Source organism: Pseudomonas sp. L13 (genome assembly GCF_009935965.1).
In the GTDB taxonomy this organism is placed as follows: domain Bacteria; phylum Pseudomonadota; class Gammaproteobacteria; order Pseudomonadales; family Pseudomonadaceae; genus Aquipseudomonas; species Aquipseudomonas lactis.
On the sequence record NZ_QODJ01000052.1, the window covers coordinates 1 to 47,060 of the forward strand.

A 47,060-nucleotide genomic window follows, 5' to 3' on the forward strand; every position below is an offset into this window, starting at 1 on the left:
TTGCTTACTTTTGCGCTTTTCAAAAGTGAGCCGCTGTCAGAGCGGAACCCTAAGTGGCCGTTACCGCAGGAATGGATGTGTACACAATCCAACTGTGTTGACTGTCAGGCCGTCTTCGCAGGCAAGCCAGCTCCCACATTTGGATCGCGGTGCCTCAGCTCGATCAGCGTCGGCTGTCAGGCCGTAACCGGCAAGCCCGGCTCCCACAGTGTTCTGTGCTGCCTGTTGGGTCAGGCGTTTTCCAGCAGGTTGTGCAGGTCTACGAACTGCTGCGTCAGCTTATGCCGTGGGTCCAGATGAATCAGCGGCTTGCTCTCCTGGTGCGACTCACGCATACGCACAGAGCTGGCCAGGTACACCGGCAATACCGGCAGCCCTTCGGCAATCAACTCATCGAGAATCTGCTGCGGCAGGCTCGCTCGGGCCTGGAACTGGTTGACCACGATGCCTTCCACCTCCAGGCCTTCGTTATGGTCGTCCTTCAATTCTTCGATCTCGGCCAGCAGGCCATACAGCGCCTGGCGCGAGAAACTGTCGCAATCGAAGGGGATCAGCACACGATCAGCCGCAATCAGCGCCGAAACCGCATAAAAATTCAGCGCTGGCGGCGTATCCAGGTAGATTCGGTCGTAATCTTCGCTCAATTCATCCAACAGCTTTCGCAGCTTGTTGATCTTGTGCTTGGCTTCAAGCTTGGGCTGCAGGTCGGCCAATTCCGGGGTGGCGGTGATCACGTGCAGGTTGTCGAAGGGGGTTTCGTAGATATCTACCCTGTTTTTCTTCGAAAACGGCCCCGTAGACAGGGTTTGCTTGAAAAAATCCGCGATCCCCATAGGGATGTCGTCACCCGTCAGCCCGGTGAGGTACTGGGTGGAGTTGGCCTGTGCATCGAGGTCCACCAACAGGGTTCGATAACCTTCGCTGGCGCTGACCGCCGCCAGGTTGCAGGCGATGCTGGACTTGCCCACACCGCCTTTTTGATTGAACACCACGCGCCGCATGGAAAAACCTCCGTGTATCAATGAATGCCCGAGTGTAGAGCGCAAAAGCGCCCATTAGCTACCTCGTTCATCCATGCGCGGCTGCATAAGTACACATCCCCCGCATAAGGCTCACAAATGAATAAGAAAGGTCCGTCAACCCGACTCGGCTCCTGATCACCGACAATCGGTAAACCCTGCCTCTTGATTTGTGATCAATAGTGAACAAATTTTTACCAATATTTGCTAGAAGCCCACGGCACCGGGATAATGCGCGCCATTCGGCCATTGCTCTCTGTCCCGGAATCCGGGGCCATTGGCCGCACATGGAAGCCCGCAGGGGCGGGATAACTTCTCAGTGATCAACTTCAACATCGCCCAATGGCGTGCCTGGGCTCCTGGCCTAGAGAGCGCGGACGACTGGCACGCCTGGTGCCGGGACCCGGTGTTGCTGCCTGTCAGCGAAGCGTCCCCCGATGTGTCATTTTTGCCAGCTATGCAGCGCCGCCGCTTGAGCCGGCTGGCACGCATGGCGTTCAGCGTTGGCTGGCCGCTGGCCGAGGGCTTGGAAGACCTGCCGCTGGTGTTCATTTCCCGCCATGGCGAAACCCCGCGCACCCTGGACATCCTCAGCGACCTGGCCAACGAGCAGCCGCTGTCGCCCACTCAGTTCAGCCTGTCGGTGCATAACGCGGTGATTGGCCTGTGGTCGATCCTGCGCAATGAAACCAGCGAGATGACCGCCCTCGCCGCCGCCGGCGATGGCCTCGAACACGGCCTGCTCGAAGCCGCCGCGTTGCTCAACGAAGGCGCCCCCGCCGTGTTGCTGGTGATCACCGAAGAACAGCCGCCCCAAACGTATGCCAGCTGGATTACAGATGTGCCCTTCCCTTATGCCCTCGGCCTGTTGCTGACGCCGGGCGACGAGTGGCAACTGGAACTCACCACCGGCACTGTCCAACTCACTCAAACCCAGTGGCCCCACGCCCTGAACCTGCTGCGCACCCTGCTGACCGATCAGGGCGCCTGCCAACATGCCTGGAAGAACCGAGTATGGAACTGGCGACGCAAGCCCTGACCCACAAGCCGCGGCAGGCCTATTACTGGCGCCTGTTCGCCACGGCCCTCAGCTTTTGCCTGTTTGGCATCGGCGGGCTGTGCCTGCGTTTGCTGGTGTTTCCGCTGCTCAGTTGCCTGCCGGGCGATGCCAGCCAGCATCAACGACGCGCACGCCACACCATCAGTTGTCTGTTCTGGTTTTTTATTCGCTTGATGAAGGGCCTGGGCATTCTCACGTACAGCGTCGAGGGTGCCGAAAAGCTCGGCCGCCCTGGCCAGATGATCGTCGCCAACCACCCGTCGCTGATCGACGTGGTGTTCCTGATCGGCCTGATGCGCCAGACCAACTGCGTGGTCAAGCAGAGCCTGTTCCAGAACCCGTTCACCCGCAGCCCTGTACGCGATGCCGGCTATATCAGCAACGACGGCAGCGCCAACATGCTCGATGCCGCAGCCGATGCCCTGCGCGCCGGCCAGACGCTGATCATCTTTCCCGAAGGCACCCGCACCACGCCCGGCGCGGCGCCGGCCTTTCATCGCGGCGGAGCGGCCATTGCGCTACGTGGTGCGACAATCATCACGCCAGTGGTGATCAAGGTCAGCCCCACCACCCTGACCAAGGCCGAACCCTGGTATCGCATCCCCCACCGTCGATTTCACTTCAGTTTGCGCGTGGGCGCCGATATAGAGCCACAAGCGTTTGCCACAGTCGGGCCCGCGCCCCAGGCTTCACGCAAGCTCAACGATCACCTGCATCACTATTTCATTAAGGAGCTCGCCGAAGATGAGCGACCAACACCGCCTTGAGCACGACATAAAGACGCTGATCATCGAGGCCCTGGGCCTGGAAGACATCAGCGTCGACGAGATTGGCAGCGAGCAGACGCTGTTTGGCGAAGGCCTGGGCCTGGATTCGGTCGATGCGCTGGAATTGGGCCTGGCGATTCAGAAAACCTACGGCATCAAAATCGATGCCGACGCCAAGGACACCCGCAATCACTTCACCAACGTGGCCAGCCTTGCGGCATTCGTCACGGCCCGACAGGCAGCTTGAGACCGTACCATGCAAACTCGTGACGATATCTTCAACACCCTGCGCGACGCCTTGGTGGAACTGTTTGAACTGCCCCCGGAACGCGTCACCTTGGACGCCAACCTGTACCAGGACCTGGAAATCGACAGCATCGACGCCGTGGACCTGATCGACCACATCAAGCGCCAGACCGGCAAGAAAATTGCCGCCGAAGAGTTCAAGGCAGTGCGCACCGTGAACGACGTGGTAGAGGCGGTGTACCGTCTGGTCCAGCCCGCCGCATGAGCCGGCTGATCGGCCTTGGCCTGCTATTGGCGGGGCTGCTGTACCCCTTCGCGGTGTATTACGGCACCGAGCACTTTGCACCCTGGCAGTTTGGCTTATTGCTGGGCAGCCTGTGGCTGTTGCGCGCGCTCACCGCTGCGCAGCGCCCGGGCAGCCGATGGATGGCGGTAGTGGTAATCGTGTTTTGCCTGGCGCTGGCCTGGTTCGATAACCCGCAGTGGCTGCGCTGGTACCCGAGCCTGGTCAGCGGGTTCATGCTGGCGTTGTTTGGCCTGAGCCTGAAATACGGACCGCCGATGGTCGAGCGCCTGGCGCGCATGACCGACCCGCACCTGCCGCCACACGCGGTGGTGTATACCCGCCGGGTCACCCTGGTGTGGAGTGTGTTTTTTCTCTGTAATGGCCTGCTCGCCGCCGCGCTCACCCTGTGGGCGCCGCTGAGCTGGTGGACGTTGTACAACGGCCTGATCGCCTACGGGTTGATGGGCTTGTTGTTTGCCGTGGAATGGCTGGTACGACAAAGGGTTCGAGGCCGCGTATGAAAGGGTTGAAACTTGAGCACTTGCTGCTTGAGCCACTGCAAGATCGTGGGGTGACTACCGAGCCCCTCATGAATCACGCGCAACTGTGCGAACGCTCCTTGAGCCTCGCCGCAGGCCTGCAGGCCCGGGGTATCCGGCGCCTGGCCGTGCACCTGGAAGACGCCGGGCTGCTGGCGATTGCGCTGCTGGGCGCCTGGCGGGCCGGTGCGAGCGTGCTGCTGCCCGCCGACCTGCAACCCCAGACCCGCCAACGCTGGGCCGCTGCCGTGGATGCCTGGCTGATCGACGCCAGCGACCTGGACGCGTTGTATCAAGCGCCCTTGAGCGCCGCCGCCCTCGACCTGGACAGCTGCCAACTGAGCCTGTGCACCTCCGGCTCCAGCGGCGAGCCCAAGCGCATCGACAAGTCCCTGCGCCAACTGGCCAATGAGGTGCAGGCGCTGGAAGCGCTGTGGGGCGCGGACCTCAAAGGCGCCTGCATCATCGGCAGCGTCGCTACCCAGCACATCTACGGCTTGCTGTTTCGCGTGTTGTGGCCGCTGTGCGCCGGCCGCATCTTTGTGCGCAAGCAACTGGCGTTCCCCGAAGACATGCAGCGCGCCAGCCGTGAGCACCCACAATTTGCCTGGGTGGCCAGCCCTGCGCTGCTCAAGCGCATGGGCGACAACCTCGACTGGCCTGCACTGAGCCAGGTGGCACGGGTGTTTTCCTCCGGTGGCGCGTTGCCGGTTGATGCAGCCGGCAGCCTCTACGACCGCTTGCAGCAATGGCCCACAGAAATCCTCGGCAGCTCGGAAACCGGCGGCATCGCCTGGCGCCAGGGCGCGCAACCCTGGCAGCCGTTTGCCGATGTGCAACTGAGCCAGGATGCCGACGGAGCACTGCGCATCGCCTCGCCATACCTGCCCGCAGGTCATATCGAACAAACCGCCGACGCCGCACGCATCCATGCCGATGGCCGCTTCGAATTGCTGGGCCGCCTGGACCGTATCGTCAAGCTGGAAGAAAAACGCATCTCCCTGCCGATGCTCGAACAGGCATTGATGACCCATCCCTGGGTCACCGAAACCCGCTTGGGTGTAGTGCAGGAAAACCGCGCCTCCCTTGGCGCACTGGTGGTGCTCAGCAGCGATGGCCTGCATGCCCTGCGCAACCAGGGCCGGCGCACGCTCACCCAAACCCTGCGCCAGCACCTGGGCCAACATTGCGAAGCCCTGGCCCTGCCGCGTCGCTGGCGGTTGCTGCGCCAATTGCCGCTCAACAGCCAGGGCAAGCTGCCCCAGGCCGACATCGAAGCACTTCTGCTGGCTCCCCGGCCAAAAGCCCCCGAAGTGCTGGAGCAGGTCGAAGCCGATGGCGAATGGACCGTGCAACTGAGCGTTCCGCCGGACCTGGCCTATTTCAGCGGACACTTCCCGGTAACGCCCGTGCTGCCGGGCGTGGTGCAGGTGGAATGGGCATTCAACCTGGGCCAGCAACTGCTCGATTTGCCGAGCACCTTCGCCGGCATGGAAGTGCTCAAGTTCCAGCAACTGGTGCGCCCGGGCGATCAGATTGAACTGCACCTGCGCTTTGACCGGGAACGCAGCAAGCTTTATTTCACCTACCGCAACGGCGTTGCCGCCTGTTCCAGCGGTCGCATACAGTTGGTGACTGCGAATGCATAACCCCTGCGCCCTGATTCCGGTGTACAACCACGAAACTGCCGTACCCGCCGTGGTCCGTAGCCTGCTGGGCAGCGGCTTGCCGTGCCTGCTGGTCGACGACGGCAGCAGCCCGGCCTGCGCAGCCGTGCTGGCGCAGTTGGCGACGCTGGACAACGTCACCCTGCTGACCCTGCCCAGCAACCAAGGCAAGGGCGGCGCCGTGATGGCCGGTTTCCGCGAAGCGGCACGCCTGGGCTACACCCACGCCCTGCAAGTGGACGCCGACGGCCAGCACGACCTGCGTGAAGTCGAGACCTTTATCCACACCTCACGCCAGCACCCCAACGCCGTCATCTGCGGCTACCCCGAATACGACGACAGCGTGCCCAAGGGTCGCCTGTACGCACGTTACCTGACCCACGTGTGGGTGTGGATCAACACCCTGTCGCTTGAGATTCGCGACTCGATGTGCGGCTTTCGCGTGTACCCACTGGCACCAACCCTGGCGCTGATGGACTCGGCCTACATCGGCACGCGCATGGATTTCGACTCGGACATCCTGGTGCGCCTGGCCTGGCGCAACCAGCCCATGCGCTGGCTGCCCACCCAGGTGCACTACCCCGCCGACGGCCTGTCGCACTTTCGCTTGTGGCGCGACAACCTGCGCATCAGCGCCATGCACACGCGGTTGTTCTTCGGCATGCTGGTGCGCGCGCCGATGATCCTGTGGCGACGGTGGCAAGCATGAACGACAGCACCAAGCATTGGGCCGACCGCGAAGAACGCGGCAGCTTCTGGCTGATGAAATTCACCGCGCTCGCGGCAAAAATCCTCGGCCGCCGCCTGTTGAGCCCGTTGCTCTACAGCATCGTGTTTTACTTCTTCCTGTTCGGCCGCATCGCACGCCACAGCGCCTGGCAATACCAGCAGCGCCTGGCGCAGTGGAGCGGGCGCGATGACTTGCTGCCGAGCCACCGCACCGTCTTCGCCCAGTTCATGGCCTTCGCCGACTCGCTGCTGGATAAGCTGGACGTGTGGAACGGCAAGCTGCGCCTGGAGCAAATCGAGATCAACGACCCGGCGCAGTTGCGCAGCCAACTGCGTGGCGAGCGCGGGCAGATGCTGGTGGGCGCGCACCTGGGCAACCTGGAAGTGTGCCGCGCCCTGGCGGAGATCGGTGAACAGGTCACCATGAATGTACTGGTGCACACCAAGCACGCCGAGCGTTTCAACCGCCTGCTGGGCGAGGCTGGCGCGACCCATTTGCGCCTGATCCAGGTCAGCGAACTGGACCCGGCCACCATGCTGCTGCTCAGCCAGCGCCTGGACGACGGCGAGTGGCTGGCGATTGCCGGCGACCGCATCCCGCTGCACGGCGGGCGCACGGTGCGCGTGGACTTCCTCGGCCATACGGCGGCATTTCCCCAAGGCCCATGGCTGCTGGCGGGCTTGCTCAAGTGCCCGGTCAATCTGCTGATGTGCCTCAAGCACCAGGGTCGCTATCGCCTGACTATCGAGCCCTTTGCCAATTTGATCGAATGGAAGCGCAGCACCCGTGAGCAAGTCATTGCCGAATGGACCACCCGCTACGCCGCACGCCTGGGCCAGTTCTGCCTGCAAGCGCCCCAACAATGGTTCAACTTTTACCCTTTCTGGAAGACCGATGACCACGCCTCTTGAGCCCATCACCTTTGGTGAACGCCCCCTGCGCATCGAAGACGTGCTGGCCCTGGCCAACCGCCAGGTGCCCACTCGCCTGCAGGACGATGCCGCGTACCGCCAGCGCATCGCCAAGGGCGCGCAGTTCCTCGACTCGCTGCTGGACAAGGAAGGCGTGATCTACGGCGTGACCACCGGCTACGGCGACTCCTGCGTGGTGGCGGTGCCGCTGGAGCACGTCGAAGCGTTGCCGCGTCACCTGTACACCTTTCACGGTTGCGGCCTGGGCAAATTGCTCGACGCCCAGGCTACCCGCGCCGTACTGGCGGCGCGTTTGCAGTCGCTGTGCCATGGCGTGTCGGGCGTTCGCGTGGAGCTGCTGGAACGCCTGCACGCCTTCCTCGAAAACGATGTGCTGCCACTGATCCCGGAAGAAGGCTCGGTGGGCGCCAGCGGTGATCTGACACCGCTGTCCTATGTGGCTGCGACCTTGTCCGGCGAACGTGAAGTGCTGTTCCGTGGCGAACGCCGCCCGGCGGCCGACGTACACCGCGAGCTGGGCTGGGAGCCGCTGGTATTGCGGCCCAAGGAAGCCCTGGCACTGATGAACGGCACCGCCGTGATGACGGGCCTGGCCTGCCTGGCCTTTGCCCGCGCCGACTACCTGTTGCAACTGGCCACGCGCATCACCGCGCTCAACGTGGTGGCGCTGCAAGGCAACCCGGAACACTTCGACGAACGCCTGTTCGCCGCCAAGCCGCACCCTGGTCAGATGCAAGTGGCCGCGTGGTTGCGCAAGGACCTGGCCATCGACACGCCCACCGCACCGCTGCATCGCCTGCAAGACCGCTATTCGCTGCGCTGCGCGCCCCATGTGCTCGGCGTATTGGCGGACAGCCTGAACTGGCTGCGCTCGTTCATCGAGATCGAACTCAACAGCGCCAACGACAACCCGATCATCGATGCCGAAGAAGAACGTGTGCTGCATGGCGGGCACTTCTACGGCGGGCATATCGCCTTCGCCATGGACAGCCTCAAGACCCTGGTCGCCAACGTGGCCGACCTGCTCGACCGCCAGCTCGCACTGCTGGTGGACGTGCGCTACAACCATGGCCTGCCGAGCAACCTGTCGGGCGCCCCGGCTGACCGCGCAATGATCAACCATGGCTTCAAGGCCGTGCAGATCGGCACCAGCGCCTGGACCGCCGAAGCACTGAAAAACACCATGCCGGCCAGCGTGTTCTCGCGCTCCACCGAGTGCCACAACCAGGACAAGGTGAGCATGGGCACCATCGCCGCCCGCGATGCGATCCGCGTGCTGGAGCTGACCGAACAGGTCGCCGCCGCGACCCTGCTCGCCGCCAACCAAGGCGTGTGGCTGCGCGCCCAGGCCGAGGATGCCCGGCCACTGCCACCGGCGCTGGCCGCGATGCATGCAGAACTGGCCCAGGACTTTGCGCCGGTCATCGAAGACCGCGCCCTGGAAGGCGAACTGCGCCTGTGCCTGCAACGCATCGCCGCGCAACACTGGAGGCTGCATGCGTAGCCCCGGCGTGTTGCACAGCGACACTGAAATCCTCGTGCCGTTTTTCGACATCGACACCATGAACGTGGTGTGGCACGGGCATTACGTGAAGTACCTGGAAGTGGCGCGCTGCGCGTTGCTGGACAAGATCGGCCATAACTACACGGCGATGCTCGAAGCCGGCTACGCGTGGCCGGTGATCGACATGCAGCTGCGCTATGTGCGCGGCGCGACCTTCGGCCAGACGGTCAACGTGCGCGCCAGCCTGGTGGAATGGGAGAACCGTTTGAAGGTGAACTATCTGATCACCGACCTGGCCAGCGGCGAGCGCTTGACCCGCGCCAGCACCGTGCAAGTAGCGGTGGACATCGCCAGCCGCGAGATGCAACTGGCCTCGCCCAAAGTCTTCACCGACGCCGTAGAGAGAGCCCTGAAATGAGCCCCCCTGTAGGAGCGAGCTTGCTCGCGAAGATCGCCAACGATAACGCGGGGCACCTGACACCCCGTGGCGCCCTCAGGTTTTTCGCGAGCAAGCTCGCTCCTACAGTGGCGGCGTTGTTGTTGAGCTTCAGTGCCCACGCCTTCGACCTGCAGCAGTTGAGCGATCAGCTTGCCAAACCCGCCGTGATCCACGGCCACTTCACCCAGGAAAAACACCTGCGCGCCCTGCCCCAGCCGCTGGTGAGCAAAGGCACCTTCGTGCTCGCCAAGGAGCACGGCCTGCTGTGGCTGTTGAAAACCCCGCTGCAACAGGACTACCGCATCACTCCCCAAGGCATTGCGCGTCGCGATGCCAATGGCTGGCAGTTGCTGCCAAACAAGAGTGCCGGCGCCGAACAGAATCGTTTGTTCCTGGCGGTACTGCAGGGCGACAGCAGTGGCCTGCAGCGCGACTTCGAGCTGCAACTGCAAGGCGAGGCCCAACAGTGGAAGCTCACGCTGACCCCGCGGTCGCTGCTGCTCAAACAAGTGTTCACCCAGATCACTATCGACGGCGGCGCGCTGGTGCACAGCATTGAACTGCTGGAAACCCAAGGCGACAGCACGCTGCTGCGCATGCAGGACAGCACCGCCGACCAGCCCCTGAGCGATGCGGAGCAACACGACTTTGCCCAGTGAGCGCCTGCTGCCGCGCCTGTTCCTGACCCTGCTGGTGGCTGTACTGGCCCTGGTAGGCTGGCAGTGGCGCGATGGCGCGCCGTTGTCGGCCAACCTGATGGAGCTGGTGCCTGGCAGCACGCCGGACGCCTTGGAGCTGCAAGCCGAACAGCGCATGCAAGAGCCGCTCAACCGCGAAATGCTGGTGCTGGTGGGGCATGCCGACCGCCAGCAAGCGGTGGCCGTGGCCCAGCAACTGGGTGAGCGCTGGCAGGCCAGCGGCCTGTTTGAAAAGGTGCAGTGGAACCTGCAAGCCGACTTGCCCGCATTGCGCGAACAACTGCTGCGTGGGCGCTTGTCGATGCTCTCAACCAAAGACCGCGAGCAACTGATCCAACAGCCGGACGCGTTCATCCAGCAACGTGTGCAATCGCTGTTCGATCCCTTCACCGGCTTCAGCCTGGTGCCCAGCCAGGACGACTGGCTCGGCCTGACCGGACGCATCCAGAACAGCCAGCCGCAACATGGCGCGGTGCAAATGGACATCGGCAGCGGCGCCTTGATCGCCGATGCCGACGGCAAGAGCTGGGTGCTGCTACGGGCGCGTACCACCGGCAACGCCTTCGACATGAAGCTGCCGCTGCAAGTGGCGGACTTGCTAAAAGCCAGCCGCGAGCAAGCCGGCGCACACGGCGCGCAACTGCTCGCCGCCAGCGGTTTGCTGTATGCGGCCAACGGGCAACAGCAGGCCACGCGGGAAATGACCTGGGTCGGCGGCGGCGCCACCCTGGGCATTCTGTTGTTACTGCTGCTGGCGTTCCGGCGCTGGCGGGTGTTGCTGGCGTTCGTGCCGGTGCTGGTGGGCATGCTGTTTGGCGCGGTGGCGTGTGTGGCGCTGTTTGGGCACATGCATGTGATGACCCTGGTGCTGGGTTCCAGCCTGATCGGCGTGGCGGTGGATTACCCGCTGCATTACCTGTCCAAAAGCTGGAGCCTGCAACCGTGGCGCAGTTGGCCGGCATTGCGCCTGACCCTGCCAGGGCTGAGCCTGAGCCTGGCCACCAGCGCTATCGGTTACCTGGCGCTGGCCTGGACGCCGTTCCCGGCGCTGACCCAAATTGCGGTGTTCTCCGCCGCCGGCCTTGTAGGTGCCTATTTGTGCGCCGTGTGCCTGTTGCCCGCGCTGCTCAAGGGCGTGGAACTGCGCCCGGCGCAATGGCCGTTGCGTGTCGCCCAAAGCCTATGGGAAATGCGTACGGCCCTGCTCAAACGCGTGCCCAGTTCGGTACTGCTGGTGTGGGTGCTGCTGTTTTGCGCGGCGGGCCTTTGGCAGCTGAACACTAAAAACGATATCCACCAATGGATCGGGGCGCCGCCGCAGTTGCTGCACGAAGCCCAGGCCGTGGCGCGCATCACCGGGTTCCAGCCCACCAGCCAGTTTTTCCTGGTGCGAGCGGACAATCAGCAACAGTTGCTGGAACGCCAGGCCGCCCTGGGCAAACGCTTGGACCAGTTGGTGCAGATGGACAAGCTCCAGGGCTACCGGGCGCTCAGTCAACTGGTCAGCCTTCCCGACGAGCAACAACAGCTGCGCGAGGCGCTGAACAACCTGGCGCCACACTGGCAACCGCTACTGGACCTCGGCGTGCCCCTCAGTGCCCTGCAAGCCGAAGTGGCGCAGTTGCAGGCGCTGCCTACCGCAGACATCGACGCCGCATTGCAAGGCCCGCTGGCCGAGCCCTGGCGCACGCTGTGGCTCGGCCCGGTGGACGGCGGCGTGGCGGCCATGGTCAGCCTGCAAGGCTTGAACAACCCGGCGCTGCTGCGGGTACAGGCGCTGGACTTGCCCGGCGTGCAGTTGGTGGATCGCCTGGGTGACTTGAACCGGGTATTCGCCGACACGCAAATCAGCGCCGCCGAATTGAAGTTGCTGTCTTGCGTGCTGATCGTGCTGTTACTGATTGCGCCCTTCGGCTTCGGCGGCGCCCTGCGTATCGTCGCCCTGCCGCTGCTGGCAGCGCTGTGCAGCCTGGCCAGCCTCGGTTGGCTGGGCCAGCCGCTGACGTTGTTCAGCCTGTTTGGCCTGTTGCTGGTCACGGCCATCAGCGTTGACTATGCGATTTTGATGCGCGAGCAGATCGGCGGCCCCGCCGTCAGCCTGTTGGGAACACTGCTGGCGGCGCTGACGACCTGGTTGTCGTTCGGCCTGCTGGCGGTCTCCAGTACACCGGCCGTGAGCAATTTCGGCTTGTCGGTCAGCCTGGGCCTGGCGTTCAGCTTTATGCTGGCGCCCTGGGCCGGCCAGCAGAAACACGCCTTATGAATGTGATTAGCGCCCATGCGGCAAGGAGCCCTCGTGCCCACAGTTGAAATGGAACGTCGCCAGGTGGTGGTGATCGGTGCCGGGCCTTCCGGTGCCATCGCGGCCGCGCTGTTAAAGCGCAAAGGGCATGATGTATTGATCATCGAGCGCGAGCATTTCCCGCGCTTCTCGATTGGCGAAAGCCTGCTGTCGCATTGCATCGACTTTATCGAAGAAGCCGGCATGCTCGACGCTGTGCAAGCGGCAGGCTTCCAGGTCAAAACCGGCGCGGCCTTCGCCTGGGGCGAGCGCTACAGTGCCTTTGATTTCAGCGACACCTTCAGCAACGGCAAGCCCACCACCTTCCAGGTGCAACGCGGCGAGTTCGACAAATTGCTGGCCGACCAGGCGGCGCTGCAAGGCGTGGAAATCCGCTATGGCCAAACCATTGTCGGCGTGGACTTTTCTGCCGAGAGCCGGTATTTGCATGTGCGCCGCCAGAATGGCAGCGAGTACCACCTCAAGGCCAGGTTCGTGCTCGATGCCAGCGGCTATGGCCGTGTGTTGCCACGCCTGCTGGACCTGGAAGCACCGTCGAACTTCCCGCTGCGCCAGGCTGTGTTTACCCACGTCGAAGACCGTATCGAACACCCAGGCTTTGACCGCAGCAAAATCCTGGTGACCACTCACCCCACCAAGCGCGACATCTGGTTCTGGACCATCCCGTTCAGTAATGGCCGTTGTTCGGTGGGCGTGGTGGCGGCCAAGGAGCATTTCGAGGCCGCGGGCAGCGACCTCGACGCCTGCCTGCGTGGCTTTATCGAGCAAACCCCAAGCCTGTCCGGCGTGCTGCAAAATGCCGTCTGGGACACCCCGGCGCGCACGATTGGCGGCTACGCGGCCAATGTCAAAACCCTGCACGGCCCAGGCTTTGCGCTGCTGGGCAATGCGGCGGAATTCCTCGATCCGGTGTTCTCTTCCGGCGTGACCATTGCCATGCGTTCAGCGAGCATGGCTGCGGGTGTGCTGCACCGCCAATTGAGCGGCGAAACGGTGGACTGGCAAACCGAGTTTGCCGAACCGCTCAAGCGCGGTGTCGATACCTTCCGTTGCTACGTCGAAGGCTGGTATGCGGGCACGTTCCAGGACGTGATTTTCCATCCTGGCAGCTCACCGGAGATTCGCCGCATGATCAGCTCGATCCTGGCCGGTTACGCCTGGGATGAACGCAACCCATTTGTCAGCGAGCCCAAGCGGCGCTTGCGGATGCTGTCTGAAATTTGCGCGAGTGAGCCGGTATGAGCAGCCCTGGCGTTGAAAAAAACTACCTGAGTCAACACTACGTCGAAGAAACCAAATTCGGCTTCTGGTTCCTGCGCAGCCACACCTGGCAGCATCACGTGTTGCGCGTGGCGATCAATGACCTGCGCAGCCTGTTCAGCGAGCCGCTGCCGGTAGCGCCAGTGTTGCTGGATGCCGGTTGCGGCCAGGGAAAATCCTTCCAGCTGTTGCATCAGGTGTTCGCGCCTTCGCGCCTGATCGGCCTGGATGCCGACCCTCACAGCCTGGCACTGAGCCGCGAAGAAGCTGCGCGCCTGGGGCTGGACGTCGAGCTGATCGGCAGCGACTGCGCGACCCTCAACGTGCCGGATGCCAGTGTCGATATCCTGTTCTGCCACCAGACCTTCCATCATCTGGTGGAGCAACATCGCGCACTCAAGGAGTTCTATCGGGTGCTCAAGCCGGGCGGCTATTTGCTGTTTGCCGAATCCACCGAAGCCTATATCGACACCTGGGTGATTCGCTGGTTGTTCCGCCACCCGATGCATGTGCAAAAGAGCGCCGAAGAGTACTTGGAGATGCTGCGCGAGCAGGGCTTTGAGTTCGGTGCACAGAACGTTTCGTACCCCTACTTGTGGTGGAGCCGTTCCAGTGATTTCGGCCTGCTGGAACGCTGGGGCCTGCGCAAGGCTCCGCCGGTGGGCCAGCGCGAGGAAACCCTGGTCAACTGCGTAGCGCGTAAACCTGTGGAGAATGCGGCCCCATGATGCGCCTGCTGTTGATAAGTTGCCTGTTGCTGCTCGGCGCCTGCGCCAGCCAGGCGCCGCTGCCGGAAAAAATCCCGGCCCTGGCCTTGCCGATGCAACTGCATGTGCAGCGCCTGGCGGACGGCCAGAGCCAGGACTGGCTGCTGGTGATCCAGCGCGAAGGCCGCGCGCTCCGCTGGTCGATGATGGACCCGCTGGGTATTCCCCTGGCCCGGCAAAAACTGCTCGATGGGCAGTGGCAGGCAGACGGTTTGCTGCCGCCCAACCCCCAGGCGCGCACGCTATTTGCCGCGCTGCTGTTTGCCCTCACCGCGCCCGGTGACGTACCGGCGTTGTATCCCACGGCCCAGGCGATGGACCTCACACGCACACTGCCGGGCCACTGGCAGATCGTCTATCAGTCTTCTGAGGTGTTCAGCGTGAACATGGCCGACCCGCCGTTGAGTTACCGCATCACCCCGCTGGGTGTGAGCCGATGACCGCCTACCTCAATGCCCTTGGCATAATCTGCGCCCTGGGCCGTGGCCAGGCGCAAGTCAGCCGCAACCTGTTTGCCGGCGACTGCTCCGGCATGCGCGCCGAAAGCGGCTGGGTGCCGGAGCGCGCAGTGCCGGTGGCCGCCGTACAGGGTGAACTGGCGAGCCTGCCTGCGGAGCTGGCCGAGCAAAGCAGTCGCAATAACCAGTTGCTGCTGGAAGCGGCGTTGCAGATTGAAGATCAGATCCGTCAGGCGATTCAAACCTACGGCCCTGGTCGGGTCGGCATTGTGCTCGGCACCAGCACCTCGGGTATCGACGAAGCCAGCCGTGGCATTGCCCATTACCTGCAAAACACGCAGTTCCCCGCTGACTACGACTACCAGCAACAGGAACTTAGCGCCCCGGCCAACTTCCTCGCCGACTGGTTGAACGTGAGCGGCCCGGCCTATGTGATTTCCACCGCCTGCACCTCCAGCGCCCGTGCATTGATGAGTGCTCAGCGCTTGTTGGACCTGGGGGTGTGCGACGCGGTGATCTGCGGCGGCGTGGACAGCCTGTGCAAGCTGACGCTGAACGGGTTTACCGCGCTGGAAGCCGTGTCTGCCGAGCGCTGCAATCCGTTCTCGGTGAACCGCAACGGCATCAATATCGGTGAAGCGGCGGTGCTGTTCCTGATGAGCCGCGAGCCGGCGCCCATCGCCTTGCTGGGCAGCGGCGCCAGTTGCGACGCGCACCATATCTCCGCACCCGAGCCCAGCGGCAAGGGCGCGTTGCTGGCCATGCGCAAGGCCCTGGCCAGTGCAAAACTTTCACCCGAGCAGATCGGTTACCTGAACCTGCACGGCACCGCGACACAACACAACGACGCCATGGAAAGCCTGGCGGTCGCCAGCCTGTTTCCCGGCGGCGTCGCCTGCTCATCGACCAAGCCCATGACCGGCCACACCCTCGGCGCTGCCGGGGCCCTGGAAGCCGCGTTCTGCTGGCTGAGCCTGACCCATCGCCTGCTGCCCCCCCACGTATGGGACGGCCAGCCCGACCCGGCGCTGCCCGCGCTGCAATGGGTGCGCAGCGGCGACACCCTGAAAAAGCCCTGCCTGATGAGCAACTCGTTTGCCTTCGGCGGTAACAATGTCAGCCTGATAATCGCAGAGGCCCCATGATCGATTGGCCACTTGCCGAACTGCTGCCCCATGCGGGCGACATGATCCTGATCGACCAGGTGCTGTCGTTCGATGAAGAGCAGATTCACACCCGCGTCACCGTCAAGCCCGGCGGTCTGTTCAACCGTGCTGACGGCAGCCTGCCGGCTTGGGTCGGCATCGAGCTGATGGCGCAAAGCGTCGCCGCCTATGCCGGTTGCCATGCACGCCAGCAAGGCAAGGCCGTGGAGCTGGGTTTCCTGTTGGGCACGCGTAAGTTCGAGTGCAACGTGGAGCACTTTGCGGCCGGCGCCGAGCTGCATATCCACGGCCTGCGCTCCCTGGAAGACGACAACGGCATGGGTGTGTTCGAATGCCACCTCACCGGCGACGGCATCCAGGCCAGCGCGCGCTTGAACGTATTTCGACCGCCCCAGGCGGCCAACTATTTAGCTGAATCGAAGGACGAAACGCCATGACTGAATCCGTACTGGTCACCGGCTCCAGCCGTGGCATCGGCCGCGCCATTGCGCTGCGCCTGGCCCAGGCCGGCCATGACATCGTGCTGCATTGCCGCAGCGGCCGTGCCGAAGCCGACGCGGTACAACTCGAGGTCCAAGCCTTGGGGCGCAAGGCACGCGTGCTGCAATTCGACGTGGCGGATCGCGCTGCATGCAAAGAGATCCTTGAGGCCGATGTGGAGCAGCATGGCGCTTATTACGGCGTGGTGCTCAATGCCGGCCTGACCCGCGACGGCGCCTTTCCTGCCCTCTCGGAAGACGATTGGGATGTGGTGATGCGCACCAACCTGGATGGTTTCTACAACGTGCTGCACCCGGTGATGATGCCGATGATTCGCCGCCGCGCCGCCGGGCGCATTGTGTGCATCACCTCGGTGTCCGGGCTGATCGGCAACCGCGGCCAGGTCAACTACAGCGCGTCCAAAGCCGGCTTGATCGGCGCAGCCAAGGCGCTGGCCATCGAGCTGGGCAAGCGCAAGATCACCGTCAACTGCGTGGCGCCGGGCCTGATCGACACCGCGATGCTGGATGAAAACGTGCCGGTAGAAGAACTGATGAAAATGATCCCGGCCCAGCGCATGGGCACGCCGGAAGAAGTCGCTGGCGCAGTGAATTTCCTGATGTCCGCCGAAGCCGGCTATATCACGCGCCAGGTGCTGGCCGTGAACGGGGGCCTGTGCTGATGAAGCGCGTTGTCGTCACCGGCATGGCCGGCGTGACCTCCCTGGGCAGCGACTGGGACACCATCGCCGCGAACTTTCGCGCCAACCGCAGCGGCATCCGGCGCATGGACGAGTGGGATCGTTTCACTGAATTGAACACACGCCTGGCCGGCCCTATCGATGATTTCGTCGTGCCCGCGCACTGGACGCGCAAGCAACTACGCAGCATGGGCCGCGTCTCGCGCCTGGCCGTTTGGGCGGCGGAGCAGGCGTTGCAAGACGCCGGCTTGCTCGGTGACGAGTCGATCAAGGACGGGCGCATGGGCGTGGCCTGTGGCTCGTCCACCGGCAGCACCGATGAGATCAAGGCGTTCGGCAATATGCTGCTCAATTCGGTGGCCGAGGGGCTCAATGCCAACTCCTATGTGCGCATGATGCCCCACACCACGGCGGCGAATATCAGCATTTTCTTTGGCCTCACCGGCCGGCTGATTCCCACCTCCAGCGCCTGCACCAGCGGCAGCCAGGGCATTGGCTACGCCTATGAGGCGATCAAGTTCGGGCGCCTGCCGTTGATGCTCGCAGGCGGCGCAGAAGAACTGTGCCCCACCGAAGCCATGGTGTTTGATGCGCTGTACGCCACCAGCCTGAAAAACGATGCGCCGCAAACCAGCCCGCGCCCCTACGACAGCGGCCGCGATGGCCTGGTGATCGGTGAAGGTGGCGGCATGTTGGTGCTGGAAGAACTGGAGCACGCGTTGGCGCGGGGCGCGCATATTCACGCTGAACTGGTTGGCTTTGGCAGCAACGCCGACGGCCAGCACACCACCCGCCCGGAACAGAAAACCATGCGCCGCGCCATGGAGCTGGCCCTGGAAGACGCAGGTCTTGAACCGTCGGCCATTGGCTACGTGAACGGCCACGGCACGGCCACCGACCAGGGCGACATCGCCGAAACCCTGGCCACCAGCAGCCTGTTTGGCAGCCGTATGCCGATCAGTTCGCAGAAGAGTTTCCTCGGCCACACCCTGGGTGCCTGCGGCGCGCTGGAATCGTGGTTCAGCATCGAGATGATGAACCGCGACCAATACGTGCACACCTTCAACCTGGACGCGGTCGACCCGCAATGCGGCGAGCTGGACTACCTGCAAGGTGGCTTTCGCCAGATGCACAACGACTACGTGATGAACAACAACTTTGCCTTCGGCGGCGTCAACACCTCGCTGATCTTCCGCCGCTGGGCCTGACTTTTTAATCGACTGGAGAAAACGGAATGTCTTCCCTGCTACGCGCTACCCTGATCACCCTGGCCCTGCTGGCCACGGCTGGCTGCACCAGCAAACCCGTGCTCAACACCCAGCACGAGTTGCCGGCCACAAACCAGGTCAGCGAAGAAAAAATGAAACAGGTGATCGTCGCCGCCCTGCAAAAACGCGAGTGGACGGTACAACGCCTGAGCCCGCAACTGGTGCAGGCCGAGATCACCGTGCGCGGCCAGTTCTACGCCGCCATCGACATCCGCTACACCCGCAACAGCTACGCCATCACCTACCGCGACAGCCGCGACCTGGGCTACAAGGACGGCAAGATCCATCGCAACTACAACCGTTGGGTGAGCATGCTGGATCGGGATATTCTGGCGGGGTTGCGCTCGGCCGGAATGCAGTAAGGCCAGAAACGACAAAGGGCGCCTTTCGGCGCCCTCTTCACAAACAGGTTGGCTTGTCATCGCCGCTTCCTGCCTGGCTCTGCGATGGCTGGTTACCCAGGATCCTCAGAGTCTCACAAGCCCCTTTCGGGAACTCGGGCAGTATGCCTGAAAACGGGTTACCTGCAATCAGTGGCAAAACGCCGCCCATTCGTACCTCGCTTTATCGCAACCCAAGCGCACTGCGCACCGCCGCTTTTATCGCCGAAAACTGGTCATGGGTAAGTTCGGCGATTTTGTAAGTTCGTTTGCCATGACGATCTTTACTTTTGATTCGGTCTAATCGGCCCAAGCTGACTGTCGCGACAATATCGCATTTAGCCCAGCAGATCGGGTTCGCTCCGTGAAGGTGGCTATCAAGCTGCAAATGATGCTCCAACACCTGCTGTGGAGCAGTAGTACTCAGGGGTACCACCGTTACGAGCAGCTTATTGGTTCGGTGTTTGCGTATCACAATAACGGGTCGAATCTTGATAATTTCCGGAACCTCATAGCCACGAAAATCACAAATCAACACGCTGCCCTCCTTGGGCTGATAGAGAAGTGCCATCCATATCCACTCGCCTGAAAAAAGCGATTTTGCGCAAATTTCTGGCAAATAACTAAGCTGGTTGCGTTACCTGATATGTGACCCGGCCTACACCGACGCCCTACGCGTCAACAACTCCACAAACCCCTTCGCCATCGGTGTTTGCGCGCCCTTGCGCTGCACTAACCACACCGCCGTCACCGCCTGCGGGTCGAGCAAGGTGCGATAGACCACGCCATCGATGCGGATGCGTTGGTAGGACGCCGGCAGCACCGATACCCCCAACCCCGCCGCCACCAGCCCGATGATGGTCATCGCCTCCCCTGCCTCCTGGGCAAAGTGCGGGCTGAACCCGGCGTCGCGGGCCAGGTTGAGCAACTGCGCGTACAGGCCGCTGCCGTAACTGCGCGGGAAGAACACAAAAGGCTCCTCGGCCAATTGCTCCAGATGCAAGCCGCGCTCGCTGCCTTGCGCCAACGGGTGGCCGGCGCTCAGTACCGCGACTAATGGCTCGCGCATCAACTCGACCACGCTCAACGAGTCGGGCAAGGGCAACGGCCGCATCAGCCCCACCTGAATCGACTCATCCACCAGCGACTCGGCCACTTGGGTGCTGCTCATTTCTTGCAGGTTCAAATGCACCGCCGGGAATGCCTGGCGGAAGGCAAAGATCGCCTGGGGAATGCTGGCGTTGAACGGCGCAGACGAGGTGAAGCCGATCTTCAACTCACCCAGCTCGCCCAACTGCGCACGCCGCGCCACATCTGCCGCCTTGTCGACCTGGGCCAGCACCAGCCGGGCCTCTTGCAAGAACAAACGCCCGGCCTCGCTCAGCTCGACCCGACGATTGGTACGCTCGAACAAGCGTGCGCCCAGCTCGTGTTCCAGCGCCTGGATCTGCTGGCTCAGGGGCGGCTGCGAGATGCCCAGCACCTGCGCGGCGCGGCCGAAGTGCAGTTCTTCGGCAACGGCGATGAAGTAGCGCAAATGGCGAAATTCCATGCAAGCCTCATTAGGTCGCAAAAGCTATCAAACAGGTCGAACAATATATTGGAAAGAATCATTAGCCAGCTATATTCTTTTTTGCATTGTCAGTCCTGGCAGACTTTCCTCCCCGAGGTCCCCCGTGAATCCTGCTGTTGCTCCACTTGCCCAACACACCCCGCCCTCAGCCCTCGATGAGGTGGTGGCGCAGCTTAATGACGCGTACATCGAAAAAGGCACGCCGATGTTCATGCGCACGGTGCTGGCGCTGTTCTCCGGCGGCTTCGCCACGTTTGCCTTGTTGTATTGCGTGCAGCCGATGATGCCGGCGCTGTCCCACGAGTTTTCCATCAATGCGGCGCAAAGCAGCCTGATTCTGTCCGTCGCCACCGCGATGCTCGCCTGCGGCCTGCTGGTCACCGGGCCGATCTCCGACAGGCTGGGGCGCAAGCCGGTGATGGTTGCCGCGTTGTTCTGTGCGGCGCTGGCCACCATCGCCAGCGGCCTGATGCCGAGCTGGGAGGGCATCCTGTGGATGCGCGCACTGGTGGGCCTGTCCTTGAGCGGCCTGGCCGCCGTGGCCATGACCTACCTCAGCGAAGAGATCCACCCACAGCACATCGGCCTGGCCATGGGCCTGTACATCGGCGGCAACGCGATTGGCGGCATGAGCGGGCGCCTGATCATCGGCGTGTTGATCGACTTCGTCAGCTGGCACACCGCAATGCTGATCATCGGCGCCCTGGCGTTGATCGCCGCCACAGTGTTCTGGAAGATCCTCCCCGAATCGCGCAACTTCCGCGCCAGCAGCCTCAAGCCGCGCAGCCTGGTGGACGGCTTCGTCATGCACTTCAAGGACGCTGGCCTGCCGTGGCTGTTTCTCGAAGCCTTCCTGCTGATGGGCGCCTTCGTGACGATGTTCAACTACATCGGCTATCGCCTGCTGGCCTCACCCTATGAGCTGAGCCAGGCGGTGGTTGGCCTGTTGTCAGTGGTGTACCTGTCGGGCATCTACAGCTCGGCCAAGATCGGCTCCCTGGCCGACCGCCTCGGCCGCCGCCGCGTGCTGTGGGGCACTATCGTGCTGATGCTCGCCGGCATGGCCCTGACCTTATTCACCCCGTTGTGGCTGGTAGTGCCGGGCATGCTGGTGTTCACCTTCGGCTTCTTCGGCGCCCACTCGGTCGCCAGCAGCTGGATCGGCCGCCGGGCGTTGAAAGCCAAGGGGCAGGCGTCATCGCTGTACCTGTTCAGCTACTACGTGGGATCGAGTATTGCCGGGACGGCGGGTGGGTTCTTCTGGCACTTTGCCGGGTGGAACGGGATTGGCGGGTTTATCATCGCGCTGCTGATTGGCGCGTTGCTGGTGGCGTTGAAGCTGGCGAAGTTGCCGCCACTGGGCCATGTGAAAACCTGAGGCGACTTGCTGTATGTGGGAGCTGGCTTGCCTGCGATAGCAGTGTTGGATTCACCGCCGCTATCGCAGCGATGCGGCGACCCGACAAGCCAGCTCCCACATTTTGTTTTGCGTTTTACTCGTGGTATTGCGCCGACAGTTCGTGCACCGCACGCAGGAACGCGCCGGCATGCTCCGGGTTCACTTCCGGGGTGATGCCATGGCCAAGGTTGAACACGTGGCCACTGCCCTTGCCGTAGCTGGCGAGGATGCGACCGACTTCGGTACGGATCGCTTCTGGCTTGGCGTACAGCACCGTCGGGTCCATGTTGCCTTGCAGGGCCACCTGGTTGCCGACACGACGACGGGCTTCGCCGATATCGCAGGTCCAGTCCAGGCCCAATGCATCGGCGCCCGCGTCAGCGATGCTTTCCAGCCATAGGCCGCCGCCTTTGGTGAACATGATCACCGGCACCTTGCGGCCTTCGTGTTCACGGATCAGGCCGCTGACGATCTTGCGCATGTAGGCCAGGGAGAATTCCTGGTACGCCGCCGCCGACAGGTTGCCGCCCCAGGTGTCGAAAATCTGTACCGCTTGGGCGCCCGCCATGATCTGGCCGTTGAGGTAGGACGTGACCGACTGCGCCAGCTTGTCCAGCAACAGGTGCATGGCTTGCGGGTTGTCGTAGAGCATGGCCTTGGTCTTGCGGAAGTCTTTCGACGAGCCGCCTTCGACCATGTAGGTGGCCAGGGTCCATGGGCTGCCGGAGAAGCCGATCAGCGGCACACGGCCGTTAAGCTCGCGGCGGATGGTGCTGACAGCGTCCATCACGTAGCCCAGGTCTTTGTGCGGATCAGGGATCGGCAGCGCTTCGATATCGGCCAGGGTGCTGACGACTTTCTTGAAACGCGGGCCTTCGCCGGTTTCGAAGTACAGGCCTTGGCCCATGGCGTCAGGGATGGTGAGGATATCGGAGAAGAGGATGGCCGCATCCAGTTGTGGGTAGCGGTCCAGCGGCTGCATCGTGACTTCGCAGGCGAACTCCGGATTCATGCACAGGCTCATGAAATCGCCTGCATTGGCGCGACTGGCGCGGTATTCCGGCAGGTAGCGACCGGCTTGACGCATCATCCACACCGGGGTGACGTCTACGGGTTGCTTGAGCAGGGCACGAAGGAAACGGTCGTTCTTGAGGGCAGTCATGTCGGCATCCGCAAAAAAAGTGCGGGCATTTTCTCAGAGCGCGACGTAAAAGGCACGGAATGCACCGTGCCTTTTGTCTATCGGGTCAATTTGTCGCGGCGGCTGGCATTACACATCTCAATGTGAAACGAGGTTGATGTGGGAGCTGGCTTGCCTGCGATGGCAATAGTGAATTCACCGCCGCCATCGCAGGCAAGCCAGCTCCCACAGTTGACCCTGTTTCAAATCAGACTTGCAGGTAGTCCAGGATGCCTTCGGCGGCGTTACGGCCTTCGAAGATCGCGGTTACCACCAGGTCAGACCCGCGCACCATGTCGCCACCGGCGAAGATTTTCGGGTTGCTGGTCTGGTGCTTGTACTGGCCTTGTTCCGGGGCCACGACACGGCCCTGGCTGTCAGTCTGGATTTCGAACTGCTCGAACCACGGCGCCGGGCTTGGGCGGAAGCCGAAGGCGATGACCACGGCGTCGGCCGGGATGATCTCTTCGGAGCCCGGGATCGGCTCGGGGCTGCGACGGCCACGGGCATCCGGTTCGCCAAGGCGGGTTTCGACCACCTTCACGCCTTCCACACGGTCTTCACCGACAATGGCGATCGGCTGGCGGTTGTAGAGGAATTTCACGCCTTCTTCCTTGGCGTTCTTCACCTCTTTGCGCGAGCCGGGCATGTTGGCTTCGTCACGACGATAAGCGCAGGTCACCGACTTGGCGCCCTGGCGGATCGAGGTGCGGTTGCAGTCCATCGCGGTGTCGCCACCGCCGAGTACCACGACCTTCTTGCCCTTCATGTCGACGAAATCTTCCGGCGACTTTTCAAAGCCCAGGTTACGGTTGACGTTGGCGATCAGGAAGTCGAGCGCGTCATACACGCCCGGCAAGTCCTCACCGGCAAAGCCGCCCTTCATGTAGGTGTAGGTGCCCATGCCCATGAACACCGCATCGTATTCGGCGAGCAGTTGCTCCATAGTGATGTCTTTGCCGATTTCGGTATTAAGGCGGAACTCGATACCCATGCCGGTGAACACTTCACGACGGTGGCTCAGTACGGTTTTTTCCAGCTTGAATTCAGGAATACCGAAGGTCAGCAGGCCACCGATTTCCGGGTTCTTGTCGAACACCACCGGAGTCACGCCGCCACGCACCAACACGTCGGCACACCCCAGGCCCGCCGGGCCCGCGCCGATGATCGCGACGCGCTTGCCGGTCGGCTTGACCTTGGACATGTCCGGGCGCCAGCCCATGGCGAACGCGGTGTCGGTGATGTACTTCTCCACCGAACCGATGGTTACCGCGCCAAAACCGTCGTTGAGGGTGCAGGCCCCTTCACACAAGCGGTCTTGCGGACACACCCGGCCGCAGACTTCCGGCAGGGTGTTGGTCTGGTGCGACAGCTCGGCGGCGGCGAGGATATTGCCCTCGGCCACCAGTTTGAGCCAGTTGGGAATGAAGTTGTGCACCGGGCACTTCCATTCGCAATACGGGTTACCGCACCCCAGGCAGCGGTGGGCCTGGTCGGCCGAGTGCTGGGGTTTGAAGGGTTCGTAGATCTCCACGAACTCTTTCTTGCGTTGACGCAACAGTTTCTTCTTCGGATCTTTGCGCCCGACATCGATGAACTGGAAGTCGTTATTCAGACGTTCAGCCATGTTAAAACCTCATCAAACTGTTCAGGCGCATATCACTGCGGGTTGGCACGGATGCTGGAAAGCAACGATTTCAGGTTGGCAGCCTTGGGCTTGACCAGCCAAAAACGACGCAGGTAATCATCGAGGTTTTCAGCGAGGTTACGCCCCCATTCGCTGCCGGTTTCCTCGACGTACTCGTCCAGCACGTGCTGCAAGTGGTTACGGTAGGATTCCATGGCTTCGCCGCTGATGCGCTGGATTTCGACCAACTCGTGGTTGACCTTGTCGACGAAGGTGTTGTCCTGGTCGAGCACGTAGGCGAAACCGCCGGTCATGCCCGAACCGAAGTTGTAACCGGTCTTGCCCAGTACCGCGACAAAGCCTCCGGTCATGTACTCGCAGCAGTGATCGCCAGTGCCTTCCACCACGGTGTGGGCACCGGAGTTACGCACGGCGAAACGCTCACCTGCAGTACCTGCGGCAAACAGCTTGCCACCGGTGGCGCCGTACAGGCAGGTGTTGCCGATGATGGCACTGTCCTGGGTCTTGTACACGCTGCCAGCCGGCGGAACGATGACCAGTTTGCCGCCGGTCATGCCCTTGCCCACGTAGTCGTTGGCGTCGCCTTCCAGGTACATGTGCAGGCCACCGGCGTTCCACACGCCGAAGCTCTGGCCCGCAGTGCCCTTGAAGCGGAAGGTGATCGGCGCTTTCGCCATGCCCTGGTTGCCGTGCTTGCGCGCGATTTCGCCGGAGATGCGTGCGCCGATGGAACGGTCGCAGTTGCAGATATCCAGGGCGAATTCGCCACCGCTGGCGTCGTTGATCGAGGAGCCGGCCATTTCGACCATTTTCTCGGCCAGCAGGCCTTTGTCGAACGGTGGGTTGCGGTCCACCTGGCAGAATTGTGGCTTGTCTGCCGGGATGTGATCGCTGCCCAACAGCGGCGTGAGGTCCAGATATTGTTGCTTGGCGGTCTGGCCTTCGAGGATGTCCAACAGGTCGGTGCGACCGATCAGCTCTTCCAGCGAGCGTACGCCCAGCCTGGCCAGCCACTCACGGGTTTCTTCGGCGACGTAGGTGAAGAAATTCACCACCATGTCGACGGTGCCGATGTAGTGATCCTTGCGCAGTTTTTCGTTCTGAGTCGCCACGCCGGTGGCGCAGTTGTTCAGGTGGCAGATACGCAGGTATTTGCAGCCCAGGGCAATCATTGGTGCAGTACCGAAGCCGAAACTTTCGGCGCCGAGGATCGCGGCCTTGATCACATCGAGGCCGGTTTTCAAGCCGCCGTCGGTCTGTACCCGCACCTTGCCGCGCAGGTCGTTGCCGCGCAGGGTCTGGTGGGTTTCGGCCAGGCCGAGCTCCCACGGTGCACCGGCGTACTTGATCGAGGTCAGCGGCGAAGCGCCGGTGCCGCCGTCGTAGCCGGAGATGGTGATCAGGTCGGCATAGGCCTTGGCCACACCGGCGGCAATGGTGCCGACGCCGGCTTCTGCCACCAGTTTCACCGAGACCAGGGCCTGCGGGTTGACTTGTTTGAGATCGAAGATCAGCTGCGACAAGTCTTCAATCGAGTAGATGTCATGGTGCGGCGGCGGTGAAATCAGGGTCACGCCCGGTACCGCATAACGCAGCTTGGCGATCAGGCCGTTGACCTTGCCGCCTGGCAGTTGACCACCCTCACCCGGCTTGGCGCCTTGGGCAACCTTGATCTGCAGCACTTCGGCGTTGACCAGGTACTCCGGGGTCACACCGAAACGGCCGGTGGCCACTTGCTTGATTTTCGAGCTTTTGAGCGTGCCGTAGCGCGCTGGGTCTTCACCGCCTTCGCCGGAGTTGGAACGCGCACCCAGGCGGTTCATGGCTTCGGCCAGGGCTTCGTGAGCTTCCGGCGACAAGGCGCCCAGGGAAATACCGGCGGAGTCAAAGCGCTTGAGGATCGACTCCAGCGGCTCGACCTGGCTGATGTCCATCGGCGTGTCCAGGGTCTTCACCTTGAACAGGTCGCGGATCATCGACACCGGGCGGTTATCCACCAGGCTCGTGTATTCCTTGAACTTGGCGTAGTCGCCCTGCTGCACAGCGGCTTGCAGGGTGTTGACCACGTCCGGGTTGTACGCGTGGTATTCGCCACCGTGCACAAACTTGAGCAGGCCGCCTTGCTGGATTGGCTTGCGCGCGCTCCAGGCCTCCAAGGCCAGGGCTTTTTGCTCGGCTTCGATGTCGACGAAACGCGCACCCTTGATGCGGCTCGGTACGCCACGGAAGCTCAACTCGCAGACTTCTTCCGACAGGCCGATGGCTTCGAACAACTGAGCACCACGGTACGAGGTAACCGTGGAGATACCCATCTTCGACAGGATCTTCAGCAGGCCCTTGGTGATGCCCTTACGGTAGTTCTTGAACACCTCGTAGAGGTCGCCCAGCACCTCACCGGTACGGATCAGGTCACCCAGCACTTCGTACGCGAGGAACGGGTACACCGCCGAAGCGCCGAAACCGATCAGCACCGCAAAGTGATGCGGGTCGCGGGCGGTGGCGGTTTCCACGAGGATGTTGGAGTCGCAGCGCAGGCCTTTTTCGGTCAGGCGGTGGTGCACCGCACCGGTCGCCAGGGACGCATGGATCGGCAACTTGCCCGGCGCGATATGGCGGTCGGTCAGCACGATCTGGGTACGACCGGCACGCACAGCTTCTTCAGCCTGGTCAGCAACGTTACGCACCGCGGCTTCAAGGCCCAGGCTCTCGTCGTAGTTCAGGTCGATGATCTGGCGGTCGAAGCCCGGACGCTCCAGGGTCATCAGCGAGCGCCATTTGGCCGGGGAAATGACCGGCGAGCTGAGGATCACGCGGGAGGCATGCTCAGGCGACTCCTGGAAAATATTGCGCTCGGCGCCGAGGCACACTTCCAGGGACATCACGATGGCTTCACGCAGCGGGTCGATCGGTGGGTTGGTCACCTGGGCGAACTGCTGGCGGAAATAGTCGTACGGCGTGCGCACGCGCTGGGACAGCACGGCCATTGGCGTGTCGTCGCCCATGGAGCCGACCGCCTCGTAGCCTTGCTCACCGAGCGGGCGCAGCACTTGGTCGCGCTCTTCGAACGTGACCTGGTACATCTTCATGTATTGCTTGAGCTGGTCGACGTCATAGAAAGCCGAACCGTGGTCGTTGTCTTCCATGGTCGCCTGGATGCGCAGGGCGTTCTTGCGCAGCCATTGCTTGTACGGGTGACGCGACTTCAAACGGTTGTCGATGGCGTCGGTGTCGAGGATCTGCCCGGTTTCGGTGTCCACGGCCAGGATCTGGCCAGGGCCGACACGGCCTTTGGCGATCACGTCTTCTGGCTTGTAGTCCCACACGCCGATTTCCGAGGCGAGGGTGATGAAACCGTTGGTGGTGGTCACCCAACGCGCCGGGCGCAGGCCGTTACGGTCGAGCAGGCACACCGCATAGCGGCCGTCGGTCATGACCACGCCGGCCGGGCCGTCCCACGGCTCCATGTGCATCGAGTTGTACTCGTAGAACGCACGCAGGTCCGGGTCCATGGTCTCGACGTTCTGCCACGCTGGCGGAATGATCATACGCACGCCACGGAACAGGTCGATGCCGCCGGTGACCATCAGTTCGAGCATGTTGTCCATGCTGGAGGAGTCGGAACCCACGCGGTTGACCAGCGGGCCGAGCTCTTCGAGGTCCATCAAATCGTTGGCGAACTTGGTGCGACGGGCCTGGGCCCAGTTGCGGTTGCCGGTGATGGTGTTGATCTCGCCGTTGGGGGCGAGGAAGCGGAATGGCTGGGCCAGCGGCCATTTCGGCAGGGTGTTGGTGGAGAAGCGCTGGTGGAACACGCAGATCGCGGTTTGCAGGCGCTCATCGCTCAGGTCTGGATAGAAGGCGGTGAGGTCCGCCGGCATCATCAGGCCTTTATAAATGATGGTCTTGTGCGAAAAGCTGCAGATGTAATGGTCGGTGTCGGCGGCGTTGAGCACCGACGAACGACGACGGGATGTGAACAGCTTGATCGCCATGTCCTGGTCGCTCAGGCCATCGCCTGCGATGAACACTTGTTCGATCTGCGGCAGGCGCTCCAGGGCCAGGCGGCCGAGCACGCTGGTGTCGATGGGCACTTTGCGCCAGCCGACGATGTGCAGGCCGGCGGCGGCGATCTCGCGGTTCATGTTCTCGCGAGCGGCTTCGGCCTTTACCGGGTCCTGGTTGAAAAACACCATGCCCACGGCGTACTGCTTGGGCAGTTCGACCGCAAATTGCTCTTGGGCCACAGCGCGCAGGAATTGGTCGGGCTTTTGAATCAGCAAGCCACAGCCGTCACCGGTCTTGCCGTCGGCGTTGATCCCACCGCGGTGGGTCATGCAGGTCAGGGCCTCGATGGCCGTATGCAAAAGGGTATGACTGGGTTCGCCCTGCATGTGGGCTATCAGGCCGAAACCGCAGTTATCCTTGAATTCATCGGGTTGGTACAGACCTGCTTTCATAGACACTTTCTCACCAGGCTGCCTCTTTTACCGAGGCAAATTTCTTTTCAATTCAACCGGTTACCTTCCACGCCGAACGTACGCCGGCTTAGCGGGGGCAAAAGGGAGGTCATTGTACACACCGACACAGACGCTCACAAATTTAGCGACGAAATGTCGCAAATCTATGTCGCATTTATGAAAGGTTTAAAGCGATATGCTGTGCTAGTCAAAACTTTTTTAATTCTGACCGCTACGACTCAAAAGCCACTGTGACGCAGACACCACAAAGCGCGCGGTCTGGGGAGACTGCACGCACTTGCGGATTTTTTTGAGGTGCCGGGAGGGCGGCCTGGGTAAGGCCGCCGGATCTTCAGCGAGTTGCTGCCAGTTCTTGTTGAACGCTGGCAACAGTGCGAGGCCAAGGTTTACCAGCCTGAACCTTCGCTGGCAAGGCTTTGATGGCAGAATCGGCTGCGGCGCGGCTTGGGAAGCTGCCGTAGGTGATCACGTAGAGAGGCTTGCCGTTGAGCACTTTCTTGAAATAACGGTACTGGCCACCCTGCTCTTTGACGAACGCCTGGGCGTTGGCTTCGGAGCTGGTGCCGAGGATCTGTACCACAAAGTTGCCGGTAGGCTGGCTGCTGTACCAGCTGCTGCCAGCAGCGCCGGCCTTGGCAACGGTGGCGGCTGGTTTTTCCGCAGGCTTGGCGGCTGGTGCTGGTTTGGCGGCTGGTGCTGGTTTGGCGGCTGGCGCAGGCGCGACAGGCTTGGCCACCGGAGCAGGCTTGGCGGTGGCAACGGTCGGCGCCGGCGTCGGCTTGGCAACCGGTGCAACCGGCGTCGCAGGCACACCGGCCGGCACGCCTGCAGGTGGCGCGGTGGTGGTCACGGTTGGCGGCGTAGCGCTGGAGCCTTCCACCGGCACACCGTCGTCGCCTTCGGAGATACCACCGGCCTCTTCGGCCAGAGGGCCGCGCATCACAGGTTGCCCGACCATCGGCAGGTTGGTCGGTTGGCCGGAGTTGGCAAATTCGACGTTCGGCGTGGGCTTGCCCAGTGGCAACTGCGCCTGTTCGGTTGGCGCGCCGGTGGTTGTCGGTGCTTTGTTGCGGCCCGGGATCAACCAGGCGGCGGCAACAGCGACCACGACAACGGCGGAAATAGCCAATACGTGCTTCTTAGGCATAGTGAACCCCATCTTTGGACGCTTGACCGCAGAGCGGCTGGCAATCATGGCTTCGATCATGGCATCGCGGGCAACCTGGTTGATGTTTCCAGGCCAGCCATCGGAGCTTTCGTGAATATCAGAGATCTGCGCAGCGGTGAAAAGTTCGATACCCGCCCCGGCGCCTTCAAGGCGTTGTGCCAGGTATTCGCGGGTTTCTTCCTCTTCGTACGGCTGCAACTCGATGACGTGGAACAGCTCCTGCTCACCGCTGATCTGCTCCAGGTCGGCGATCAGCGACGACTCACCGAACAGGAACACATGCGGGCGACCTTCCGGCGTACCCGCCGCCAGCGCCAGCAGGGCTTCCAGGGCGGATTCGTCGAGCTGCTCGGCGTCGTCTACCAGCAGGTAGACTTCCTGGCCGGTCAGGCCCAGTTGCACCACCTGCTTGAGAATCGCGTTCGGCTCGGCATTGGAGACGTCCAACGCCTGCGCTACCTGACGCAGTACGCCGGCCGCATCCCCGGCACCGCGGGCCGATACCACCACGCTCTGCACCGATTGTTTGTTGGTGCTGGCCACCAGCGCCTGGCGCAGCAAAGTCTTGCCGCTGCCCAGAGGGCCGGTGACCACCAGCAGCAACTGGCTGTAGCGCGCGAGGTGATGCAACTGCCCAAGTACCGGCTTGCGCTGGGCGGGGAAGAATTTGAAACCCGGCACCCGTGGAGCAAAGGGGTCGTGGCTCAAGTGGTAATGGCCGAGGAACGCCTCGTCGGCATGCAAACTAGTCATCGGGTCTTATTAACCTTTGAGCTGGGCCAGGGCGCGGTAATCCGCTCCCAGCGTGGCCTGTAGAATCTCTTTTGGATAATCGTCGGTCACCACGGCTTCGCCCATGTGGCGCAGCAGTACCAGTCGAAGTCGACCGTCGATCACTTTCTTGTCTATCGCCATATGTTCAAGGAAATCCGCCTCGGTCATCTCCGCAGGCGGAACAACCGGCAAACCGGCGCGCTGGAACAGGCGGATACCGCGATCACGCTCTTGGGCGCTGATCCAGCCCAGGCGCTGCGACATGTCCAATGCCATCACCGTGCCAGCCGCTACGGCTTCCCCATGCAACCACACACCATAGCCCATGTGCGTTTCGATCGCATGGCCGAAGGTGTGGCCCAGGTTCAGCGTGGCCCGCACGCCGGACTCACGCTCGTCGGCGTTGACCACCAGCGCCTTGGCCGCGCAGGAGCGGGAAATCGCTTCGGTCAGGGCTACCTGATCGAGGCCGCGCAAGGCGTCCATGTGCTCTTCCAGCCAGGTCAGGAACGGCTCATCGCAGATCAGCCCGTACTTGATGACTTCCGCCAGGCCCGCCGACAACTCGCGCGGCGGCAAGGTGTTGAGGGTAGCGGTGTCGATCAGCACAGCCTGAGGCTGGTAGAACGCGCCGACCATGTTCTTGCCCAGCGGGTGGTTGATACCGGTCTTGCCGCCCACCGACGAGTCGACCTGGGACAGCAAGGTGGTCGGCACCTGGATAAAGTCCACGCCGCGCTGGTAGCAGGCCGCGGCAAAACCGGCCATGTCGCCAATCACACCGCCGCCCAAGGCGACCACGGTGGTTCGACGGTCATGGCGCGCGGTCAGCAGGCCATCAAAGATCAGTTGCAGGGTTTCCCAGTTTTTGTGGGCTTCGCCGTCAGGCAACACCACAGAGATCACCGAGTACGCCGCCAGGCTGCGGCTCAAACGCTCAAGATACAGCGGCGCGACCGTTTCGTTGGAGATGATCGCCACCTGCCGGCCGGCGATATGCGGCGCAAGCAGTTCGGGCTGGTCCAACAGACCTGCGCCAATGTGGATCGGGTAGCTGCGCTCGCCTAGATCGACCTTAAGTGTCTGCATGTGTCCCCGCGTTGAAGATGGAGTGACGACCGGCACTGTCGATATCTCGACACCGCCTGGTGGCTCTACGCCATACCTTACAAGGTGATGGCGCGCCGCCGAGAATAGCGCATTTCGGGCCAGGCTTTAACGGGGCGGCAACCGTTGCAGGCGCTCAAGGATGTCGAGTACGACCATCCGAGGTGGCCGCTCATCGGTTTCTACCACCAGATCGGCGATTTCCCGATACAGCGGATCGCGCAGCGCCAGCAGGTCCCGCAGGGTTTTGGCCGGGTCGGCGGTGCGCAGCAACGGGCGATTGCGATCACGGGCGGTACGGCCCACCTGCTGTTCGACCGATGCGTGCAAATACACCACCCGACCACCAGCATGCAGCGCCCGACGGTTTTCATCGCGCATGACGGCGCCACCGCCAGTCGCCAATACCACGCCATCGCAGCCGCACAGCTCGGCAATCATCGCCTGCTCGCGGTCACGAAAGCCCAACTCGCCTTCTTTATCGAAGATCCATGGGATATTGGCACCCGTGCGCAATTCAATTTCCTTGTCGGAATCTTTGAACGGCAGGCGCAGCTCTTTGGCCAGCAAACGGCCGATGGTGCTTTTTCCAGCCCCCATCGGCCCTACAAGAATCAAATTTCGCACAGAATCAACGACTCACAGCAATCGCCTGGTTATTCATGATACGCGGAGTCAGGAATACCAGCAGCTCGGATTTTTTCTCCGCCAGCACATCGCGTCGGAAAAGGCGGCCAAGATACGGCACATCGCCCAAAAATGGCACTTTATCTACCACTTTGCTTTGGGTGTTGGAGAAAACCCCGCCAATGACGATGGTCTCGCCATCCCTGACCAGAACCTTGGCGTTGACCTCGTTTTTCTTGATCGGCGGCACGTCATTGAGGCGGTTGAGGTAGTCGGGCTCATCCTTGGTGACCTTGACCGCCATGATCACATGGTCGTCGGGGGTGATTTGCGGCGTCACCTCCAGCGACAGCGAAGCCTCTTTGAACGACACCGAGGTGGCACCCTGGGAGGTGGATTCCTGGTAAGGAATCTCGGTGCCCTTGAGGATGCGTGCAGTCTCTTTGTCTGAGGTGACGACCTTGGGTTGCGAGACGATTTCACCGTTGCCGGTTTTTTCCATGGCGGTCAGCTCAAGGTCCAGCAACAGGTTGTCGGTGATGTAGGCGATCCCCAGGCCCGAGGTTCCGGCCAGCGACCCCAAGTCGACAAAGGGTGAACTGGGCGGGTTTTGCGGCGGCCCGGCGCCGTCTGCCTGCGGCTTGGCAATACCGCCAACACCGCCGCCGCCACGGGCGAGCCGCCCGCCCCAGCGCACACCCAGGCTTTTGTCGTAGTCGACATTGGCCTCCACAATCCGCGCCTCGATCATGACCTGGCGTACCGGGATATCCAGTTGCGCCACGATGCGCCGCAGTTCTTCGAGCCGTTCGCCAGTCTGGTAGGCAATGATGTTGTTGGTGCGGTCATCCACCGCCACCGAACCGCGCTCATCGGTGGCGCCCTCAAAGCCGGTCATCGACTGAAACAGCTTGGCCAGGTCGGCGGCCTTGGCGTAATTGACCTGCAGCAGCTCCCGCCGCAAGGGCGCCAGTTCAGCCATCTGCTTGCGCGACTCCAGCATCAACAGCTCCCGAGCGGCCAATTCATCGGCGGGCGCCACCAGCAGCACGCCCGCCTTGACCCGCTTGTCCAGCCCCTTGGTTTGCAGCACCAGGTCCAGCGCCTGGTCCCAGGGCACATCCTTGAGCCGCAAGGTGATCGAGCCCTGCACCTCATCGCTGGTCACCAGATTGAGCCCGGCGACATCGGCGATTTGCTGCAATACCGCGCGCAGGTCGATATCCTGGAAGTTGAGGGTCAGTTTGGCGCCTGTATAGCTGACCGACGAGGCACTGTCGGGCGGCGGCGGTTGGATCAGGTCCAGGCGATTGGGCACAGCAGCAGCCATCGGTGCCGTGAACGCTATCCATAGCGCCACACCGAAGGACGAGAAGGTCCTTTTCATTGTTTGATTCCGTTATGAGTTGACGTTCAGCACAAGGGTTCGCGGGCGTTGCAACCAAGCGCCCTGTCCATCGGGAAACAGCTCGACCAGCTCGACAGCCGCGTCCTGGATGGCCGTGACCTGGCCATGATCCGGCCCCAGGTAATCACCCACCGCCAGTCGATACACCTTGGCCCCAGCGCGCAGCAAGGCGAAAGCCTGCATACCCCTGGACAGCGTGCCGACCATTTCGAACTGTTCCAGGCGCATACCCTCCAATAGACCCCGTGCTCGGGTGAAATCCGGTGCAAGAGCGGGCCGGCCAGGCACATGGGCTGCCTGCAAGGCAGGCGGCTTGAACGGGTCGCGCAGGGACGAGGGCTCGTAGACAAATGGCGGCCCTGGGTCGAGTACCTGACGGGCCTTGCCGTTTTGCAGGGCGCTGCGATAGGTCTTGGCGAGCATGTTCAGACGCAGCAAGGCGCCCTGATGCCCAAGCGTAACGTCCTGCACGGTGACTACCCGAGGCAACCCACCCAAGGCACTGACAAACGTCGCCAGGTCGTGGTAAGCCCCGGAGGCGCTTATCTGCATGGGTTGTTCGATATAAAGCTGCCGAGGTATTTCATCCAGCACACTGATGCCTTCGACCCACACCCCATGGGCAGCCGCCAGCCGGGCGAGGTCTTCCAGCACGGCAGGCACCTCGGACTCGCCGGGCAATTGCCCGAGAAGGCTGGCAACATTGTCTTCCATGCTCCGCACCTGCTGGCTGCGCAGCTCAAGGCTGGCGGCCAACCCGGTCTTCTCTGTGAGTTGCTGCTGCAGCGCCTGCTCCCGCGCCTCAAGCCTGTGCAATCGCTCCCGCTGCGGCCCCCCATGCGAAACCTCGCCTATCACCAGCACCAGGCCGGCCAGCGCACAGCCGAGCAGGCCCTTGCCCGGCAGGGACCATTTAGCAGCGTTGTCAGAGAGCGTGGAAAAATCGAGCCTGGGCAGGCTCATGGTTGCGCCTCGCTGGATTCCCCCTGGCGCACCATCAGCTGAAATTCACTTTCGCCGCGCGCACCTTCGGCCTGCACGCGCTGCAGACGGGTCGAGCTGGAGCCTTGGTGGGATTGCTTGAGCTGCTGCATCAAACGGGCGATATCCTGGTTGCTTTCAGCCGTGCCGCGAATGCTGATGGTGTCGCCGTTTGCGACCACCTCATGCAGATGGACACCTTCAGGCACCGCACGAGCCAATTGCTCAAACAATCGGGCCCCTGAAGAGCGGGCATCGTGCAGGTCCTGGACCACCTTCATGCGTTCAGCCAGTTGCTGGCTTCGCTCCTGAAGATCGTCGATGGTCTTGATGCGCGAGTCCTGGGTGGCGATGTGCTCTTCCAGGCGGCTGTTGCGGCTTACCTGCCGGTCTATCGCCTGGTCGATCACTTGATCAGCCAACCACAATGCCGCGAGCGCCACGCAGGCAAACGCCAGCAATAGCACCAACAGGTATTTGCGCCTGCGCTGCGCCAGCGCCTGGCGCCAAGGCAAAAGATTGATTCGTGTCATCCAGCGAAACTCCTCAGGGCCAGCCCGCAAGCCACACCCATCCCTTGGGCATCCAAGGCCCATTGTGCACCATCGACTCTATGACCCGGCGTGAAGCTGGCAAAATCCTGAAGGCAAGCGCGCTGCAATGCAAACCCTTCTACATCGACCACTCGCGGCACCAGCCCCGCCATGGCCAAAACCGCCTCGCGCGCTTCGACCTGCTCACGCAGGCACGCCGCCAGCATCACCTCTACCCACTGCGGGCCTTGAGCCGATGGCCCTTGAACCTGAAAGTCGATGGCCACTTCATCCAATGGATAAGGGATGAACTGGTCGGCTTCCATCTGGATCTTCCAGGCCATTTCCTCGTCGCTGAGGCCGGCGTCCATCTCGATCAACCGGGTAATCACCGATGGGCCTGCAACCGCCACGGCAGCGTATCGTGCCGAGGAACCCAGGCGCGACAGTGCCTGTTGCAGCACTAGGCCCACACACTCCAGGTCCAGCAGCGTGCCGTCGACCACCGCGTGGGGTGGCAGCACTTGCGTGACGTAGCCCTGGACGCTGAAGCCGCCGGATGAACGACCCAGTTCGATCAGCTTGATACCGCTGTCATTGATATCGACCCCCAACACCGTGTCGACTTTTCGCCTGAAAAATCCCTTTCCCATAAAACTCCCCAAAACTTTCCCTGTCATACCGGCTGTCATCTCGCCTGATTGCTGCCAGGCACCTTGCATTCGGTCGGCTTGTTCAAGGCTCGCGAATGACGCCCCAAGCCGAAAAATGCTTTAATGCCCAGCGTTTTTTCCCGCTTTTTATCTGCTGCCCGGGTCGATCCATCGTTTGCCATGCATGCCCCGACGCGTAACTCTTTCTTTTCTCTGGAAATCCAAAAGCCTTGATTCGTCTGCTGAAGTTTTTCGGGTACTCCATTGTCGCCATCGTCTGCGGGCTGCTGCTCGTATTCAGCGGGGCCTACCTCTACCTTAGTCCGGGTTTGCCCTCCGTAGAGGCCCTCAGAAGTATCCAGTTGCAGATTCCTTTGCGGGTCTACAGCAGCGATGAAAAACTGATCGCGGAGTTCGGCGAAATGCGCCGCACACCGATCCGTTTTGCCGACATTCCGCCCAATTTCATCAGCGCGTTGCTGTCCGCTGAAGACGATAATTTCGCCAACCACTACGGCGTAGACCCCAGCAGCCTGGTGCGTGCAGCCACGCAATTGGTAAAAAGCGGACACATTCAATCGGGCGGCAGCACCATCACCATGCAGGTGGCGAAGAACTTCTTCCTTACCAGCGAGCGCAGCTTTTCCCGCAAGGCCACTGAAATCCTGCTGGCGCTGCAGATCGAACGCCAGCTGACCAAGGATGAAATCCTCGAGCTGTACGTCAACAAGATCTACCTGGGCAACCGCGCCTACGGCATTGAGGCCGCGTCCCAGGTCTACTACGGCAAGTCGATTCGTGACGCCAGCCTGGCGCAGATGGCCATGATTGCCGGCCTGCCCAAGGCACCGTCGCGCTTCAACCCGCTGGCCAACCCGGCGCGCAGTAAAGAACGCCGCGACTGGATCCTGGGCCGTATGTACAAGCTGGGCAAGATCGACCAGGCCGCTTATGAAAGCGCCGTGGCCGAGCCGTTGAACGCCAGCTATCACGTGCCGACGCCGGAAGTGAATGCACCCTATATCGCTGAAATGGCCCGCGCCGAGATGGTGGGCCGTTATGGCAGCGAGGCCTACACCGAAGGCTTCCGCGTCACCACGACGGTGCCGAGCAGCTTGCAGGAAATCGCCAACCACTCGGTACATCAAGGCCTGATCACTTATGACCAGCGTCACGGCTACCGCGGCCCCGAGTCGCGTCTGCCGGGCAAGACCCTGAGTGCCTGGACCACCGAATTGGGCAAACAGCGTTCGATCAGCGGCCTGGACCCGGCCATCGTTACCCAGGTATCGAAAGACGGTATCCAAGTGCTGACCCGCTCTGGGGAAGCCCATGTAGCCTGGGATAGCATGAAGTGGGCGCGCCCGTTCCTGAACACCAACAGCATGGGCCCGATGCCCAAGCAGCCCTCCGACGTGGCCCAGGTGGGTGATTTGATCCGCGTGCAACGCCAGAAGGATGACAGCCTCAAATTCAGCCAGGTGCCGCTCGCTCAGGGCGCCCTGGTGTCCCTGGACCCGCAGAACGGTGCGATCCGCGCGCTGGTCGGCGGTTTTGCCTTCGAGCAGAGCAACTACAACCGCGCTACCCAGGCCAAGCGCCAGCCGGGCTCCAGCTTCAAGCCGTTCGTCTACAGCGCCGCGCTGGACAACGGCTACACCGCCGCCAGCCTGGTCAACGACGCGCCCATCGTGTTTGTCGATGAATACCTGGACAAGGTCTGGCGCCCGAAGAACGACACCAACACTTTCCTTGGCCCGATCCGCATCCGCGAAGCGCTGTACAAGTCGCGCAATCTGGTGTCGATTCGCCTGTTGCAGGCGATGGGCGTAGGCAAGACCATCGACTACATGACGCGCTTTGGCTTTGCCAAGTCAGACCTGCCACCCAACCTGTCCCTGGCCCTGGGTACCGCAACCCTCACGCCAATGGAAATCGCCACCGGCTGGAGCACCTTTGCCAATGGCGGCTACAAGATCGCGCCGTACCTGATCGACAAGATCGAAAGCCGCAATGGCGACACCCTGTTCACCGCCAACCCGCCACGGGTACCCGGCGATGTGGTCAATGGCGTGGCCGCCACCGACGGGCTCGCAGCACCGAGCAACGGCGGTATCACCATCGAGCCGACGCCAGGCACGCCAGCGGCCGCAAACGCTGGCGCACCCGCCGAACCGCAAGCGCCAGCGGTTGCCGAGCGCATCGTGGATGGCCGCACCACCTATATCCTCAACAGCATCCTGCAAGACGTGATCAAGAAGGGCACCGGCCGCCGCGCACTGGCCCTGGGCCGTGCGGATATCGCCGGCAAGACCGGTACCACCAACGAATCCAAGGACGCCTGGTTCTCCGGCTACAACGGCGACTACGTGACCACCGTGTGGACAGGCTATGACCAGCCTGAAAGCCTGGGCCGCCGCGAGTTCGGTGGCACGGTCGCCCTGCCGATCTGGATGAGCTACATGGGCGCAGCGCTCAAGGACAAGCCGCTGCACACCCAGCCGGAACCAGAAGGCATCCTCAGCCTGCGCATCGACCCCATCAGTGGCCGTGCGGCTTCGCCGAGCACGCCGAATGCGTACTTCGAGCTGTTCAAGAGCGAAGACACGCCGCCGTCGGTCAATGAGCTGGGTAATGGCGCAGTGCCGGGCAGCCCGCTGCCAGCGGATGAAGGCGCGCCGATAGATCTCTTTTAGAGAGCGGCAAGCTATCAGTTGCAAGCGGCAAGAAGCGATGCGGTCTCGCTCTTAGCTTGCAGCTTGCAGCTTGAAACTTCCCCATAAAAAAACCCGGCTTTCTGAGCCGGGTTTTTTTATGGGTCTACGGCTTAGCCGTTGAACACATCATCCACGCTTTGCAGCGGGTAGTTCTTCGGATACGGCAGGGTGGCCACACCGGTCTCGATAGCGGCCTTGGCCACGGCATCGGAGATCAGGGTGATCAGGCGCTTGTCCATTGGCTTTGGAATGATGTACTCACGGCCGAATTCCAGCTTGGCGCCACCGTAGGCGTCGCACACGTCCTGAGGTACCGGCAGCTTGGCCAGTTCACGCAGGGCGTTGGCAGCAGCCACTTTCATTTCTTCGTTGATGCGCTTGGCGCGAACGTCCAGGGCACCACGGAAGATGAACGGGAAGCCCAATACGTTGTTGACCTGGTTCGGGTAGTCCGAACGGCCGGTGGCCATAATCACGTCGCTGCGGGTGGCGTGGGCCAGTTCCGGGGAGATTTCCGGATCCGGGTTGGAGCAGGCGAACACGATAGGGTTCGGCGCCATGGATTTGAGGCCTTCAGCGCTCAGCAGGTTCGGGCCGGACAGGCCAACGAACACGTCGGCACCGTCGAGGGCGTCAGCCAGGGTGCGCTTGGAGGACGGGTGGGCAAACATCGCCTTGTACTGGTTCAGGTCGGTACGCTCGGACTGGATCACGCCCTTGCTGTCGACCATGTAGATGTTTTCCAGCTTGGCGCCCATGCTGATGATCAGCTTCATGCAGGAAATGGCCGCGGCACCGGCGCCCAGGCAGACGATTTTCGCCTCGCCCAGGGTTTTGCCAGCAATTTCCAGGGCGTTGATCATGCCGGCTGCGGTAACGATCGCGGTGCCGTGCTGGTCATCGTGGAATACCGGAATGTCGCACTGCTCGATCAGGGCCTTTTCGATCTCGAAGCACTCAGGTGCCTTGATGTCTTCCAGGTTGATGCCACCGAATGTGATGGAAATGCGCTTGACGGTGTCGATGAACGCCTGCGGGCTTTCGGAGTCGACTTCGATGTCGAACACGTCGATGCCGGCAAAGCGCTTGAACAGTACGCCCTTACCTTCCATGACTGGCTTGGAAGCCAATGGGCCGAGGTTACCCAGGCCCAGAATCGCGGTGCCATCGGAAATCACTGCAACCAGGTTGCCTTTGCCGGTGTACTTGTACGCCAGCTCTGGGTCACGGGCGATTTCACGTACGGGTTCGGCAACACCAGGGCTGTAGGCCAGCGAAAGGTCACGGGCAGTGGCAGTGGCTTTGGTGAGCTCTACACTCAGCTTTCCTGGACGAGGATGGGCATGGTATTCGAGAGCGGCAGTTTTCAAATCAGACATATCGGCATTCCGCTTTTACTGTTGGTCGACGGACCGCCGAGGATACGCGTGTCGTAAAGTCCCTACAAGACTGGGCAGTCACAGGTGTCAAGGGCCCTGGGCTACGACTTTTGGCCAAGAGCCACGGGATACAAGGGCTCAACTGTTCACAATCGAAATAAAAAATGTCTACAATTTTTTATTCAAAGCGGCGATTTCAGCATACCGGGGGCGGTTATTGGCAGCAGCCAGCGTGCTTGGCCTTTTTTCAGGCTGCCACGGCGGGCGCGATCCTGCACCCAGCCACGCGCGTCAAGGGTGCGGCCTTGCAGACCATTGAGCATGGCCGTATCAAATTGGCTGATCAACTCGGGCGCAATGCGTAATACCAGTGAACCCTGCAGTTCAATCCAGATTCCGCCGCGATTGCGCTCAACCTTGCTGACCCGACCAGCCACCAGGGCAAACCCGGAGCGCTTGAGATTGGCCACGCTTTGCACCGGCGATTGGCGCCACAGGCCGAGCCGTGCCTGGCGGGCGCTGTTTTCGGCTGCCTGCTGGCAGGCAACCAGGTCCACGTTCGGCGCCACGCCCACTTGGTACCCCAGGCCCTCGGCCAGCAGTTGCGCCTCCAGGTTCTCGCCATTGGCGCCGTAGAGGTGAGCCAGGGTGCGCCCATAATGGTCTTTACCTTCGCGCCCCGGCACCAGGCCGACGCGCCCATCACTGGCCTTGACCAGCGCCTGCAGGCGCTGGCGTGCGGCGACGGCAAATGGCTCGTCTGGACGGCCCTTCTTGCCGGTTTCCGGCGCGTTGAGGCCGATCATGCGCACGCTGCGACCGTCCTTGAGGCGCACCGTGTCGCCATCCACCACACGCTGCACCTCGACGCGGGCGATGGCCGCCGGGGCGGGGCAGAATGCCTCGGCCTGCGCGGTCGCCAGCCAAATTCCAGGCACAAAAAAGGCGCCCACAAGGGACGCCTTTTTCAACAGCAGGTAAAAGCCCATAAGGCTCTTGAACCTTACTCTGCTGGAGTAGCAGGCTTCTTGCCGAAAGCACCAAAGCGATCTGCGAAGCGCTGTACGCGGCCGCCGGTGTCCAGAGTTTTCTGCTTACCGGTGTAGAACGGGTGGCACTCGTTGCATACGTCAGTACCCAGTGGCTTGCACAGGTTCGAACGAGTTTCGAACTTGTTGCCGCAGCTGCAGGTAACTACGATGGTTTCGTACGCTGGATGGATATCGGCTTTCATGGCACTTCCTCAGGCTAGCGTGCCGCCACTCGACACTATTGTCGAATACCGCACGTAATTAGGCCGCGGATTCTACCAGACCTTTCTAATCGCGCAAGCGACGGCAATGGCCAAAAAACACCTTTCATCAGAAATTCATGGCACTGCGCCATCAACGTGGGAGCCGGGCTTGCCCCAATGCCAGTCAGTCAAGGGCGTATTGTAGGAGCGAGCTTGCTCGCGAAAAACTCACAGGCGCCGCGTTGATTAAGGAAGCACGCGTTATCGTTGACGTTTTTCGCGAGCAAGCTCGCTCCTACGGTAGGCGATTGGGGCAAGCCAGCTCCCACACGCTCCGGTTCCAGCACTGAAGACGGGACACCCCCGGTCTGCTAGGCTCGCGCCCCTGCGCCACCGCTTGCCTATATAGATGAGACTCCTCGCGTGCCCGACGCCATTTTGCGCCTAGCCCTGCCCTCGCCCCTGCGCCGTCTGTTCGATTACCGGGCCCCGCCCGGCGTGTCGCGTGCGCAGTTGCAGCCGGGCATGCGCGTGCGCGTGCCGTTCGGGCGCCGGGAAATGATCGGCATTCTGGTGGAAGTCACCGACCACAGCGAAGTGCCTGCCGAAAAGCTCAAGCCGGCAATTGCCCTGCTCGATGCCACGCCGCCGCTGCCGCCCGCGCTGTTCAAGCTGTGCCTGTGGACAGCGCAGTATTACCAGCACAGCCTGGGCGATACCTTGAGCTGGGCACTGCCCGTGCTGCTACGCCAGGGCGAACTGGCCGAAGCGCGCCAGGAGCGTTTCTGGTCGATGGTGCCCGGCGCACGCCTCGACGACCCGCGCATCGCCCGCGCCCCGCGCCAGCGTGAGGCCCTGGCCACCTTGGCACAGCATCCCCACGGCGTAGCCCATCAGCTATTAAGCAAGCTGATGCTGAGCAAAGACAGCCTCGACCTGCTGCTGGCCAAGGGCCTGGTGCAGGTGGAAATCCGCAAGCACGCCCCGGACCCGCGCCACGAACATTGGCTGGCCCAACCGGAGTTGCCGCTCAACCCCGAGCAACGCGCCGCGTATGAGGCGATTCGCGCCGGTTTCGACAGTTTCCACGCCTTCCTGCTGGCCGGCGTCACCGGCAGCGGCAAGACCGAAGTGTATTTGCAACTGATCCGCGAAACCCTGCAGGCCGGCAAGCAGGCACTGGTGCTGATCCCCGAGATCAACCTGGGCCCGCAGACCGTGGCGCGTTTCGAGCAACGCTTCAATGCCCGTATCGCCCTGGTGCACTCGGCGGTCAATGACCGTGAACGCCTGGAGTCGTGGCTGGCGGCGCGGGACGGCGAGGCCGACATTATTATCGGCACCCGTTCGGCGCTGTTCACGCCGATGAAAAATCCCGGGCTGATCATCGTCGACGAGGAGCACGATGGCTCCTATAAACAGCAGGAAGGTTTGCGCTACCACGCCCGCGACCTGGCGCTGGTGCGCGCCCGCCAGGAAGACATCCCGATTGTGCTGGGCTCGGCCACGCCTTCCCTGGAAAGCCTGCATAACGCCTACACCGGCCGTTACGGGCTGCTGCGCTTGAACGAGCGCGCCGGTGGCGCCAAACAACCGCGCTTCCTGCGCCTGGACGTGAAAAGCCGCCCGCTGGACAGCGGTATTTCCGGCCCGATGCAACAGGCCATCGGCCAGACCCTCGCCGCCGGCCAGCAAGTATTGGTGTTTCTCAACCGCCGCGGCTTTGCCCCGACGCTGCTGTGCCATGACTGCGGCTGGATGTCCGGGTGCGAGCGCTGCGATGCGCGCATGACCGTGCACCAGCGCCACGGCGAGTTGCGCTGCCATCACTGCGGCCATGTGGAGCGGGTACCGCGCCATTGCCCGCAGTGCGGCAAGGTGGACCTGCGGCCCGTGGGCGCCGGCACCGAGCGCGCCGAAGAACGCCTGGGCATTCTGTTCCCGGATTACCCGGTGCTGCGGGTCGACCGCGACAGCACGTCGCGCAAAGACGCCATGAACCAACTGTTTGCCACCATCCACAAGGGCCAACCGTGCATCCTGGTGGGCACGCAGATGCTTGCCAAAGGGCATCACTTCCCACGGGTGACCCTGGTGTCGATCCTGGATGCCGATGGCGGGCTGTTCTCCGGAGATTTTCGCGCCAGCGAACGCATGGCGCAGTTGATCGTGCAGGTGGCGGGGCGCGCCGGGCGGGCCGAAGAGCCAGGCCGGGTGATTATCCAGACGCACCTGGCCGACCACCCGCTGCTGATTCAACTGACGGAACAAGGCTACTTTGCCTTCGCCGAACAGGCCTTGAGCGAACGCCGCGCCGCCGGCCTGCCGCCCTTTGCACACCTGGCGCTGCTGCGTGCCGAAGCCCACAAACCAGGGCAGGCCGAAGGCTTTCTTGATGAAGCCTGCAGCGCCGCCGAACGTTTATTGGGCGAGCTGGCCCTCAGTGGCATCGAACTGCTCGGCCCGGTGCCAGCGCCCATGGAGCGACGCGCCGGACGTTATCGCGCTCAGCTACTCTTGCAGGCAACCTCGCGCGCGCCGCTGCATCGGCTATTAAGTCGCTGGATGCTTGAGCTGGAGCAACTGCCCAGCGGTCGGCAAGTGCGATGGTCGTTGGATGTAGACCCGGTAGATTTGTATTGATCCACCCACCACTGTAGGAGCGAGCTTGCTCGCGAAAAACTCAAGAACACCGCGTTAAATCAGGAAGCCCGCGTTATCGTTGACGATTTTCGCGAGCAAGCTCGCTCCTACAAAATGCTCCACAGGTCCGGAACGGTTGGCAAGCCCGCCCTCGCCACGGATAATGCCCAGTTTTTCCACCTGCGCATCGCGCGCCGCCGCTTGCGGTCGAAAGAGAACACCATGAAAGACACCATTCGCCAGCTGATCCAACAAGCCCTCACCCAACTCGTCAACGAAGGTGTGTTGCCTGAAGGCCTGTCGCCGGCGATCCAGGTGGAGAACACCCGCGACAAGACCCATGGCGACTTCGCCAGCAACATCGCGATGATGCTGTCCAAGCCGGCCGGCATGAAACCGCGCGACCTGGCCGAAAAAATCATCGCAGCCCTGCCGGCTGACGCCAGTGTCACCAAGGCCGAAATCGCCGGCCCTGGTTTTATCAACTTCTTCCAGAACACCCAGGCCCTGGCGTCGCGCCTGGATGCCGCCCTGGCCGATGCCCGCATCGGTGCACGCAAGGCCGGCGACAGCCAGCGCGTGGTCATTGACCTGTCGGCGCCGAACCTGGCCAAGGAAATGCACGTGGGCCACCTGCGCTCCACCATCATTGGCGACGGCGTGGCCCGGGTGCTGGAATTTCTCGGCGACACCGTGATCCGCCAAAACCACGTGGGCGACTGGGGTACTCAGTTCGGCATGCTGATGGCCTACCTGCAGGAAAACCCGATCACCAGCAACGAACTGGCCGACCTGGAAAACTTCTACCGCGCCGCCAAAAAGCGTTTCGACGAGTCTGAAGAATTCGCCGACCGCGCCCGGGGCCTGGTGGTCAAGCTGCAAGCCGGCGACGAAGAGTGCCTGGCGCTGTGGAACCGCTTCCGTGAGATTTCCCTGTCCCACTGCCAGGAAATCTACGAGCTGCTCAACGTGAAACTGACCATGGCCGACGTGATGGGCGAAAGCGCCTATAACGACGACCTGATCAACGTGGTCAACGACCTCAAGGCCAAGGGCCTGCTGGTCGAGAGCAACGGCGCCCAGTGCGTGTTCCTCGAAGAATTCAAGACCGCCGACGGAGAGCCGCTGCCGGTGATCATCGTCAAGGCCGATGGCGGCTACCTCTACGCCACCACCGACCTTGCCGCCGTGCGTTACCGCAGTGGCGTACTCAAGGCTGACCGTGCGCTGTACTTCGTCGACCAGCGCCAGGCCCTGCACTTTCAGCAGGTGTTCGAAGTGGCGCGCCGCGCTGGTTTCGTCACCCACCCGATGCACATGGAGCACATGGGCTTCGGCACCATGAACGGCGCCGATGGCCGCCCGTTCAAGACCCGTGACGGCGGCACCGTGAAGCTGATCGACCTGCTGAACGAAGCCCAGGAACGTGCCTACAACCTGGTGAAGGAAAAGAACCCGGAGCTGGCCGAGGCCGACCTGCGCAACATTGCCCGCGTGGTGGGCATTGGCGCGGTGAAGTACGCCGACCTGTCCAAGCACCGCACCAGCGACTACAGCTTCAACTTCGACCTGATGCTCAACTTCGAAGGCAACACCGCGCCGTACCTGCTGTACGCCTACACCCGCGTGGCCGGGGTGTTCCGCAAGCTGGGCAAGGACTTCAGCGAAGTCCAAGGCCAGATCGCGCTGGACGCCGCCCATGAACAGGAACTGGCGGCCAAGCTCGCGCAATTTGGCGAAGTGCTCAACAGCGTTGGCGAAAAAGGCACGCCGCACATCCTGTGCACCTATTTGTACGAAGTGGCCGGCCTGTTCTCCAGCTTCTACGAGAACTGCCCGATCCTGACCGCCGACGACGAAGCCCAGAAACAAAGTCGCCTGCGCCTTGCCGCCTTGGCTGGACGCACCCTCAAGCAAGGCCTGGAACTCTTGGGCCTGGAAACTCTGGAGCGTATGTAAGTTGGCTGCCAAGAAAAAACCTGCACCCAAGCGCGGCGCCAGCCGCTACCAGGCCCCGGCGAAGCAACCGATTCCGGGTTGGCTGTGGATGGCCATCGGCCTTACGGTCGGCGCGTTTATCGTGTTTCTGATGAAGCTGGAGCCCGGCCAGGGCGATGACGTCAAGCGCGTCAAACAGGAGCAGCAAAAGGCCACGAAAATCGCCGAAGCCAACAAGACCGCGCCGAGCCCGACCGCACCGGTAAAGCCCAAGTACGACTTCTACACGCTGCTGCCGGAATCGGAAGTGATCGTGCCGCCTGACGCCGTGCCGGAAAAAACCCTGCCGACGCCACAAGTGCCGACCACGCCGGTAACCCCAGCGGAAGCGGCAAAAATCGACACGGCGCGCGCCCAGGCCGCGCTGGCCGGTATCACGCCGCCGCCAGCACCGCCAGTGGCAGCCACCAAGGCTGCGCCGGTGACCAAGTTCTTCCTGCAAGCGGGCTCGTTCCCGAAACAGGCGGATGCGGACCGTGTACGCGCACAGATCATTCTGTTGGGCCAGTCGGTATCGGTTGAGTCCGGCACGGTGAAGGACGCGACCTGGTATCGCGTATTGGTGGGGCCGTTCAGCAACCGCGAACAGCTGACCGTGGCGCAAAAGCAATTGGCCGGCGCCGGGTTTAGCAACCTGTTGTTACAACAACGCCAGAGCCGCTGATCCAGCAGCCAACACGGCATTAATGTGGAGCTGGCTTGCCTGCGATAGCGGTGTAACAGTCAATGTTTCAGTGACTGACACGCCACTATCGCAGCATAGGTATCTACACAACACTGTAACGCTCAACGGTAACCACGATGCGAAGCGAGTCGCTCTTGATCTGCTTTTGATCTTGATCTTAAGCGCCCCGTTAAACCACGCTGGCCGGAATTCGACAGGGATTTGGGG

The 47,060-nt window shown here is 62.3% G+C and carries 42 protein-coding genes; 25 read left to right on the forward strand and 17 right to left on the reverse strand.

All coding sequences use genetic code 11. The features are described from left to right. Positions 1-230 precede the first annotated feature (230 nt). On the reverse strand, positions 231-1,001 hold the full coding sequence (locus DK871_RS21955; protein WP_034125599.1) for a ParA family protein: 771 nt from the start codon (positions 999-1,001) through the stop codon (positions 231-233). A 337-nt stretch (positions 1,002-1,338) separates the two neighbouring features. On the opposite strand from DK871_RS21955, the gene DK871_RS21960 reads away from it, so the two are divergent. From DK871_RS21960 to DK871_RS22055, 20 genes are read left to right on the forward strand one after another with little or no spacing between them, the layout of a single operon-like run. Then, positions 1,339-2,058: a beta-ketoacyl synthase chain length factor gene (locus DK871_RS21960; protein WP_161906612.1), complete on the forward strand. Its 720-nt coding sequence runs from the start codon at positions 1,339-1,341 to the stop codon at positions 2,056-2,058. After that, on the forward strand, positions 2,034-2,846 hold the full coding sequence (locus DK871_RS21965; RefSeq protein ID WP_161906613.1) for a 1-acyl-sn-glycerol-3-phosphate acyltransferase: 813 nt from the start codon (positions 2,034-2,036) through the stop codon (positions 2,844-2,846). The genes DK871_RS21960 and DK871_RS21965 overlap by 25 nt, the downstream gene beginning before the upstream one ends. Further along, positions 2,824-3,093: a phosphopantetheine-binding protein gene (locus DK871_RS21970; RefSeq protein WP_161906614.1), complete on the forward strand. Its 270-nt coding sequence runs from the start codon at positions 2,824-2,826 to the stop codon at positions 3,091-3,093. Before DK871_RS21965 ends, DK871_RS21970 begins: the two co-directional genes overlap by 23 nt. A gap of 9 nt (positions 3,094-3,102) precedes the next feature. Then, positions 3,103-3,357, forward strand: a complete 255-nt coding sequence (locus DK871_RS21975) for an acyl carrier protein (RefSeq protein ID WP_003187949.1) — start codon at positions 3,103-3,105, stop codon at positions 3,355-3,357. After that, entirely contained in the window at positions 3,354-3,899 is a 546-nt protein-coding gene (locus tag DK871_RS21980) for a membrane protein (RefSeq protein WP_003187947.1), read from the forward strand. The genes DK871_RS21975 and DK871_RS21980 overlap by 4 nt, the downstream gene beginning before the upstream one ends. After that, entirely contained in the window at positions 3,896-5,566 is a 1,671-nt protein-coding gene (locus tag DK871_RS21985) for an acyl-CoA synthetase family protein (protein ID WP_161906615.1), read from the forward strand. The genes DK871_RS21980 and DK871_RS21985 overlap by 4 nt, the downstream gene beginning before the upstream one ends. Next, positions 5,559-6,293, forward strand: a complete 735-nt coding sequence (locus DK871_RS21990; protein ID WP_161906616.1) for a glycosyltransferase family 2 protein — start codon at positions 5,559-5,561, stop codon at positions 6,291-6,293. The genes DK871_RS21985 and DK871_RS21990 overlap by 8 nt, the downstream gene beginning before the upstream one ends. Continuing rightward, positions 6,290-7,225 carry a glycosyl transferase gene (locus DK871_RS21995; protein ID WP_161906617.1) on the forward strand — a complete coding sequence of 312 codons (936 nt, stop codon included), beginning with the start codon at positions 6,290-6,292 and terminating at the stop codon, positions 7,223-7,225. Before DK871_RS21990 ends, DK871_RS21995 begins: the two co-directional genes overlap by 4 nt. After that, on the forward strand, positions 7,209-8,750 hold the full coding sequence (hutH, locus tag DK871_RS22000; protein ID WP_161906618.1) for a histidine ammonia-lyase: 1,542 nt from the start codon (positions 7,209-7,211) through the stop codon (positions 8,748-8,750). Before DK871_RS21995 ends, hutH begins: the two co-directional genes overlap by 17 nt. Continuing rightward, entirely contained in the window at positions 8,743-9,168 is a 426-nt protein-coding gene (locus tag DK871_RS22005; protein ID WP_161906619.1) for a thioesterase family protein, read from the forward strand. The genes hutH and DK871_RS22005 overlap by 8 nt, the downstream gene beginning before the upstream one ends. Continuing rightward, the gene (locus DK871_RS22010; RefSeq protein ID WP_161906620.1) at positions 9,165-9,848 is read left to right on the forward strand and encodes an outer membrane lipoprotein carrier protein LolA; all 684 of its coding nucleotides are present in this window, start codon (positions 9,165-9,167) and stop codon (positions 9,846-9,848) included. The genes DK871_RS22005 and DK871_RS22010 overlap by 4 nt, the downstream gene beginning before the upstream one ends. Continuing rightward, positions 9,820-12,150 carry an MMPL family transporter gene (locus DK871_RS22015; protein WP_161906621.1) on the forward strand — a complete coding sequence of 777 codons (2,331 nt, stop codon included), beginning with the start codon at positions 9,820-9,822 and terminating at the stop codon, positions 12,148-12,150. The genes DK871_RS22010 and DK871_RS22015 overlap by 29 nt, the downstream gene beginning before the upstream one ends. A 33-nt stretch (positions 12,151-12,183) precedes the next feature. After that, positions 12,184-13,431: an NAD(P)/FAD-dependent oxidoreductase gene (locus tag DK871_RS22020; RefSeq protein WP_161906622.1), complete on the forward strand. Its 1,248-nt coding sequence runs from the start codon at positions 12,184-12,186 to the stop codon at positions 13,429-13,431. After that, a complete protein-coding gene (locus DK871_RS22025; RefSeq protein ID WP_161906623.1) occupies positions 13,428-14,177 on the forward strand; it encodes a class I SAM-dependent methyltransferase in 750 nt (249 codons plus the stop codon). The genes DK871_RS22020 and DK871_RS22025 overlap by 4 nt, the downstream gene beginning before the upstream one ends. Then, positions 14,174-14,656, forward strand: a complete 483-nt coding sequence (locus DK871_RS22030; protein WP_161906624.1) for a hypothetical protein — start codon at positions 14,174-14,176, stop codon at positions 14,654-14,656. The genes DK871_RS22025 and DK871_RS22030 overlap by 4 nt, the downstream gene beginning before the upstream one ends. Next, positions 14,653-15,819: a beta-ketoacyl-[acyl-carrier-protein] synthase family protein gene (locus DK871_RS22035; protein ID WP_161906625.1), complete on the forward strand. Its 1,167-nt coding sequence runs from the start codon at positions 14,653-14,655 to the stop codon at positions 15,817-15,819. Before DK871_RS22030 ends, DK871_RS22035 begins: the two co-directional genes overlap by 4 nt. After that, positions 15,816-16,277, forward strand: a complete 462-nt coding sequence (locus DK871_RS22040) for a hotdog family protein (protein ID WP_044270738.1) — start codon at positions 15,816-15,818, stop codon at positions 16,275-16,277. The genes DK871_RS22035 and DK871_RS22040 overlap by 4 nt, the downstream gene beginning before the upstream one ends. Then, a complete protein-coding gene (gene fabG, locus DK871_RS22045) occupies positions 16,274-17,002 on the forward strand; it encodes a 3-oxoacyl-ACP reductase FabG (protein ID WP_032893932.1) in 729 nt (242 codons plus the stop codon). The genes DK871_RS22040 and fabG overlap by 4 nt, the downstream gene beginning before the upstream one ends. Further along, the gene (locus DK871_RS22050) at positions 17,002-18,228 is read left to right on the forward strand and encodes a beta-ketoacyl-ACP synthase (RefSeq protein ID WP_003187928.1); all 1,227 of its coding nucleotides are present in this window, start codon (positions 17,002-17,004) and stop codon (positions 18,226-18,228) included. Before fabG ends, DK871_RS22050 begins: the two co-directional genes overlap by 1 nt. Positions 18,229-18,254: 26 nt before the next feature. Further along, entirely contained in the window at positions 18,255-18,650 is a 396-nt protein-coding gene (locus DK871_RS22055) for a hypothetical protein (protein ID WP_161906626.1), read from the forward strand. Between the two features lie 202 nt (positions 18,651-18,852). On the opposite strand, the gene DK871_RS22060 is transcribed toward DK871_RS22055, so the two are convergent. Together DK871_RS22060 and DK871_RS22065 are read right to left on the reverse strand one after the other, a co-directional pair. Beyond that, complete coding sequence (locus DK871_RS22060) at positions 18,853-19,239, reverse strand: type II toxin-antitoxin system PemK/MazF family toxin (RefSeq protein ID WP_032893936.1); 387 nt, start codon at positions 19,237-19,239, stop codon at positions 18,853-18,855. 87 nt (positions 19,240-19,326) lie between these two features. After that, positions 19,327-20,220: a LysR family transcriptional regulator gene (locus tag DK871_RS22065; RefSeq protein WP_161906627.1), complete on the reverse strand. Its 894-nt coding sequence runs from the start codon at positions 20,218-20,220 to the stop codon at positions 19,327-19,329. Between the two features lie 181 nt (positions 20,221-20,401). On the opposite strand from DK871_RS22065, the gene DK871_RS22070 reads away from it, so the two are divergent. Continuing rightward, positions 20,402-21,619, forward strand: a complete 1,218-nt coding sequence (locus DK871_RS22070) for an MFS transporter (RefSeq protein WP_375139749.1) — start codon at positions 20,402-20,404, stop codon at positions 21,617-21,619. A 115-nt stretch (positions 21,620-21,734) separates the two neighbouring features. On the opposite strand, the gene hemE is transcribed toward DK871_RS22070, so the two are convergent. The 10 genes from hemE to pilM all read right to left on the reverse strand — a co-directional run bounded on the left by hemE (position 21,735) and on the right by pilM (position 36,197). Then, the gene (gene hemE / locus DK871_RS22075; protein ID WP_153838685.1) at positions 21,735-22,802 is read right to left on the reverse strand and encodes a uroporphyrinogen decarboxylase; all 1,068 of its coding nucleotides are present in this window, start codon (positions 22,800-22,802) and stop codon (positions 21,735-21,737) included. Between the two features lie 226 nt (positions 22,803-23,028). Next, positions 23,029-24,447, reverse strand: a complete 1,419-nt coding sequence (locus tag DK871_RS22080) for an FAD-dependent oxidoreductase (protein WP_003187920.1) — start codon at positions 24,445-24,447, stop codon at positions 23,029-23,031. A gap of 32 nt (positions 24,448-24,479) precedes the next feature. Next, positions 24,480-28,925 carry a glutamate synthase large subunit gene (gene gltB, locus DK871_RS22085; RefSeq protein WP_161906629.1) on the reverse strand — a complete coding sequence of 1,482 codons (4,446 nt, stop codon included), beginning with the start codon at positions 28,923-28,925 and terminating at the stop codon, positions 24,480-24,482. A gap of 352 nt (positions 28,926-29,277) precedes the next feature. Next, on the reverse strand, positions 29,278-30,867 hold the full coding sequence (locus DK871_RS22090; protein ID WP_161906630.1) for an SPOR domain-containing protein: 1,590 nt from the start codon (positions 30,865-30,867) through the stop codon (positions 29,278-29,280). A gap of 9 nt (positions 30,868-30,876) precedes the next feature. After that, positions 30,877-31,977 (reverse strand): 3-dehydroquinate synthase, encoded by a 1,101-nt coding sequence (gene aroB, locus DK871_RS22095; protein ID WP_069556714.1) that lies wholly within the window; start codon positions 31,975-31,977, stop codon positions 30,877-30,879. 126 nt (positions 31,978-32,103) lie between these two features. Continuing rightward, complete coding sequence (aroK, locus tag DK871_RS22100; protein WP_003187914.1) at positions 32,104-32,622, reverse strand: shikimate kinase AroK; 519 nt, start codon at positions 32,620-32,622, stop codon at positions 32,104-32,106. A 4-nt stretch (positions 32,623-32,626) separates the two neighbouring features. Continuing rightward, positions 32,627-33,952 (reverse strand): type IV pilus secretin PilQ, encoded by a 1,326-nt coding sequence (locus DK871_RS22105; RefSeq protein WP_161906636.1) that lies wholly within the window; start codon positions 33,950-33,952, stop codon positions 32,627-32,629. A 69-nt stretch (positions 33,953-34,021) separates the two neighbouring features. Next, positions 34,022-34,993 carry a pilus assembly protein PilP gene (locus DK871_RS22110; RefSeq protein ID WP_161906631.1) on the reverse strand — a complete coding sequence of 324 codons (972 nt, stop codon included), beginning with the start codon at positions 34,991-34,993 and terminating at the stop codon, positions 34,022-34,024. After that, entirely contained in the window at positions 34,990-35,544 is a 555-nt protein-coding gene (locus DK871_RS22115; protein ID WP_161906632.1) for a PilN domain-containing protein, read from the reverse strand. The genes DK871_RS22110 and DK871_RS22115 overlap by 4 nt, the downstream gene beginning before the upstream one ends. Beyond that, the gene (pilM, locus tag DK871_RS22120; RefSeq protein ID WP_178116076.1) at positions 35,541-36,197 is read right to left on the reverse strand and encodes a type IV pilus assembly protein PilM; all 657 of its coding nucleotides are present in this window, start codon (positions 36,195-36,197) and stop codon (positions 35,541-35,543) included. Before pilM ends, DK871_RS22115 begins: the two co-directional genes overlap by 4 nt. Before the next feature lie 233 nt (positions 36,198-36,430). Between pilM and DK871_RS22125 the strand changes: the two genes are divergently transcribed. Further along, complete coding sequence (locus DK871_RS22125) at positions 36,431-38,893, forward strand: penicillin-binding protein 1A (protein ID WP_375139750.1); 2,463 nt, start codon at positions 36,431-36,433, stop codon at positions 38,891-38,893. 131 nt (positions 38,894-39,024) lie between these two features. Here the strand turns inward: DK871_RS22125 and DK871_RS22130 are convergent, their stop codons facing one another. From DK871_RS22130 to rpmE, 3 genes are all read right to left on the reverse strand, one after another. After that, complete coding sequence (locus DK871_RS22130; RefSeq protein WP_005784034.1) at positions 39,025-40,293, reverse strand: malic enzyme-like NAD(P)-binding protein; 1,269 nt, start codon at positions 40,291-40,293, stop codon at positions 39,025-39,027. 182 nt (positions 40,294-40,475) lie between these two features. After that, complete coding sequence (locus DK871_RS22135; protein WP_161906634.1) at positions 40,476-41,282, reverse strand: thermonuclease family protein; 807 nt, start codon at positions 41,280-41,282, stop codon at positions 40,476-40,478. A 14-nt stretch (positions 41,283-41,296) separates the two neighbouring features. Continuing rightward, complete coding sequence (gene rpmE / locus DK871_RS22140; RefSeq protein WP_003187904.1) at positions 41,297-41,527, reverse strand: 50S ribosomal protein L31; 231 nt, start codon at positions 41,525-41,527, stop codon at positions 41,297-41,299. 423 nt (positions 41,528-41,950) lie between these two features. Between rpmE and DK871_RS22145 the strand changes: the two genes are divergently transcribed. Beyond that, positions 41,951-44,170: a primosomal protein N' gene (locus tag DK871_RS22145; RefSeq protein ID WP_034125571.1), complete on the forward strand. Its 2,220-nt coding sequence runs from the start codon at positions 41,951-41,953 to the stop codon at positions 44,168-44,170. 54 nt (positions 44,171-44,224) lie between these two features. Here the strand turns inward: DK871_RS22145 and DK871_RS22150 are convergent, their stop codons facing one another. Further along, positions 44,225-44,425, reverse strand: a complete 201-nt coding sequence (locus tag DK871_RS22150) for a hypothetical protein (protein WP_133298323.1) — start codon at positions 44,423-44,425, stop codon at positions 44,225-44,227. Between DK871_RS22150 and argS the strand changes: the two genes are divergently transcribed. Together argS and DK871_RS22160 are read left to right on the forward strand one after the other, a co-directional pair. Then, on the forward strand, positions 44,393-46,129 hold the full coding sequence (argS, locus tag DK871_RS22155; RefSeq protein ID WP_161906635.1) for an arginine--tRNA ligase: 1,737 nt from the start codon (positions 44,393-44,395) through the stop codon (positions 46,127-46,129). The genes DK871_RS22150 and argS overlap by 33 nt on opposite strands. Position 46,130: 1 nt before the next feature. Continuing rightward, a complete protein-coding gene (locus DK871_RS22160) occupies positions 46,131-46,832 on the forward strand; it encodes an SPOR domain-containing protein (RefSeq protein WP_003187899.1) in 702 nt (233 codons plus the stop codon). Positions 46,833-47,060: the final 228 nt, after the last annotated feature.

Coding starts and splice junctions, on each gene's coding strand:
- DK871_RS21955 (WP_034125599.1), bottom strand. CDS start 1,001: ATGCGGCGCGTGGTGTTCAATCAAAAAGGCGGTGTGGGCAAGTCCAGC.
- DK871_RS21965 (WP_161906613.1), top strand. CDS start 2,034: ATGGAACTGGCGACGCAAGCCCTGACCCACAAGCCGCGGCAGGCCTAT.
- DK871_RS21970 (WP_161906614.1), top strand. CDS start 2,824: ATGAGCGACCAACACCGCCTTGAGCACGACATAAAGACGCTGATCATC.
- DK871_RS21975 (WP_003187949.1), top strand. CDS start 3,103: ATGCAAACTCGTGACGATATCTTCAACACCCTGCGCGACGCCTTGGTG.
- DK871_RS21980 (WP_003187947.1), top strand. CDS start 3,354: ATGAGCCGGCTGATCGGCCTTGGCCTGCTATTGGCGGGGCTGCTGTAC.
- DK871_RS21985 (WP_161906615.1), top strand. CDS start 3,896: ATGAAAGGGTTGAAACTTGAGCACTTGCTGCTTGAGCCACTGCAAGAT.
- DK871_RS21990 (WP_161906616.1), top strand. CDS start 5,559: ATGCATAACCCCTGCGCCCTGATTCCGGTGTACAACCACGAAACTGCC.
- DK871_RS21995 (WP_161906617.1), top strand. CDS start 6,290: ATGAACGACAGCACCAAGCATTGGGCCGACCGCGAAGAACGCGGCAGC.
- hutH (WP_161906618.1), top strand. CDS start 7,209: ATGACCACGCCTCTTGAGCCCATCACCTTTGGTGAACGCCCCCTGCGC.
- DK871_RS22005 (WP_161906619.1), top strand. CDS start 8,743: ATGCGTAGCCCCGGCGTGTTGCACAGCGACACTGAAATCCTCGTGCCG.
- DK871_RS22010 (WP_161906620.1), top strand. CDS start 9,165: ATGAGCCCCCCTGTAGGAGCGAGCTTGCTCGCGAAGATCGCCAACGAT.
- DK871_RS22015 (WP_161906621.1), top strand. CDS start 9,820: ATGCGGAGCAACACGACTTTGCCCAGTGAGCGCCTGCTGCCGCGCCTG.
- DK871_RS22025 (WP_161906623.1), top strand. CDS start 13,428: ATGAGCAGCCCTGGCGTTGAAAAAAACTACCTGAGTCAACACTACGTC.
- DK871_RS22030 (WP_161906624.1), top strand. CDS start 14,174: ATGATGCGCCTGCTGTTGATAAGTTGCCTGTTGCTGCTCGGCGCCTGC.
- DK871_RS22035 (WP_161906625.1), top strand. CDS start 14,653: ATGACCGCCTACCTCAATGCCCTTGGCATAATCTGCGCCCTGGGCCGT.
- DK871_RS22040 (WP_044270738.1), top strand. CDS start 15,816: ATGATCGATTGGCCACTTGCCGAACTGCTGCCCCATGCGGGCGACATG.
- fabG (WP_032893932.1), top strand. CDS start 16,274: ATGACTGAATCCGTACTGGTCACCGGCTCCAGCCGTGGCATCGGCCGC.
- DK871_RS22050 (WP_003187928.1), top strand. CDS start 17,002: ATGAAGCGCGTTGTCGTCACCGGCATGGCCGGCGTGACCTCCCTGGGC.
- DK871_RS22055 (WP_161906626.1), top strand. CDS start 18,255: ATGTCTTCCCTGCTACGCGCTACCCTGATCACCCTGGCCCTGCTGGCC.
- DK871_RS22060 (WP_032893936.1), bottom strand. CDS start 19,239: ATGGCACTTCTCTATCAGCCCAAGGAGGGCAGCGTGTTGATTTGTGAT.
- DK871_RS22065 (WP_161906627.1), bottom strand. CDS start 20,220: ATGGAATTTCGCCATTTGCGCTACTTCATCGCCGTTGCCGAAGAACTG.
- hemE (WP_153838685.1), bottom strand. CDS start 22,802: ATGACTGCCCTCAAGAACGACCGTTTCCTTCGTGCCCTGCTCAAGCAA.
- DK871_RS22080 (WP_003187920.1), bottom strand. CDS start 24,447: ATGGCTGAACGTCTGAATAACGACTTCCAGTTCATCGATGTCGGGCGC.
- gltB (WP_161906629.1), bottom strand. CDS start 28,925: ATGAAAGCAGGTCTGTACCAACCCGATGAATTCAAGGATAACTGCGGT.
- DK871_RS22090 (WP_161906630.1), bottom strand. CDS start 30,867: ATGACTAGTTTGCATGCCGACGAGGCGTTCCTCGGCCATTACCACTTG.
- aroB (WP_069556714.1), bottom strand. CDS start 31,977: ATGCAGACACTTAAGGTCGATCTAGGCGAGCGCAGCTACCCGATCCAC.
- DK871_RS22105 (WP_161906636.1), bottom strand. CDS start 33,952: ATGGCTGCTGCTGTGCCCAATCGCCTGGACCTGATCCAACCGCCGCCG.
- DK871_RS22110 (WP_161906631.1), bottom strand. CDS start 34,993: ATGAGCCTGCCCAGGCTCGATTTTTCCACGCTCTCTGACAACGCTGCT.
- DK871_RS22115 (WP_161906632.1), bottom strand. CDS start 35,544: ATGACACGAATCAATCTTTTGCCTTGGCGCCAGGCGCTGGCGCAGCGC.
- pilM (WP_178116076.1), bottom strand. CDS start 36,197: ATGGGAAAGGGATTTTTCAGGCGAAAAGTCGACACGGTGTTGGGGGTC.
- DK871_RS22130 (WP_005784034.1), bottom strand. CDS start 40,293: ATGTCTGATTTGAAAACTGCCGCTCTCGAATACCATGCCCATCCTCGT.
- DK871_RS22135 (WP_161906634.1), bottom strand. CDS start 41,282: ATGGGCTTTTACCTGCTGTTGAAAAAGGCGTCCCTTGTGGGCGCCTTT.
- rpmE (WP_003187904.1), bottom strand. CDS start 41,527: ATGAAAGCCGATATCCATCCAGCGTACGAAACCATCGTAGTTACCTGC.
- argS (WP_161906635.1), top strand. CDS start 44,393: ATGAAAGACACCATTCGCCAGCTGATCCAACAAGCCCTCACCCAACTC.